Origin of the sequence: Nocardioides sp. LMS-CY (assembly GCF_018732145.1) — a bacterium.
In the GTDB taxonomy this organism is placed as follows: domain Bacteria; phylum Actinomycetota; class Actinomycetes; order Propionibacteriales; family Nocardioidaceae; genus Nocardioides; species Nocardioides soli.
The window spans coordinates 3,747,287-3,804,957 of sequence record NZ_CP076104.1 but is presented as its reverse complement, the minus strand read 5'-3'; the positions used below and the strand labels follow the sequence as shown (position 1 = coordinate 3,804,957).

At 72.1% G+C, this 57,671-nt stretch carries 50 protein-coding genes (2 of these 50 running past the window's edge); 34 read left to right on the top strand and 16 right to left on the bottom strand.

Going from position 1 to position 57,671, the window contains the following annotated elements:
• The 6 genes in view from KM427_RS18120 to KM427_RS18095 are tightly spaced (at most 51 nt apart) and all read left to right on the top strand, a layout consistent with a single transcriptional unit that may run on beyond the window.
• Positions 1 to 1,360 carry the 3' portion of a hypothetical protein gene (locus tag KM427_RS18120; RefSeq protein ID WP_215524816.1) on the top strand. The gene continues 701 nt to the left of window position 1, outside the view, so the window shows 1,360 of its 2,061 coding nt (coding positions 702-2,061); the start codon falls outside the window, past its left edge; the stop codon is at positions 1,358 to 1,360.
• A gap of 51 nt (positions 1,361 to 1,411) precedes the next feature.
• Positions 1,412 to 2,785, top strand: a complete 1,374-nt coding sequence (locus KM427_RS18115; RefSeq protein WP_215524815.1) for a hypothetical protein — start codon at positions 1,412 to 1,414, stop codon at positions 2,783 to 2,785.
• Positions 2,775 to 3,542 carry an ABC transporter ATP-binding protein gene (locus tag KM427_RS18110; RefSeq protein ID WP_215524814.1) on the top strand — a complete coding sequence of 256 codons (768 nt, stop codon included), beginning with the start codon at positions 2,775 to 2,777 and terminating at the stop codon, positions 3,540 to 3,542. The genes KM427_RS18115 and KM427_RS18110 overlap by 11 nt, the downstream gene beginning before the upstream one ends.
• The gene (locus KM427_RS18105) at positions 3,539 to 6,400 is read left to right on the top strand and encodes a branched-chain amino acid ABC transporter permease/ATP-binding protein (RefSeq protein WP_215524813.1); all 2,862 of its coding nucleotides are present in this window, start codon (positions 3,539 to 3,541) and stop codon (positions 6,398 to 6,400) included. The genes KM427_RS18110 and KM427_RS18105 overlap by 4 nt, the downstream gene beginning before the upstream one ends.
• Positions 6,397 to 7,080 carry a neocarzinostatin apoprotein domain-containing protein gene (locus KM427_RS18100; protein WP_183593429.1) on the top strand — a complete coding sequence of 228 codons (684 nt, stop codon included), beginning with the start codon at positions 6,397 to 6,399 and terminating at the stop codon, positions 7,078 to 7,080. Before KM427_RS18105 ends, KM427_RS18100 begins: the two co-directional genes overlap by 4 nt.
• Entirely contained in the window at positions 7,077 to 8,306 is a 1,230-nt protein-coding gene (locus tag KM427_RS18095; protein WP_215524812.1) for a hypothetical protein, read from the top strand. Before KM427_RS18100 ends, KM427_RS18095 begins: the two co-directional genes overlap by 4 nt.
• Before the next feature lie 85 nt (positions 8,307 to 8,391).
• Here KM427_RS18095 and KM427_RS18090 read toward each other — a convergent pair whose 3' ends face one another.
• Both KM427_RS18090 and KM427_RS18085 read right to left on the bottom strand, forming a co-directional pair.
• Entirely contained in the window at positions 8,392 to 9,255 is an 864-nt protein-coding gene (locus KM427_RS18090) for an NAD-dependent epimerase/dehydratase family protein (protein WP_215524811.1), read from the bottom strand.
• On the bottom strand, positions 9,252 to 10,079 hold the full coding sequence (locus KM427_RS18085) for a red chlorophyll catabolite reductase (RefSeq protein ID WP_183593432.1): 828 nt from the start codon (positions 10,077 to 10,079) through the stop codon (positions 9,252 to 9,254). The genes KM427_RS18090 and KM427_RS18085 overlap by 4 nt, the downstream gene beginning before the upstream one ends.
• 80 nt (positions 10,080 to 10,159) lie before the next feature.
• Between KM427_RS18085 and KM427_RS18080 the strand changes: the two genes are divergently transcribed.
• The 15 genes from KM427_RS18080 (at position 10,160) to KM427_RS18010 (ending at position 23,473) form a co-directional block, all read left to right on the top strand.
• Entirely contained in the window at positions 10,160 to 10,480 is a 321-nt protein-coding gene (locus KM427_RS18080) for an antibiotic biosynthesis monooxygenase (protein WP_183593433.1), read from the top strand.
• Positions 10,477 to 11,130: an alpha/beta hydrolase family protein gene (locus KM427_RS18075; RefSeq protein WP_215524810.1), complete on the top strand. Its 654-nt coding sequence runs from the start codon at positions 10,477 to 10,479 to the stop codon at positions 11,128 to 11,130. Before KM427_RS18080 ends, KM427_RS18075 begins: the two co-directional genes overlap by 4 nt.
• A complete protein-coding gene (locus KM427_RS18070) occupies positions 11,127 to 11,648 on the top strand; it encodes a MaoC family dehydratase (protein WP_215524809.1) in 522 nt (173 codons plus the stop codon). The genes KM427_RS18075 and KM427_RS18070 overlap by 4 nt, the downstream gene beginning before the upstream one ends.
• Positions 11,648 to 12,646 (top strand): LLM class flavin-dependent oxidoreductase, encoded by a 999-nt coding sequence (locus KM427_RS18065; RefSeq protein WP_215524808.1) that lies wholly within the window; start codon positions 11,648 to 11,650, stop codon positions 12,644 to 12,646. Before KM427_RS18070 ends, KM427_RS18065 begins: the two co-directional genes overlap by 1 nt.
• Positions 12,643 to 13,845 carry a CaiB/BaiF CoA transferase family protein gene (locus tag KM427_RS18060; RefSeq protein ID WP_215524807.1) on the top strand — a complete coding sequence of 401 codons (1,203 nt, stop codon included), beginning with the start codon at positions 12,643 to 12,645 and terminating at the stop codon, positions 13,843 to 13,845. The genes KM427_RS18065 and KM427_RS18060 overlap by 4 nt, the downstream gene beginning before the upstream one ends.
• Complete coding sequence (locus tag KM427_RS18055; protein WP_215524806.1) at positions 13,842 to 15,173, top strand: MmgE/PrpD family protein; 1,332 nt, start codon at positions 13,842 to 13,844, stop codon at positions 15,171 to 15,173. The genes KM427_RS18060 and KM427_RS18055 overlap by 4 nt, the downstream gene beginning before the upstream one ends.
• Positions 15,170 to 16,033, top strand: a complete 864-nt coding sequence (locus tag KM427_RS18050) for a Rid family hydrolase (RefSeq protein WP_183593439.1) — start codon at positions 15,170 to 15,172, stop codon at positions 16,031 to 16,033. Before KM427_RS18055 ends, KM427_RS18050 begins: the two co-directional genes overlap by 4 nt.
• Positions 16,030 to 16,494, top strand: coding sequence for an FAS1-like dehydratase domain-containing protein (locus tag KM427_RS18045; RefSeq protein WP_215524805.1), 465 nt, complete (start codon positions 16,030 to 16,032; stop codon positions 16,492 to 16,494). Before KM427_RS18050 ends, KM427_RS18045 begins: the two co-directional genes overlap by 4 nt.
• Positions 16,491 to 16,880: a MaoC/PaaZ C-terminal domain-containing protein gene (locus KM427_RS18040; RefSeq protein WP_252274636.1), complete on the top strand. Its 390-nt coding sequence runs from the start codon at positions 16,491 to 16,493 to the stop codon at positions 16,878 to 16,880. The genes KM427_RS18045 and KM427_RS18040 overlap by 4 nt, the downstream gene beginning before the upstream one ends.
• Complete coding sequence (locus KM427_RS18035) at positions 16,877 to 18,001, top strand: acetyl-CoA acetyltransferase (RefSeq protein WP_183593441.1); 1,125 nt, start codon at positions 16,877 to 16,879, stop codon at positions 17,999 to 18,001. The genes KM427_RS18040 and KM427_RS18035 overlap by 4 nt, the downstream gene beginning before the upstream one ends.
• A gap of 319 nt (positions 18,002 to 18,320) precedes the next feature.
• A complete protein-coding gene (locus KM427_RS18030; protein WP_215524804.1) occupies positions 18,321 to 18,725 on the top strand; it encodes a Zn-ribbon domain-containing OB-fold protein in 405 nt (134 codons plus the stop codon).
• Entirely contained in the window at positions 18,722 to 19,882 is a 1,161-nt protein-coding gene (locus tag KM427_RS18025; RefSeq protein WP_215524803.1) for an acyl-CoA dehydrogenase family protein, read from the top strand. The genes KM427_RS18030 and KM427_RS18025 overlap by 4 nt, the downstream gene beginning before the upstream one ends.
• Positions 19,872 to 20,720, top strand: a complete 849-nt coding sequence (locus KM427_RS18020) for an HpcH/HpaI aldolase/citrate lyase family protein (RefSeq protein WP_252274634.1) — start codon at positions 19,872 to 19,874, stop codon at positions 20,718 to 20,720. The genes KM427_RS18025 and KM427_RS18020 overlap by 11 nt, the downstream gene beginning before the upstream one ends.
• Positions 20,721 to 20,740: 20 nt before the next feature.
• Positions 20,741 to 21,538: an SDR family oxidoreductase gene (locus tag KM427_RS18015; protein WP_215524802.1), complete on the top strand. Its 798-nt coding sequence runs from the start codon at positions 20,741 to 20,743 to the stop codon at positions 21,536 to 21,538.
• Positions 21,539 to 21,673: 135 nt separating this feature from the next.
• Positions 21,674 to 23,473, top strand: coding sequence for an Ig-like domain repeat protein (locus KM427_RS18010; protein WP_215524801.1), 1,800 nt, complete (start codon positions 21,674 to 21,676; stop codon positions 23,471 to 23,473).
• 72 nt (positions 23,474 to 23,545) lie between these two features.
• On the opposite strand, the gene KM427_RS18005 is transcribed toward KM427_RS18010, so the two are convergent.
• A complete protein-coding gene (locus KM427_RS18005) occupies positions 23,546 to 24,550 on the bottom strand; it encodes an MDR family NADP-dependent oxidoreductase (protein WP_215524800.1) in 1,005 nt (334 codons plus the stop codon).
• 17 nt (positions 24,551 to 24,567) lie between these two features.
• On the opposite strand from KM427_RS18005, the gene KM427_RS18000 reads away from it, so the two are divergent.
• The 3 genes from KM427_RS18000 to KM427_RS17990 all read left to right on the top strand — a co-directional run bounded on the left by KM427_RS18000 (position 24,568) and on the right by KM427_RS17990 (position 28,802).
• Positions 24,568 to 25,476 (top strand): hypothetical protein, encoded by a 909-nt coding sequence (locus KM427_RS18000; RefSeq protein WP_215524799.1) that lies wholly within the window; start codon positions 24,568 to 24,570, stop codon positions 25,474 to 25,476.
• A 125-nt stretch (positions 25,477 to 25,601) separates the two neighbouring features.
• Positions 25,602 to 27,008: an FAD-dependent oxidoreductase gene (locus KM427_RS17995; protein ID WP_215524798.1), complete on the top strand. Its 1,407-nt coding sequence runs from the start codon at positions 25,602 to 25,604 to the stop codon at positions 27,006 to 27,008.
• 105 nt (positions 27,009 to 27,113) lie between these two features.
• On the top strand, positions 27,114 to 28,802 hold the full coding sequence (locus KM427_RS17990) for a sensor histidine kinase (RefSeq protein WP_215524797.1): 1,689 nt from the start codon (positions 27,114 to 27,116) through the stop codon (positions 28,800 to 28,802).
• A gap of 32 nt (positions 28,803 to 28,834) precedes the next feature.
• Here the strand turns inward: KM427_RS17990 and KM427_RS17985 are convergent, their stop codons facing one another.
• From KM427_RS17985 to KM427_RS17975, 3 genes are read right to left on the bottom strand one after another with little or no spacing between them, the layout of a single operon-like run.
• Positions 28,835 to 29,551, bottom strand: a complete 717-nt coding sequence (locus KM427_RS17985) for a hypothetical protein (protein ID WP_215524796.1) — start codon at positions 29,549 to 29,551, stop codon at positions 28,835 to 28,837.
• Between the two features lie 13 nt (positions 29,552 to 29,564).
• Positions 29,565 to 30,839 carry a DUF4437 domain-containing protein gene (locus tag KM427_RS17980; protein WP_215524795.1) on the bottom strand — a complete coding sequence of 425 codons (1,275 nt, stop codon included), beginning with the start codon at positions 30,837 to 30,839 and terminating at the stop codon, positions 29,565 to 29,567.
• A 30-nt stretch (positions 30,840 to 30,869) separates the two neighbouring features.
• Positions 30,870 to 32,411 (bottom strand): class I adenylate-forming enzyme family protein, encoded by a 1,542-nt coding sequence (locus KM427_RS17975; RefSeq protein ID WP_215524794.1) that lies wholly within the window; start codon positions 32,409 to 32,411, stop codon positions 30,870 to 30,872.
• A gap of 229 nt (positions 32,412 to 32,640) precedes the next feature.
• Between KM427_RS17975 and KM427_RS17970 the strand changes: the two genes are divergently transcribed.
• Genes KM427_RS17970 through efeB form a run of 4 tightly spaced genes read left to right on the top strand, consistent with a single transcriptional unit; the run spans position 32,641 to position 36,718 of the window.
• Positions 32,641 to 33,348, top strand: coding sequence for a DsbA family oxidoreductase (locus KM427_RS17970; RefSeq protein ID WP_215524793.1), 708 nt, complete (start codon positions 32,641 to 32,643; stop codon positions 33,346 to 33,348).
• Between the two features lie 49 nt (positions 33,349 to 33,397).
• A complete protein-coding gene (gene efeU / locus KM427_RS17965; RefSeq protein ID WP_215524792.1) occupies positions 33,398 to 34,264 on the top strand; it encodes an iron uptake transporter permease EfeU in 867 nt (288 codons plus the stop codon).
• A gap of 22 nt (positions 34,265 to 34,286) precedes the next feature.
• Positions 34,287 to 35,447, top strand: a complete 1,161-nt coding sequence (gene efeO / locus KM427_RS17960; protein ID WP_215524791.1) for an iron uptake system protein EfeO — start codon at positions 34,287 to 34,289, stop codon at positions 35,445 to 35,447.
• 38 nt (positions 35,448 to 35,485) lie between these two features.
• Positions 35,486 to 36,718 (top strand): iron uptake transporter deferrochelatase/peroxidase subunit, encoded by a 1,233-nt coding sequence (efeB, locus tag KM427_RS17955; protein ID WP_252274632.1) that lies wholly within the window; start codon positions 35,486 to 35,488, stop codon positions 36,716 to 36,718.
• A gap of 167 nt (positions 36,719 to 36,885) precedes the next feature.
• Here efeB and KM427_RS17950 read toward each other — a convergent pair whose 3' ends face one another.
• Positions 36,886 to 37,440, bottom strand: coding sequence for a GNAT family N-acetyltransferase (locus KM427_RS17950; RefSeq protein WP_215524790.1), 555 nt, complete (start codon positions 37,438 to 37,440; stop codon positions 36,886 to 36,888).
• Between the two features lie 167 nt (positions 37,441 to 37,607).
• A complete protein-coding gene (locus KM427_RS17945) occupies positions 37,608 to 39,191 on the bottom strand; it encodes an ATP-binding cassette domain-containing protein (RefSeq protein WP_215524789.1) in 1,584 nt (527 codons plus the stop codon).
• A gap of 203 nt (positions 39,192 to 39,394) precedes the next feature.
• Between KM427_RS17945 and serA the strand changes: the two genes are divergently transcribed.
• The 3 genes from serA to KM427_RS17930 all read left to right on the top strand — a co-directional run bounded on the left by serA (position 39,395) and on the right by KM427_RS17930 (position 41,971).
• A complete protein-coding gene (serA, locus tag KM427_RS17940) occupies positions 39,395 to 40,981 on the top strand; it encodes a phosphoglycerate dehydrogenase (protein ID WP_252274630.1) in 1,587 nt (528 codons plus the stop codon).
• Between the two features lie 30 nt (positions 40,982 to 41,011).
• A complete protein-coding gene (locus tag KM427_RS17935; protein WP_183593457.1) occupies positions 41,012 to 41,353 on the top strand; it encodes a DUF2200 domain-containing protein in 342 nt (113 codons plus the stop codon).
• A 129-nt stretch (positions 41,354 to 41,482) separates the two neighbouring features.
• Positions 41,483 to 41,971 carry a MarR family winged helix-turn-helix transcriptional regulator gene (locus KM427_RS17930; protein ID WP_215524788.1) on the top strand — a complete coding sequence of 163 codons (489 nt, stop codon included), beginning with the start codon at positions 41,483 to 41,485 and terminating at the stop codon, positions 41,969 to 41,971.
• A 260-nt stretch (positions 41,972 to 42,231) separates the two neighbouring features.
• On the opposite strand, the gene KM427_RS17925 is transcribed toward KM427_RS17930, so the two are convergent.
• On the bottom strand, positions 42,232 to 44,397 hold the full coding sequence (locus KM427_RS17925) for a choice-of-anchor J domain-containing protein (RefSeq protein WP_183593459.1): 2,166 nt from the start codon (positions 44,395 to 44,397) through the stop codon (positions 42,232 to 42,234).
• A 158-nt stretch (positions 44,398 to 44,555) separates the two neighbouring features.
• Between KM427_RS17925 and icmA the strand changes: the two genes are divergently transcribed.
• Genes icmA through KM427_RS17910 form a run of 3 tightly spaced genes read left to right on the top strand, consistent with a single transcriptional unit; the run spans position 44,556 to position 48,454 of the window.
• Complete coding sequence (icmA, locus tag KM427_RS17920; RefSeq protein ID WP_215524787.1) at positions 44,556 to 46,244, top strand: coenzyme B12-dependent isobutyryl-CoA mutase large subunit; 1,689 nt, start codon at positions 44,556 to 44,558, stop codon at positions 46,242 to 46,244.
• A gap of 49 nt (positions 46,245 to 46,293) precedes the next feature.
• Complete coding sequence (locus tag KM427_RS17915; protein WP_215524786.1) at positions 46,294 to 47,502, top strand: acetyl-CoA hydrolase/transferase family protein; 1,209 nt, start codon at positions 46,294 to 46,296, stop codon at positions 47,500 to 47,502.
• A 19-nt stretch (positions 47,503 to 47,521) separates the two neighbouring features.
• Entirely contained in the window at positions 47,522 to 48,454 is a 933-nt protein-coding gene (locus tag KM427_RS17910) for a tetratricopeptide repeat protein (RefSeq protein ID WP_183593462.1), read from the top strand.
• Between the two features lie 5 nt (positions 48,455 to 48,459).
• Here KM427_RS17910 and KM427_RS17905 read toward each other — a convergent pair whose 3' ends face one another.
• The 7 genes from KM427_RS17905 to KM427_RS17875 form a co-directional block, all read right to left on the bottom strand.
• Positions 48,460 to 48,861 carry a YccF domain-containing protein gene (locus tag KM427_RS17905; RefSeq protein WP_215524785.1) on the bottom strand — a complete coding sequence of 134 codons (402 nt, stop codon included), beginning with the start codon at positions 48,859 to 48,861 and terminating at the stop codon, positions 48,460 to 48,462.
• A gap of 22 nt (positions 48,862 to 48,883) precedes the next feature.
• Complete coding sequence (gene abmR / locus KM427_RS17900; protein WP_215524784.1) at positions 48,884 to 49,393, bottom strand: ATP-binding transcription factor AbmR; 510 nt, start codon at positions 49,391 to 49,393, stop codon at positions 48,884 to 48,886.
• A 101-nt stretch (positions 49,394 to 49,494) separates the two neighbouring features.
• The gene (locus KM427_RS17895) at positions 49,495 to 50,256 is read right to left on the bottom strand and encodes an NUDIX hydrolase (protein WP_183593464.1); all 762 of its coding nucleotides are present in this window, start codon (positions 50,254 to 50,256) and stop codon (positions 49,495 to 49,497) included.
• Positions 50,257 to 50,318: 62 nt separating this feature from the next.
• Positions 50,319 to 52,535 carry a 1,4-alpha-glucan branching protein GlgB gene (gene glgB / locus KM427_RS17890; protein WP_215524783.1) on the bottom strand — a complete coding sequence of 739 codons (2,217 nt, stop codon included), beginning with the start codon at positions 52,533 to 52,535 and terminating at the stop codon, positions 50,319 to 50,321.
• Positions 52,532 to 53,968 (bottom strand): maltokinase N-terminal cap-like domain-containing protein, encoded by a 1,437-nt coding sequence (locus tag KM427_RS17885; RefSeq protein WP_215524782.1) that lies wholly within the window; start codon positions 53,966 to 53,968, stop codon positions 52,532 to 52,534. The genes glgB and KM427_RS17885 overlap by 4 nt, the downstream gene beginning before the upstream one ends.
• On the bottom strand, positions 53,965 to 55,737 hold the full coding sequence (treS, locus tag KM427_RS17880) for a maltose alpha-D-glucosyltransferase (protein WP_252274628.1): 1,773 nt from the start codon (positions 55,735 to 55,737) through the stop codon (positions 53,965 to 53,967). Before treS ends, KM427_RS17885 begins: the two co-directional genes overlap by 4 nt.
• On the bottom strand, positions 55,734 to 57,671 hold the 3' portion of the coding sequence (locus KM427_RS17875; RefSeq protein WP_252274625.1) for an alpha-1,4-glucan--maltose-1-phosphate maltosyltransferase. 171 nt of this gene lie beyond the right edge of the window; only the last 1,938 of its 2,109 coding nucleotides appear in the window; its start codon lies beyond the right edge, outside the window — the gene reads right to left on this strand; it ends in the stop codon at positions 55,734 to 55,736. Before KM427_RS17875 ends, treS begins: the two co-directional genes overlap by 4 nt.

Below are 57,671 nucleotides of genomic sequence, written 5' to 3'. Positions count from 1 at the left end.
GGCCACCGTGACGCTGAGCCTGTGCGGCTCCGGCGGATCCTGCGCCGCCGTCGGAAGTGTGACGACCGCGGCCGACGGCTCCGCGACCACCTCCTTCACGGTGCCGGGCGGCGCACCGGTGGGTGCCGGCACGCTGCGGGTGGAGGACGAGGCCACCGCCGTCTCGACCGGCTTCACGGTGCTCGGCGTGCAGCGGGTGGCGGCCGCCGAGGCGCTGGAGGCCGACGCCACGATCGTCACGCTGACCGGCACCGGCTGGGACCCGCAGCGCAAGGTCACCATCCGGGGGTACGCCGGCACCAGCAGCTCCGTCGCCGCCACCGCGGACCCCGAGGTGGTCGCCGATGTCGACGCGACCGGCGCCTTCAGCGCCCAGTACGCGGTCTCGGACGAGGCGACCCGGTCGGTCATCGTCGACCAGGCGCGTTCGTCGAGCCACATCGGCGCCGTGTACCTGATCTCGGGTGTCATCGGCGGTGCCGCCACGCCCGACGAGACCGACGACCCGGGGGAGGGGATCGACGGCGAGACCGACGAGCCCGGCGGCTCCGAGACGCCCGTCGCCGAGACCCCCGAGAGTCCCGGCGGCGCCGTCACCACGCCGCTCGACCCGGATGCCGGGGTCGAGGACCCCGGTGACATCCCGGTGCCGGGGGACATTCCGGTCGACGACCCCGCCGACGGAGCGGGCGCGGAGAGCGAGTCGGACGACCTGGCCGTCACGGAGGCGCGCCTCGTGGGCGAGTCGTCGTTCTCGGAGCTGTTCGGCGGCGCCCCGCAGCGCGACCTGGTCTTCCTCGTCGAGAACATCGGTGCGGAGACCGTCGAGAACCCGATCGTCCGGGTCTCGGTCGGCCGCTCCGACGACGTCGAGCCCGAGCTCGTCGGTGCGGACGTCGGCGCGCTCGATCCCGGCGAGCAGGCCGTCGTGACCGTGCCGCTCGAGCTGCCGATGGCGGCCTTCGGGTCGTACGTCGTCGTCGGGCAGGTCGGAGACACGGAGGCGGGTGCCTTCCGGGTCGAATGGACGACGTATCCCTGGGGACTGTTCGCCGTCAACGCGCTGGCCCTGCTGCTCCTCGGGCTCGGCGTGCGGCACCGGCTCGACCTGCGCCGCCGGGCGCGCGCGGTCGCCCTCGACCTGCCCGACGGCGCGGCGGTCGTCGACCTGACGGCGGCGGACGCCTGGTGGGCCTACCGGGCCGGTGTCGGCCCCCGGCCCGTGCCGCGAGCGTCGCTCGCTCCGACGTCGGCCCCCACGGCGGACGAGCAGGTGCCGGGCGAGGCGGTCGTCGACCTCGACGCGGCCGAGACGTGGTGGCGGAAGCGTTCCGGTGACGACACGACGAAGGCCTCCTAACTCACGCCAATATCGTATATTGTCTATCGAACGTCGATCGAAGGGTGACTGGTGCGGAGCAAGAGGAGATGGACTCGGGACCGGTCGGCGCTGCTGCGCGTCGGTGTGGTCGGTGCGGGCCTGGCTCTCGCGCTCGCGGGGTGCGGCACGCTGATGCCGGGCGGGAACACCGGCACCGGCACCGACCTGGGGGCGGCGAGCGCGGGTCCGGGGCCGGGCGTCACCGCCGACTCGGTCAAGGTCGTCTTCATCGCCGTCGACCTCGACGCGGTCAAGAAGCTGACCGGCTTCGAGACCGCCTCGGTCGGCGACCAGAAGGCGCAGATCAAGGCGCTCGAGGACTGGGTCAACGACAACGGCGGTCTCGGCGGCAAGCGGATGGACGCGGTGTTCCGCCTCTACGACGCGGAGACCGACTCGCCGGCCGCCGAAGAGCAGCTGTGCAACAAGATCACCCAGGACGACCGGGCCTTCGCGGTCGTGATGACCGGGCAGTACCAGACCAACGCCCGGCCCTGCTACGCCGACCGGCAGACGCTGGTGCTCGACGCGTCGCTCTTCGCGATGAGCAGCGAGTACTTCGACGAGCACTCGCCGTACCTCTGGACGGCGAGCTTCCCGGAGTACGACGCGTTCGTGCGCTCCTACGTCACGGTGCTGGACGAGCAGGAGTTCTTCGCGGGCGAGGACGGCGTCGGTGCCGTCGCGGCCGACTCCCCGGTCAACCGCGACACGATCGAGAACCTCGCCGTCCCGCTGCTGCGCGAGACGGGGGTGGAGCCCGAGGTGGCGTGGGTCGACACGACCGACACCGGCACTCTGTTCCAGGGCCTGGAGCAGGCCGCGATCACCTTCCGCAGCAAGGGAATCGAGCGGATCATGTTCCTCGGCGGCTCCCGGATGGCGTCGGTGTTTGCGACCGTGGCCGGCTCGCAGGACGGCTTCGCCCCGCGGTACGCGATCTCGAGCTTCGACAACCCGTCGTTCTTCGTGAACAACCCGACGACCGTGCCCGCCGCGACCATGGACGGGATGGTGGGCATCGGCTTCCACCCGCCGCAGGACGTGCCCGACTCCGAGCTGAGGTTCCCCTCCACCGACGCGGAGAAGGAGTGCCTGGCGATCTACGACGACGCCGGCATCGCCTTCGAGTCCCGCGAGTCGGCGCGGGTGGCCCTGCCGTACTGCGACGCCACCCGGCTGCTCAAGCTCGGTGCCGACGGCATCGAGGGCGATCTCAACGCCGCGGCGTTCGCCCGGGCCGTGGACCGCGACGGCGGTGACTTCCAGAGCGCCTCCGGGCCCGGCAACGCCCTGGGCGACGGCGGGCGCGCGGCGGTCGGCGGCTATCGGGTGCTCAGGTACGACGAGGCCAAGGGCGCCTTCGTCTACGACGGACCCGAGGTGCCCTTCGATGACGAGTGAGCCGAACGGGTCGGCCGCGGCGCCCGCCCTGGCCTGCGCCGGCATCCGGGCGTCGTACGGTCCCGTGCAGGTCCTGTTCGACGCCGGTCTCACGGTCGAGCAGGGCGAGATGGTCGCCCTGCTCGGGCCCAACGGCGTCGGCAAGAGCACGCTGCTGAAGGTCATCGGAGGACTGCTGCGGCCCGACGACGGGTCCGTGCACCTCGGGGGCGTCGACGTCACCCGGATGCCGACGCGCAAGCGGGTCGACCTCGGGCTGTGCCAGGTGATCGGCCAGGCCACGTTCCCGTCCCTCAGCGTCGCGGAGAACCTCGCGATGCACGGCTTCACCTCGGGCAGCCGGAAGTGGACGAAGGAGGCCGTCGAGGCGGCGCTCGCCGTCTTCCCGCGCCTGCACGCGCGCCGCGACCAGCCGGCCTCGAACCTCTCCGGCGGCGAACGCCAGATGCTCGCGCTCGCCAAGGCGATCGTGGCCGAGCCGAAGGTGCTGGTGATCGACGAGTTCTCGCTCGGCCTCGCTCCCGTCGTCGTCGGCGGGCTGATGGAGCTCGTGCGCCGGCTCAACGAGCGAGGCAGCGGGGTGCTGCTGGTCGAGCAGTCGGTCAACGTCGCCCTGTCCCTGGTCGACCGGGTCTACATGATGGAGAAGGGCGAGATCATCGCCGAGGAGAGCGCCGCCGCGCTGGCCGCCGACCCGGAGCGGGTCCGCGCGCTGATGCTCGGCGGACACGCGGCGGCCGCCGGGGTGGGCCGATGACGGGCTTCGACTTCGGCATCGACCGGCTGGTCATCGGGCTGTTCACCGGCCTGACCTATGGCCTGCTCGCCGTCGGCCTGGTGCTGGTCTACCGCTCCAGCCGCTTCGTGAACTTCGCGCACGGCTCGATCGGCGCCTTCGGCGCGTCGGTGCTCGCCCTCTTCGTCGCGGACTGGGGGCTGCCCTACTGGGCCTCCTTCGTGGTCGCGATCCTGATCGCCGCGCTGCTCTCGGGGCTGGTCGAGGTGGTCGTCGTACGTCGCCTCGAGGGCCGGCCGAGCCTGGTCGGCATGATCGCCACGCTGGGCCTGTCCCAGCTGATCCTGGTGATGTCGCTGGTGATCAACAGCGACGGGGTCAGCGGCTTCACCTACCCGAAGCCGACGCTGCTGCCCACCTTCGAGATCCAGTCGCTGCCGATCGGCACGCCGTACGTCGCGATGCTCGTGCTCGCGCCCGTGCTGCTGGCCGGCCTGGGCTGGTTCCTGCGCCATCACCGGATGGGCATGGCGATCCGCGCGGCCGCCGACGACCCCGACATCGCCCGGCTCGAGGGCATCCCGGCGCGCTGGATGGCGACGCTGGCCTGGACGATCGCGGGCGGCATCGCCGCCTTCTCCGCGATCCTGGTGACCCCGACGACGGCCGGCGCCGGCATGGAGGGCCTCGGCCCCGACCTGCTGCTCAAGGGACTCGCCGGCGCCGTGATCGCGCGGATGTCGTCGATCCCGATCGCGATCGCCGCCTCGCTCGGCATCGGTGTGATCGAGCAGCTGCTGCTGTCCAACCCCGACACCCGTGGCCTGGTGACGGTCGTCATCGCCGTGATCATCGTCGTCGCGCTGCTGCGTCAGCCGCAGCTGGGCCGCGCCGGCCAGGACAAGGGGCGCTGGCGTCGGGTCGTGCTGCCGCCGCTGCCCGAGGCCTACCGTGGCGTGCGCAGCATCGTCTGGCTGCCGCGGGTCTCGGTGGTGCTCGGCATCGCCGTCGCCGTCGGTCTGGCCTACGTCGTCAGCAACGACACGGCCTCGGTGCTCACCCTGGTGGCCGGCTACACCCTCGTCGGCCTCAGCGTCGGCCTGCTCACCGGCGTGTCCGGCCAGCTGTCGCTGGGCCAGTTCGCCTACGCCGGCATCGCCGCGGCGGCGTCGGTGCACGTCGCCGACTCGACGAGCAACTTCCTCGTCGGGCTGCTCTGCGGCGTGCTCTCCGCGGCCGTGGCCTCCGCGCTGGTCGGCATCCCGGCGATGCGGCTCAAGGGCCTGGCGCTGGCGGTCTCGACGCTCGCCTTCGCCCTCGCCACCTCGACCTGGCTGCTGCGCCAGGGCGTCTTCCTCGGCGACGGCATCGCCCCGGCGAAGCCGACCTGGTGGGACTACCCGCTGGAGTACGCCGTCGACTACTACCTCTTCGCGCTGCTGATGCTCTGCATCGGCGTGTGGGTGACCAACAACCTGCGACACGGTGGCTTCGGCCGGATGGTGCAGGCGCTGCGCGACAACGAGCACGCCGCACGCGCCTTCACCGTCCCCAACCGGATGCGGATGCTCCAGCTCTACGCCGTCTCCGGCGGCCTCGCCGGCCTCGGCGGCATCGTGATCGGACACGGCCAGTCGCAGCTGACGGTCAACTCCTTCCCGGCGGCCGCCAGCATCGACGTCGTCGCCGTCACGGTCGTCGGCGGCCTCACCGTGACGCTCGGGCCGCTGATCGGCGCGCTGATCATCGTCGGGCTGCCGGCGCTGGTCGGCATGAGCACGGTGGGTCAGGCGGCGCTGGCGGTGGCCTGGCTGCTCGTGGTGATCTTCCTGCCCGACGGCATCGGGGGAGTCCTCGTCCGCGGCCGCGACCTGCTGTACGACGGGCTGGCCCGCCGCCACGGCATCGACCCGCTGCGCGAGCGGCACGGTGTCGTCGACGCCACCGGCCACGCGTCGTCCCCGCTGCACGAGCGGCCGCGCCTGGAGGGCCTGGTTCCTCGCGCGCCGGCCGCGACCCACGGTGCCGCCTCGATCCTCACCGTCGACGGCGTCTCGCGCCGCTTCGGCGGCGTGGTGGCGGTCGACCACGTGGGCTTCGAGGTCGCGCCGGGCGAGATCCTCGGGGTGATCGGGCCCAACGGCGCCGGCAAGACCACCTGCTTCGAGATCGTCGCGGGCTTCACGCGGCCCGACCGCGGCCGGATCGTCTTCGACGGGATCGACCTCACGTCGGCCACGCCGGAGCAGCGGGCGCGGGAGGGCCTGGTGCGGTCGTTCCAGGACGCCGCGCTGTTCCCGACGCTCACCGTGCACGAGACGCTGATGGTGGCCCAGGAGCGGGTCGAGCCGACCCGCCTGTGGACCTCGGCGCTCGGCGTCCGCTCGGCCGAGCGCGACAAGTCGGCCGCGGCCGACGAGGTGCTCGAGCGGATGCGGCTCACGCACTACGCGCGGCACGCGGTCGGCGAGCTCTCGACCGGCACCCGGCGGGTGGTCGAGCTGGCCTGCCTGCTCACCCTCGAGCCGCGCGTGCTGCTGCTCGACGAGCCCTCCGCCGGCATCGCGCAGAGCGAGAGCGACGCGCTCGGCGACCTGCTCCTGGAGATCCGCGAGGAGCTCGGCACCACCATGGTCGTCATCGAGCACGACCTGCCCCTGCTGTCGCGGCTGTCCGACCGGATGATCGCGATGAACCTCGGTCGCGTGATCGCGACCGGCACCCCCGACGAGGTGCGCACCGACCCCGCGGTCGTGACGTCGTACCTCGGCGCCGATCAGGCCGCCATCCACCGCTCGGGCCTCCGGGTCGCGCAGCCGGACGGCGACCGCGGCCCCGACCCGCTGGCGACCCGGATCCAGCCCGTGACGAGTCGATGACCAACCCTGAGGAGATCGACGTGAGAAGAAGACTGACCCTGCCGACCCGCGCCCTGTCCCGCGGCCTCGCGGCCGCGGCCGCCGTGCTGGTGGTGCTGGTGACCGCGCCGCCGAGCTTCGCGGCGCCCGCGCTCACCATCAGCCAGACCCAGGGCCTGTCGGACGGGCAGACCCTGACGATCTCGGGCGCCGGCTTCGCGCCGAACCTCAAGGGCATCGCGATCGGCCAGTGCGTCGACGGCTACGTCGGCCCCGCCGACTGCAACCTGCAGGGCGGCGCCAAGTTCCGCGACGCCGACGCCAGTGGCAAGGTCGCGGCCTTCACCGTGGTGGTGAAGAAGCAGTTCGGCGGGCACGACTGCACGAAGGTGCAGTGCGTGATCGCCGGCGCCCCGCTCCCGACCGCCGCGGACAAGGCGACGGTCTCCGCGAACACCTCGGTCACCAAGATCAGCTTCGGCAGCGCGGCACCCGCCGAGCCGACCCAGTCCGCGACGGACGCGCCCGCGACCACGGGCGACGACACGAGCACGGACGCCGGGTCCGACGCCGGGTCGCTGCCCAAGACCGGCGCCGGCGACTCCGTGCCCGTGCTGATGCTCGGCGCCACCGCGCTGCTGGCCGCCGGCGTCGGCGTGGTGCTGCTGGTGCCCGGACGCCGGCGGGAGGGCGCCCGATGAGGCGCACCGGCGTGCGGCACTCGGTCGCCGCGATCCTCGGCGTCGCCGGCCTGGCGCTCGCGTCGATCGCCGCCTTCGCAAGCACCGCCACGGCCGCGTCGACGTCCACCGTCAGCCTCAACTGTTCGACCGTGGTCGACCCCGCCAAGCCCCCCAACACGTTCGCCTGGCCCGACGCCCAGTTCGTCTTCTCGGCGACCGGGCCGGCGGGCACGGCGGTGACCGTCGAGGTCTCCGACCTGCCCGCGATCGCCCCGGTGAAGATGGCCGGTTTCCCGGGCACCTCGAAGCTCGTGCTCACGCTCGGTGGCACGACGACCACACTGACCGGCAGCGGCAGCATCACGAACGGCGGCGCCAACCAGCCGGTTCCGGTGCCCGACCTCCAGGGCACGCTGGCCTTCCCGGTCGACTCGCTGCCCGACGTGCTGACCAGCTTCCAGCTGGTCGTCATGGGCATCGCCACCGACTGCGTGCTGCCGACGGCGACTCCCACCCCCACGCCGACCACGACGACCAGCGCGACCGCCACCCCGAGCGCGTCGACCAGTCCCACGGCCGAGCCGACCTCGAAGCCGACCTCGAAGCCGACCTCGAAGCCCGGGTCGGACAGCGGCAAGCCGGCGAAGGGCTCCGTCGACTTCGCGTGCGTCCTGAACCCGCTCAACACCGACTTCGACTACCCGGCGACGGTGACGGTCTCGGGCTATCGCAAGAAGGCGGGCCACGACATCTCGCTGTCCGCGAAGATGACCGACCTGCCGGGCATCTCGCCGGTGCCGATCGACGGCAAGATGGACGTCACTCTCGACGTCGTGGTCGGCAAGAGGAAGACCACCCTGAAGGGCTCGACCCATGCCGTGGCGCCGCCCCGCCAGAAGGTGCCGGTGCCGACCCTGACCGGCAGCGTCGCCGGCGACGACGAGGTGGAGGTGTCCGTCACCGGGTTCACGTTCAACTTCGCGGCGCTCTCGATCGACGCCGCCTGCACGGCCGACGCCGAGTCGCTCGGCACGATGAAGGTCGGCTCCGAGCCGATCGAGGACGACGCCGGTACGGACGGCTCGGGCACGGCCAACGGCGGCTCGACGGCCGACGGCGGCTCGCTCCCGCAGACCGGCGGCGGGGACGCGCTCCCCGTCGTGGCGCTGTGGGCGCTGGCGCTGGTGCTGCTCGGCGCGGCGGGCCTGCTCTGCGTGCCCCAGGTGGCGCGCCGGAAGCCCTGAGCGGCAGGAAGAACGACCACCGGCCCGGCAGCCTGCTGCCGGGCCGGTGGCCGTTGCGCCGATGCGGTGCCGGCCTCCGGCCGGGTCAGGTCGCGGCGGCCAGGGTGGCGGCGTCGTACGACCGGCCGGCGACGAAGCCGCTCGCGGTGAGCCGGGCGACGGAGATCGGACTCCGCGGTGAGGCGATCTCGTCGCGGTAGGTGAGCGCCGGCAGGCCCTGCGCCGCCGAGATCGCGTCGAAGAGCGCCGCGTTGGTGGGCGGGACCTCGGGGTGCGTCAGGTTGTGGAGGCCGATCAGGCGGCGCTCGAGCGCGTGCACGATCGCGTCGGCGGCATCCTCCACGGCGAGCCGGTAGAAGAGCGCGTCGCCGCTGAAGGGCACCGAGCCGCCGAGGTACTGGTGCGCCATGCCCACCTTCGCCTCGACCGGCGGGTCGTCGGCGCCGAAGATGTCGCCACACCGGAAGACGCAGGCCCGGTCGCCGGCCCGCTCGAGGTACACCCCCTCCATGGCGAGGAACATCGTCGGGCTCGGGTCCGTCGAGTCGGTGACGGGGGAGTCCTCGGTGACCTCGGGCAGGTGGTCGGCGGCGTTGCCGTAGACCGAGAGCGACGAGAGCGCCACCAGGTACGCCCGGTTGTCGGCCGCGGTGACGGACTCGGCGGTGTCCACGAGGATCTCGCGGTAGGACGTCGCGCGGTCCTCGGGCGTCATCGCGCGCTGGGCGGAGGGTCCGGCGGCGACGACGACCGCATCCCGGCCGGCGACCGCGGCCGCGACGGCATCGCGGTCGCTGCCGCGCAGCACGAGCACCTCGTCGAAGTGCGCGCGGAGGCCCTCGACCTTGCCGGGCGTCGTCGTGGTGACCGCGACGTCGTGGCCCAGCGCCCGTAGGCGGAGGCCGACCTCGGTGCCGACCAGACCGACGCCGATCACGAGCACCTTCACGACCGACCCTCCAGCTCGGCGATCTGGCCCAGCCCGGCACGGGTCGCGACCAGCTCGTCGACGCGCTCGGCTCCGAGGAACTTCTTGGACAGCTCGTTCATGGGGTCGAGGGTGTAGCCGTAGCGACGCACCAGGTGGTCGCGCCGCCGCAGCGCCGCGCGCTCCTCGACCGGCACCGGCTGCGCCTCGCGGACCCAGCGCAGCCAGGTGTCGACGCGCTCGCGCACCGACTCGCCGAGCACCGCGACGGCCTCGTCGTCGGGACAGGTGGCCATGTAGGAGTTGGCGATCGGCGAGTTGAACGCCCGCATGTAGGTGCCGTGGCTGACCGACCAGAGGAACCGGTCGTCGCCGCGCAGCCGCAGCCACGCGGCGTTCTCGGGCTCGAAGTACCGGTTGAGGTAGTCGACGTCGGTCATCGGGTCGCGGCGCGGCACCACATCGCTGAAGTGGAAGACGCGGGGCACCGTGCCGAAGACGATCACCAGGTGCGGCACGTCGATGTGGGGGCCGAGCCAGACCTGGAGGTTCATGTCGAGGATCGACGCCTGGCGGTTGCCGATCCAGGAGTGGACCAGCCACTCGACGCCCTCGTCGGGGTCGCCGACGTAGGGGTTCAGCGAGCCCTCGTAGCCGCCGTCGGGGCTGGTCCAGTAGTCGAGGCCGGCGCCCGAGGCGTGCGGCGTCACCTCGAGCTCGGCCGTGATCTTGTTCTTGGCCTCGCTCAGGATGCCCCAGAGCGCCGCCCAGAGCTCGGAGCGGTCGACGTCCGGCGCCTCGGCGAGGAACTCGTGGATCGTCTTGGTCTGTGTGCTGCTCGTCATGCCTGCATGCTACGGATATATGATCTATGTTGTCATCGGATCGGTGTTCGACGTGGAGTCCGTCAGGGAGGGAGGCCGTCGTGATCGTGGTGGTCAGCCAGGCGTGGACGAAGCCGGGCGAGGAGCACGCCGCGGCGTACGTCGCGCTGTCCGCGGAGTTCGGGCGCTTCTTCCGCGACCACCCGGGCTACCGCGGGCGTCGCCTCGTGCGCGGGGTCGAGGACCGGACCCACTTCACGCACCTGCGCTACTTCGACTCCGTCGCGTCCTACGAGCAGTGCACGCAGCACCCCGACTACCAGGACCACCTGGTCGCGATGTACGAGCACCTCCGGCCCTACGAGTCCTACCCGCGCGAGTACCTCGAGGTCGTCCTCGACGAGCCGGGGTACGCCGGGTGAGCACGTTCGTCCTCGTCCACGGGGCGTTCCGCGGCGGCTGGGCCTGGGACCGGGTCGCGCCGCTGCTACGCGCCGCCGGTCACGAGGTGCACGCCCCGACGCTGAGCGAGACCGCGAGCGGGCTCGAGACCTGGGTCGACGAGGTCGCGGCGCTGGTGACCGGCGACGACGTGGTGCTCGCCGGGCACAGCCAGGGCGGTGTGGTCGTGCGCGAGGTGGCGCTGCGCGTGCCCGTCCGGGCGATCGTGTATGTCGATGCCGCCGTGCCGGAGCCGGGGGAGCGGGCCGTCGACCTGGGTGCCTCCCCGCTGCAGCTGCCGCCGCGCGAGACGGTGATCCCGCCACGGCCGATCGAGTCGGCCGGCGACCTCGACGCCGACACCGCCGCCTGGATGAACGAGCGGCTCGCGCCGGTGCCGTTCGCCCCGTCGCTGGACCCGGCCTCGGTCGGCGAGCCGGTCGCCGCGACGACCTATGTCTTCTGCACGGGCACGCCGGCGGCGTACCCGTGCGGCACCACCCGGAGCCGGCTCGACGAGCGCGGCATCCCGTACGCCTGGGTCGAGGCGGGGCACGACGCCCCGCTCACCCGGCCCGACGCGGTCGCCGAGCTGCTGCTCGCCGCCGCCAGAGAGGAAGAGATCGCGTGAGCGTGCAGCCCGGTTGGCAGGGACGGTTCTTCGAGGACTTCACCGTCGGTGACGTCTACCAGCACCCGCTGGGGCGCACCGTGAGCGAGGCCGACAACACCTGGTTCTCGCTGCTGACGATGAACACCAACCAGATGCACTTCAACGCCGAGTACGCCGCGCGTTCGGAGTTCGCCAAGCCGCTGGTCGTCTCGACCCTGACCGTCGCGATCGCGGTCGGCCAGAGCGTCACCGACCTGACCCAGAACGCGTTCGCGAACCTGGGCTGGGACGACATCAAGATGACCCACCCGGTCTTCGCCGGTGACACGCTCTACAGCGAGTCGATCGTGAAGGAGAAGCGCGAGTCGTCCTCGCGCCCCCACGCCGGCATCGTGACCGTGCGCACCCGCACCCTCAACCAGGACGGCAAGGAGGTGTGCTCCTTCCTGCGCACCTTCTACGTCTACCGGCGCGGCGCCGAGCAGCTCGAGGGGATCTTCCCCGAGGGCGAGCGGCCGCTGACGCTGGAGGACTGATGCGGATCACGTTCGGTCCGTGGGGCGAGACCCTGGCCGAGGTGGCGGCCGCGGCCCGCGCGGCCGAGGAGGCCGGCGCCGAGGCGGTGTGGGTGCCCGAGCTGCACCGCAGCGCCACCGTCACTGCGGCCGGGGTCGCGGCCGCCACCACGCGCGCGCAGGTGGGGACGGCGATCGCGCTGGCCTTCACGCGGAGCCCGATGGTCACGGCCTTGGAGGCGCTCGACCTGGACGAGCTCTCCGGCGGTCGGTTCGTGCTGGGGCTGGGCACGGGCGTGCGTCGGCTCAACGAGGACTGGCACGGCGTCGACTGGGACAAGCCCGTCACGATGCTGCGCGAGACGGTCCGCAACGTCCGCGAGTTCTGGGCCCGCTGCGCCGGCGGCGAGCCGATCGAGCTCGACGGCGAGCGGGAGCCGATGCGGATCCGCGGCTACCGGCGGCCCTACCCGCCGGCGCGCACCGACATCCCGGTCTACCTCGCCGCGATGGGGCCGGCCCTGACCCGGCTGGCCGGCGAGATCGGCGACGGCTGGATCTCCCACGAGCTCACGTCGCCGGCGTTCCTGCGCGAGAGGATCCTTCCCGAGCTCGGCGCCCACGGTCGCCGGGTCGACGTCGTCACGTCGGCCTGCTGCTCCATCGACCGCGACCCCGCCGTCGCCCGGCGCCGCAGCGCCGGCATGGTGGGCTTCTACGCCACCGTCCGCACCTACGCCGACTTCTTCGACTTCCACGGCCTCGCCGCGGACCAGCAGAAGGTCATCGACGCCTTCGCCGGCTCGACCGCAGGAGGGCTCGCCGGCCACGTCTCCGACGCGATGGTCGACGCCCTGACGCTCTCGGGCACGCGCGACCAGGTCGCCGAGCGGATCGCGGCGTACGCCGGCCTCGCCGACACCATCAAGCTCACCCCGCCCACCCACGGGCTCGCGCCGGACGAGATCCGGGCCGCCCAGCGCGAGGTCATCGCCGTCATCGAGGAGCTGTGCCGATGAAGCCCCTGCAGGACGTTCGCATCATCGCGGTCGAGCAGTACGGCGCCGGACCGTTCGGCAGCGTGCACCTGGCCGACCTGGGCGCCGAGGTGATCAAGATCGAGGACCCGCGCGTCGGCGGCGACGTCGGCCGCTACGTGCCGCCGTACGCCGAGGGCGAGGACTCGCTCTTCTTCGAGGCGTTCAACCGGAACAAGTCAAGCCTGTCGCTCGACCTCGCGACTCCCGCGGGCCGCGCGGTCTTCGAGGACCTGGTGAAGGTCGGCGACGCCGTCTACAGCAACCTGCGTGGCGACGTGCCGGCGAAGATCGGCATCACCTACGACGACCTCAAGCACCTCAATCCGCGGATCGTGTGCTGCTCGCTCACCGGCTTCGGGATGACCGGGCCGCGGCAGCAGGAGCCGGGCTACGACTACGTGCTGCAGGCGCTCGCGGGTTGGATGGACCTCACCGGTGACCCCGACGGCCCGCCGACCAAGTCGGGGCTCTCGATGGTCGACTACAGCGGCGGCTTCGTCGCCGCGATCTCGCTACTCGCCGGCCTGCACGCGGCGCGTCGCGACGGGGTCGGCATGGACTGCGACGTCAGCCTCTACGACACCGCGATGGGCCTGCTGACCTATCCGGCGACCTGGCACCTCAACGCCGGGTTCCGGCCGGTGCGCACGCGCCACTCCGCGCACCCGTCGCTGGTGCCGTTCCAGGCGTTCGAGGCCCAGGACGGCTGGCTGGTCGTCGGCTGCGCGAAGGAGAAGTTCTGGCAGCGCCTCACCGACGTCATCGAGCGGCCGGAGTGGGCCGACGACCCGCGCTTCGCGACGTTCGCCGACCGCGACCGCAACCGCGACCTGCTGCTGCCGCTGCTGGAGGAGATCTTCGCGGAGCGCACCGTGGCCGAGTGGGTCGAGCCGCTGCGCGCGGCGTCGGTGCCGACCGCCCCGATCAACGACGTCGAGGCGGCCCTGACCGAGCCGCACACGATCGCGCGCGACCTGCTCGTCGAGACCGAGCACCCGCGCTACGGCACGGTGCGGCAGGTCGCGTCGCCGGTGCGGGTGGGCGCCGAGCGCCCGACGTACCGCCGCGCGCCGTTGCGCCATGAGGACGCCGACCGCCTGCTCGGCGACCTGCTCGGGTACGACGAGGCCCGGGTGAGCGAGCTGACCGAGCAGGGCGCCTTCGGGGACCTGCCGTGACCGTCTCCTCCGACCTCGCGGCGTGGGCCCTCGGCCTGCGCCGCGCGGACCTGCCCGACGAGGTCGCCGCGGCGGCCCGCCGGCACCTGCTCGACGGGCTCGGGACCGCAGTTGCGGCGGCCCGCCGGGGTGTCGCCGAGCCCGCGCTGACCGTGGCCGCCGGGCTGGGCGGTCCGGCCGAGTCGACGCTGTTGGCGCGCGGGGTCCGGGTCTCGGCGCCGGCCGCGGCGCTCGCGACCGGCACGCTCGTGCACGCGCTGGACTTCGACGACACCCATGCCGGCGGGCTCGTGCACGCCACCGCGGTGGTGCTGCCGACGCTGCTCGCCGTGGGGGAGCAGGTCGGCGCCGGCGCCGGCGAGGCGCTCGTGGCCGCGGTCGCCGGCTTCGAGGCCGTGTGCCGGATCGCGGGGGCGGCGCCGCACGCGTTCCACCACCGGGGCCTGCACGCCACGATGGCGTGCGGCGTCTTCTCCTCGGCCCTCGTCGCGGCCCGCTTGATGGGGCTCGACCGCGCCACCACCGTCGACGCCCTGGGCATCGCGGGCAGCAGCGCGGGCGGGCTGCTGGAGTTCCTGGCCACCGGCTCGTCGACCAAGCAGCTGCACCCCGGCCTCGCCTCGCATGCCGGGATCCTGGCCGCCCGACTGGCGGCGGCCGGGGCGGACGGCCCGGCCAGCGTCGTCGAGGGGGAGCGCGGCGTCTACGCCGCGCTCGCCGACGGGCATGCCGACGCCGCGCTGGTGACGGCCGGCCTCGGCCTGCGCTGGGAGACCACCCGGATCACGCTGAAGCCCTATCCGGCCTGCCAGCTCATGCACGCCGCGCTCGACGCCGGTCGCCAGGTGCTCCCGCTCGACCCGGCCACCATCCGCGAGGTCGCCGTCGAGGTGCACCCCGACAGCGCCGCGATCGTCTGCACGCCCGACAAGGTCGACCCGCGCACGGCGTACGACGCGAAGTTCTCGCTGCCGTGGAGCCTCGCCGCGCTGCTGACCGACGGCGAGGTCACCGTCGACACCTACGCGCCGGACTCGCTCGCCCGCCCCGACGTCCGCGCCCTCGCCGCCCGGGTCCGGGTGACCGAGGTGCCCGACGCCCGGGTCGCCGCCGACGCACCGAGCCGCGTCGTCGTCGAGCTCGGCGACGGACGCACGCTCCACGGCCAGGTCGACCGCAGCGCGGGTGCGGCCCTGGACGCCAAGCTCGCCGGCAACCTCGGCGGCCCCGCCGCCGCGGCCGAGCTCGCCGCTGCCGTCGACGCGCTGGATCTGCCCGCCCTGATCGCGGTCGCCGACCGCCTCGCGACCCCGGAGGAGACCCGATGACCTGGACCGAGTACATCACCGTCGATGCCCTGGAGCGCTACGACGAGCTGCGCACGACCGAGGGCGACGTCGCCACGATCGTGGTCGAGTCGCTGCCGGACGGCGCGGCGTACCGCGCCGAGATCGGTGCCCCGCCCGTCGGCGAGGGCGCGGTCGTGCTGCCGACGGTGATCCCGGTGGACGCGAGCGGCGAGGTCGTGCACGAGGGTGACTTCGTCGGCCAGTACGCCTGGTGCCTGGACGAGGCCGGCCGCCGGCTCGAGGCGCTGGGGCTCTCGCTCGACGCCGCGGTCACGACGTACGACTACTCGACGCCGGCGACCCGCGACGTCTATCGCCGCACCCACCGCGAGCGCAAGGACCGGCTCGGCGGCGCCGGGGTCTACCCGGGCGCGGGCGGCATCCTGATGTCGCGGTTGCACCGGCCCGGGGTGCTGGCCGCGCTCGACGTCACCGCGTCGCGGCTCCCGCTGACCGCGGTCAACCCGGGCTGGACGCGCTACGACACCCTCACCTACACCCCCGGCGTGCTCGCCGGGGACACCCTCTACATGAGCGGGTTCGCCGCCCTCGACATGGAGACCCAGGAGGCGCTCCACCCGGGAGACTCCGCGGCCCAGGCCGACGCGACGTACGCAGCGATCCAGCTCGTGCTCGACGAGGTCGGCGCCGCTCCCGACCGGCTCGCCCACGTGCTCGAGTACGTCTGCCCCGACGGGGACGCCGCGGAGATCGCGGCGGCCCGTGAGCGGAGGTTCCCGGCCGCCAAGGCGTCGGTCGCCGGGTGCGCCGGGCTGCTCCGCTCCGAGTTTCTGTTCGAGGTCTTCCCGACGGCGGTGCTGGCGGGGGAGCCGGCATGACGCTCCTCACCGACGAGGTGCGCGCGCTGGTCGGCCGCACGGCGACGTACACCGCGCCCGAGCCGCTGGGCCGGGCCGCGATCCGCTACTTCGCGCTGGCGACGGGGGACGACAATCCGGCGCACCTGGCCGGCGACGTCGCGCCGCCCACGCTGGTCTGCGAGACGAACCAGTTCGTGAACCTGCCCCGCGACGAGAACGGCTTCGCCGGTCACGGCTGGGACTTCCACCTGCCCGGCACGCGCGAGGTGCGCGGTGGCAACTCCTATCGGTTCCACCGGCCGGTGCGGCCCGACGACGTCGTCACCGCGACCTGGACGGTCACCGACGTCGCCGAGCGCACGACCGGCTCCGGCGACGGGATGGTCGTGGTCACCTCGCTGGCGACCTACACCGACCAGGCGGGCGAGCTGCTCGTCGAGAACGAGGAGACCCTGATCTACGTCGAGGTGCAGCCGTGAGCGGAGCGACGGAGCTGTCGCTGGAGCGGACCATCGAGCTCGCCGACATGGTCGCCTACGCCGGTGCGACCTGGGACTGGCACCGGCTGCACTACGACAGCGCCTGGCTGAGCGAGCGCGGGCTGCCGGCGCCGGTCGTCGACGGCCAGCTCTTCGGCGCGCTGCTGGCCGAGATGGTGCTGGACTGGGCCGGTCCGGAGGCGACGCTGACGGCGCTCTCGTTCCGCTTCAAGAACCTCGTGTACGCCGGGGAGACGGTGCGCTGCGCCGGCCGGGTGACCTCGGTCGACGGTGACCTGACGACCCTCGACTGCACCGTCGAGGTGGTCGGCGCGGGCGCCCGCGCCGCCGTCGCGCCGGCGCGTGCGGAGGTGCGGCGCCCATGAGCGTCGCGATCGTCGGCGCCGCCGAGTGCGACCTCGGCTCGACCGGGCTGTCGATCCTGGGTCTGCAGACCCAGGCCGTGACCCGGGCACTCGCCGACGCCGGGCTCTCCCTCGCCGACGTCGACGGGATCGCGACCACGGGGGTCGCGCGGTTCTCCGCCACGTCGCTGGCCGAGCACCTCGGCATCCGGCCGTCGTGGACCGACTCGACGTTCGCGGGCGGTTCTGCGTTCGAGATGTTCGTGGCCCGTGCCGCCCAGGCGATCGAGGCCGGGCAGGTCGAGGTCGTGGTGATCTCGTTCGCCTCGAACCAGCGCTCGGCGCGCTCGCGCTCGCTCGGCGGGGTCTACGAGGCGTGGACGCCCGAGGCGCAGTTCGAGGCGCCGTACGACCCGCTCTACCCGGCGTCGTACTACGCCATGGCGGCGCAGGCCTACCTCCACCGGCACGGCGCCTCTCGCGAGCAGCTCGCCGAGGTCGCCGTCGCCGCCCGGGAGTGGGCGCTGCTCAACCCCGCGGCGTACCGCCACGACGCCGGACCGCTGACCGTCGACGACGTGCTCGGAGCCCCGATGCTCTCCTCGCCGTTGACCGTCGCCGACTGCTGCCTGGTCACCGACGGCGGGGGAGCGGTCGTGCTGACCTCGCTGGAGCGCGCCCGCGACCTGCGCCGTACGCCCGTCGAGGTGCTCGGGTACGGCGAGAGCACCACCAACGCCTCGATGACGGCGGTCGATGACCTGACCGTCACCGGCGCCGTGGCCTCCGGCGCGGCCGCGTTCGGACGCGCGGGGCTCACCCCGGCCGACGTCGACGTCGCCCAGCTGTACGACTCCTTCACGATCACCGTGCTGCTCAGCCTGGAGGCGCTCGGCTTCTGCGGCCCCGGCGAGGCCGGATCGTTCCTGCGGGAGCGGGCGCTGCCGCTGAACACCAGCGGCGGCGGGCTGTCCTACTGCCACCCCGGCCAGTTCGGCGTGCTGCTGCTGGTCGAGGCGGTCCGCCAGCTGCGCGGCGAGTGCGGCGCCCGGCAGGTGCCCGGCGCCGAGGTCGCGGTCGCCCACGGCACCGGCGGCATCCTCTCCACCCACGCCACCGTGCTGCTGGGGGTGGCGCGATGACCGCGATGCCTCCGGGTGGCGGTGGCTCCTCCACTCTTTCGGTCGCTCATCAGGTGGATATCGCACCGCGGCCCGGCGCCGTCCCGGGTCGGCGGTGGGAGATCCACCGTTTCCCCCCGCTCGGCAGGTGGATCGCCCACCGCTCGTCGGTGAGTCGCCCGTGCGGCGGTGCGTCAGCAACCGTTTGGCTGGCCGGATCGGTTGCCTGCTCACCGCCACCCGGCCAGCAGGCCGTGCAGCGGTGCGTCAGCAACCGTCTGGTCGGCAGGTTCGGTTGCCTGCTCACCGCCACCCGGCCGACGCGGCAGGAGGTGGCCCGATGACGTGGCCCCCACCCGACGTCCCGCTCGCCGACGAGATGACCCAGGCCTGGTGGGACGCCACGCGGCAGCACCGGCTGACCGTCCAGGCCTGCGCCTGCGGCCATCGGCAGCATCCGCCCCGCGCCGTCTGCACCCGCTGCGGTGAGACCGAGCACCTGGCGCAGGTCGATGCCAGCGGCCGCGGCACCGTCGACAGCTTCACCGTGGTCCACCGGGCTCCGCGGGCCGACATCGCGACGCCGTACGTCGTCGCGCGCGTGCGGCTGCCGGAGGGGCCGATCCTCCTCAGCCGCCTACCCGGGGAGCCGACCATCGGCGACGCCGTCGCCGTCGGCTGGGTGGATCTGCCCGACGGTCGCGCCCTGCCCGTCTTCCATCCGATCGAAGAGGAGACCCGATGAGGTTCGAGCTCGACGAGGACCAGCGCGAGTTCAAGGCGCTGCTGCGCACGTTCGTGGACAAGGAGATCGTGCCGGTCGCCCGGGAGTGGGAGCAGTCCGGGCGCTATCCGACCGAGATCGTCGACGGGATGAAGGAGATGGGGCTCTTCGGCATCACCGTCCCCGAGGAGTACGGCGGGCTCGACCTCGATCCGGTCTCCTTCGCGCTGGTCTTCGAGGAGATCGCGCGCGGCTGGATGGGCGTCGCGGGCATCCTGGGCAGCCACTCGCTGGCCTGCCGCCTGATCGCGATGCACGGCACCCAGGACCAGAAGGATCGCTACCTGCCGGCGCTGGCGACCGGCGAGCGGCGTACCGGAATCGGCCTGACCGAGCCCGACGCCGGCACCGACCTGCAGGGCATCCGCACCACCGCGCGCCTCGACGGCGACCACTACGTGGTCAACGGCGCGAAGATGTGGATCACCAACGCGCGGTACGCCGACCCGCTGCCGGTGCTCGTCAAGACCGACCCGCAGGCGAGCCCCGCCCACCGTGGCATGAGCGTGCTGTTGATCGAGGCGGACACCCCGGGCTACGAGGTCACCAAGGACATCGCCAAGCTCGGCTACAAGGGCACCGAGTCCTGCGAGATCGCGCTGACCGACGTCCGAGTCCCCGTGAGCCAGCTGGTCGGCGGGGTCGAGGGCAAGGGCATGCAGCAGGTGCTCTCGGCCCTGGAGTGGGGGCGGGTCAACATCGCCGCCCGTTCCGTCGGCATCGCCCAGCGCGCGCACGAGGAGGCGTTGGCCTACGCCCAGCAGCGCAAGGCGTTCGGGCAGCCGATCGCCGACTTCCAGGCGATCCAGCTCAAGCTCGGCGAGCTGGGCACCCAGGTGCAGGCCTCCCGGCTGATGGCCTACTGGGCCGCCGACGCCGTACGCCGCGGGCGTGCCGACGGCGCCACCGGCATGGCCAAGATCTTCTGCTCCGAGGTCGCCCTGCAGGCCGCGATCGACGCGATGAAGGTGCACGGCGGCTACGGCTACTCGACGGAGTTCGAGGTCGAGCGGCTCTACCGCGACTCGATCCTGATGAGCATCGGCGAGGGCACCAACGACATCCTGCGCACCGTCGTCGCGAAGTCGCTGATCAAGGGGGAGACCCGTGTCGGCTGACCGGAGGGACTTCCTGGCCCGCTCCGCGCTCTACGTGCCGGGCGATGCCGAGGACAAGCTGGAGCGGATCCTCGAGCGCGGCGCCGACGAGGTCATCATCGATCTCGAGGACGCCGTCGCTCCGCGTGACAAGGAGCGCGCCCGCGACACGACCCGCATCTGGCTGCACGACCTGCCGGTCCTCCACAACGTGGGCGTCTGGGTCCGGGTGAACGCCGGTCCCATGCGCGACGCCGACGTTCGCGCCGTTGCGGGAGCACCGGCGCTGACGGGGTTCATGGTCGCCAAGACCGAGACCGTCGACGAGCTGCTCGACCTGGACCAGCTGCTGGCCTCCCTCGGGTCGATCGCCGGCGTGGTGCCCCTCCTTGAGAGCGCCCGTGCCGTGCTGCGGGCCGGAGAGCTGGCGCGGGCGCCGCGGGTGCAGCGACTGCAGATCGGCGAGGCCGACCTGCGTGCCGACGTCGGTATCGTGCCGGGCGCGGACGAGCGGGAGCTGCTCTACGCGCGTTCGCACGTCGTGCTGGCCTCCGCGGCCGCCGGCATCAAGCCGCCGATCGCGCCGGTCTCGACGAACTTCCGTGACCTCGACGCCTTCCGGGCGTCGACGGTCGAGCTCGCGCGGCTCGGCTTCGTCGGCCGCGCCTGCATCCACCCGGGTCAGGTCGCGATCGCCAACGACGTCTTCACCCCTTCGCCCGAGGAGGTGGAGACGGCCCGCCGCCTCGTCGGCCGCTGGGAGTTCGCCGGCGCGGGCGTCGCCGTCGACGACGACGGCCGCTTCGTCGACGAGGCCGTGGTCCGCCAGGCCCGACTCGTGCTCGCCCGAGCCCGCTGACCCATCCCGGAGGACCCGTCATGACCAACGCAGTCGTCACCGGCAGCACGAAGGGCATCGGCTTCGCGCTCGCCCGCGAGCTGCTCCGCCGCGGCCACAGCGTCGCCGTCTCCGGACGGTCTCGCGAGGCGGTCGACGAGGCCGTCGGCAAGCTCCAACCGGAGGCGAACGCTCGCGCCCGCGTGGTCGGGCGACCGACGGACGTCAGCGACGCGGCGCAGGTGCAGGCCCTCTGGGACCAGGCGGCCGCCGAGCTCGGCGGCGTCGACCTCTGGGTCAACAACGCCGGCGTCGCCTACACGATGCGCACGATCGTCGAGACCACGCCGGACGAGGTCGCCGGCATGGTGTCGACCAACATGCTCGGCACCATCAACGGCGCCCAGGTCGCGGTGCGCGGTATGTCGACGACAGGTGGGGGGCGGGTCTTCAACGTCCTCGGTGGCGGCAGCGACGGATCGATCCGGCCCGGGATGGGCGTCTACTCCGCGACCAAGCGGGGACTCGACCTGTTCACCAGGGCTTTGGTGAAGGAGGTCGCGGGCACGTCGGTGCACGTCGGCCAGGTGCGGCCCGGGATCCTGATCACCGACGGTTGGCTGCGCGAGGCCGCCACCCACCCCGAGTCGGTGCAGAGCCAGCGCAAGATGGTCAACATCCTCAGTGACCACGTCGACGACGTCGCGCCGTACCTCGTCGAGCGGATGCTCGCCACGAGGAAGAACGGCGAGGAGATCGCCTGGCTGACGACCGGGCGGATGCTGCGGAAGTTCGCCGGCGGTGGCCGCGAGGACAAGCTCGCCCGCTATGGACTCTGAGCCCCGGCCGTCGCCGATATCGGGGACTCGACGAACGGCTCCGAGAAACTCTTCTGCGCGTGGGAGATATCGTATATCCTCGCAACGAGACGCAGGCCACACCAGTGGCGGTGGGGTCATCCGAGGAGGAAATAGATGCGCTTTCGCAAACTTGCCGGCCTGGTGGTCGGTGCTCTCACGGTCGGCACGCTGGTCGCGCCGGGGCTGACCACCGCGGCCCAGGCGGCACCGAGCAGCAAGACCGTGACGCAGCAGCTCTCGTGCGTGTTCGGCAGCTTCGACATCGCCTATCCCGTCGAGGTCGCGCTCACCGTCGACGGCACCGCGGTCTCCGCGACGCTCAGCGACATCCCGCCGACCGGCATGCCGACCTTCCTGAAGGTGCACGCGACCTCCGCCGTGGTCAACGCCACCGTCAACGGCGAGACCGTGGAGCTGTCCGGTGACGTCACCTACCCGACGCCGATCACCAACAACCCCGTCATCGAGATGCCCGACGTCACCGGCACTCGCACCGGCACGGCCGACGTCTCGTCGGTCGGCGTCGCGGGCATCGACGTGACCATGAGCGTCCAGGCCTACGGGCCGGGCACCTCGGACTCCGACATGTCCTGCGCACCGGTCGCGCCGGTCGAGATCGACCAGCAGATGGCGTGCGCGTTCGGCTCCTTCGACATCGCCTACCCGGCCGAGGTCGCCGTCATCGCGAACGGCACCGGCGTGACGGCGACGCTCAGCGACATCCCGCCGACCGGCATGCCGACCTTCCTGAAGGTGCACGCGACCTCCGCCGTGGTCAACGCCACGGTCGACGGCGAGGCCGTGGAGCTGTCCGGTGACGTCACCTACCCGACGCCGATCACCAACAATCCGGCCATTCCGATGCCCGAGGTCGCCGGCACTCGCACCGGCACCGCCGCCGCGACCGAGGTCAGCATCGAGAGCGTCGACGTGACGATGAGCGTGCAGGCCTACGGGCCCGGTACCTCGGAGTCCGAGATGCCCTGCACCGCGGTCGGCCCCGTGGGGCTCGGCGACACCCAGCAGCTGACCTGTGTGTTCGGCGACTTCGCGATCGGCTACCGCGCCGACCTGGCGGCGACCGTCACCGGTACGAACGTGGCCGGCGTGCTGGCCGAGGACTTCGTGCCCGGCATGCCGGCGTTCGTGACGATCTCCAAGTTCAAGGTCGACCTGGCCACGACGGTCGACGGTGAGGCGGTGACCCTCTCGGGTGAGAGCAGCTACTCGCCGAGCAAGCCCGGCAACACCCCGTTCGCGATGCCCGCGCTGAGCGGCGACCGTGCGGGCACCGCCGCTCCAAGCGAGATCGCCGTCACCGGCGCGGTCCTCACCATGACCGCGAGCGGATCGGACAACCTCATCCACTGCGCACCGGCGGCGCCCGCGACGGCGACCACGACGACGCTGGCGGCGACCTCCGCGGCCGCCAACGCCGTGCACCTGGCCGCGACGGTCGCTCCGGCCGGCGCGGTCGGCAAGGTCGAGTTCCGCGAGGGCGCGACCAAGGTCGGAGAGTCGGCCGTCGCGTCGGGTGCCGCCAGCCTCGCTCTGGCCGGCGTCGCCGCGGGCAGGCACACCTACACCGCGACGTTCGTCCCGACCGACGCGGCCGCCTTCGGGGGCTCGACCTCGGCGGCCGTCGGCGTGGACGTCGCGGGCCCGCCGGATGTGAAGGCGCCCTCGGCGACGTGCACCGCGGCCGAGGTCAAGGCCAAGGCGGCGCAGACCAAGGTGAAGAAGGCCAAGGCCAACGTCAAGAAGGCTCAGGCCAAGGTGAAGAAGGCGAAGAAGGCGAAGAACGCCAAGAAGGTCAAGGCCGCCAAGAAGAAGCTGAAGGCCGCCAAGGGCAAGCTGACGAAGTCCCAGAAGCAGCTCAAGGCCGCGAAGCAGGCTGTGGCCAAGGCCTGCTGACCACCGCATGACGACCGTGCCCCGGTCCTCCGTCAGGAGGGCCGGGGCACGATCGCGTCGGGTGAGTGGCGGTCAGACGTCGACGACGACTTTTCCGACGGTGTGCCCGCCCATCAGCCGAGCGAACGCGAGCGGTGCCCGATCGAGGCCGGCGTAGCGATCCTCCGGGGCGACCAGGGCTCCGGAGGCGAGCAGGTCGCCCACGCGCTGCGCATGCTCGGCCGCGAGGTCGCCGTGGTCGTAGACCACCATCCCGTGCACCTCGGCCCGGGCCGCCATCACGGCGCCGGCGCGCAGGCGGGTCGGCGCGCCGCCGTTGTACTGGTCCATCAGCCCGGCCAGCGACACCCGGGCGCCGACCGCCAGCTGCTCCAGGACGACGTCGAGCGTGTCCTGGTCGCCGAGGTGCAAGTACCCGTCGATGCGATCCGGGCACGCCCGGGCGAGCTCGTCGGCGAGCGACGGGCCGCGCCGCACGGCCACGTCGTACCCCAGAGGTCCGGTCGCGAGCATTGCCTTCTCCTCGGAGCCGACGATCCCGACCGTGCGGGCGCCGGCGAGCCGGGCGAGCTGGCCTGCGACCGAGCCGACGCCCCCGGTCGCCGCGCCGATCACGACGGTCGCTCCGGCAGTCGGGCGCAGGTGCCGCACATGCGCGGCGTACGCCGTGAGTCCCGGCATGCCGAGAGCGCCCAGGGCGGCGGAGTCCGGCACTCCCGGTGGCAGCCGGACCGGCGTGACGGCGGCGCCGTCGACGACCGCCTCGGCGCGCCACCCGGTCTCGGCGAGCACCCGCCGGCCGACGGCGACCCCGGGATCGCGCGACTCGACGACCTCGCCGACGGAGCGGCCGGGCAGCACGTCGCCGGGGCCGACCGGGGCGTCGCCCAGGTGCCGGCCGCCGAGCGCGGAGCGCTGGTAGGGGTCGAGGGAGAGCGACGTCACCCGGACTCGCACCTGGCCCGCCTCGAGGTCGGGGCGCGGCAGCTCCACGAGCGCGAGGTCCTCCGGCGTCGGCGCCCCCGCAGGGACCCGGGCCAGGACGACGGCGGGGACGGCATCTGCGGAAGCGGTCACGATGCGATGATATAGATGTGTCGCGCCTCTTCGGACCGCTCTTCTCCACCGCGGACCTCACTGCCCACCTGAGCCGTCTGGGCGACGTCTTCGGGATGGTCGAGGCGGGGCGCACGCTGGTCCACGGCGCGGAGGTGGTCGCGCTGCGGACCCCCGGGGCACGGGCGGGCGCGGTGGTGTGGCGACCCGACCCGGTGCCGGCGTACGCCGTGCGCGACGAGGCCACCCGCCTGGGCCGCGACGCGCTGCGGGTGGTGGACTTCTACGCGCCCGACCTGGACCGGGCCGTCGCCCACGCGCGCGGTCTCGGCTACCGGGTGGAGTCCGGGGAGGCCAGCTACGAGCTCGCGGAGGGCGCCTTCCGGGAGGCGCACCTGCCCGGGCCCGACGGCACCGTGACGGCGTTCCTCAGCGGCCCGCGGGACTTCTTCGCCGGCTTCGCCAGGATCCGTGACCGCGTGGTCAGCGAGGTCTGCAGCATCTCGCTGCCGCTCGGCGACGCTGGGCCGTCGCTGGACTTCTATGCCGACGTGCTCGGCTGGGGCGTGGTGTACGAGTACTCCTTCGACGACCCCTCCTTCAGCGACCTCCTGGGGTCGACGGAGCGGCTCCGGGTGCGGTCGTCGACCGTCGGCCCGGCGCGCGACGAGCCCTATCTCAACCTCGTCGACTACGGCCTGCCCGAGTCGGCCGGCGGCTCGCTGCTCGGCCGATCCGGGCTCGATCGCCGCGGGCTCGTCGGCGTGGTCGTGACGGTGCCCGACCTCGATGACGTACGCCGGCGCGCGGACGGTCACCCCGGCGCGTGGAGCGGCGCGGTGTTCGCCCTCGACCTGCCGCCCTTCGGTGCCACCCGGGTGGCCGTCGTCACCTCGCCGCACCGGATCGTGCATGTGGTCGTCGAGGATGCGGGTCTTGGCTGCTGACAGCCAGACCCCGCACGACACGCCGAGGCGCCCCGGCGTGTCGTGCGGGTTTCGGCCGTCAGCAGCCGAAACCGACGCACCCCGTGACTCACCGAGACACCACCTGAAACATATATGATCTAGCAATGGCAGTGTTGGAGTACGACGCCGTGGTGGTCGGTGCCGGTCCGGCGGGCCTGAGCGTGGCGCTACATGCGGCCGCCGGGGGTGCACGGGTCCTGGTCGTGGAGAAGGACGACCGGATCGGCGGGACGCTGCACATCAGCGGTGGCCACCTGGCGGCGGGCGGGACCGCGCGCCAGCGCGAGCGCGGCATCGAGGACAGCCCCGAGGCGCACCTCGACGACATCCGCCGGATCGCCCGGGGAACCGCCCGCGAGGACCTCGTCGCTCAGGTCGCACGGCACGCGCCCGAGACGATCGAGTGGCTGGCCGCGCGCGGCTTCGCCTTCGCGCCCGAGACGCCGCGCATCGTGCACGGCCACGAGCCCTACCGGACCGCCCGCACCTACTACGGCAAGGACGAGGGCGCCTCGATCCTCGAGGTGTTTCGCGCCGAGCTGGCCTCGTCGACGGTCGAGCTCTGGACCAGATCGCCGGTAACCGGCCTGGTGACCGACGGGCACGCCGTGATCGGCGTCGAGACCTACCGGGACGGCGCCGAGGTTGAGGTGCGCGCGCGGTCGGTGGTGCTGGCCACGGGCGGGTACGGCGCGGACGCCGAGCTCTTCGCCGAGCTCGAGGGAGCGCCGCTGGTCTCGGCCGCCGCCCGCACCTCGACCGGCGACGGGCTGCAGCTCGGGCGGTCGGTCGGGGCGGCGCTGCAGGGTGCCGGCACCCATCTGCCGTCGTTCGGCGGGCTGCCCGACCCGGTCTCGCCGGCGCGGGCGAACTGGCGCGAGCGGCAGGTGCTGACCGCCGAGCGGCCGCCGCGCGAGATCTACGTCGACCGCACCGGCCGGCGCTGGGTCGCGGAGGACGAGCCGTCGATCGACGCGAAGGAGCGGGCGCTGGTCGGCATCCCCGACCAGACCTTCTGGACGGTGTTCGACGACGCCGCGCTCACTCTGTCGACCGGGTCCCAGCGGCTGCTGGTCGGCCGGGAGCCCGACGAGGTGCGGGCGCTGGCCGGTGCTCGTCCGGGCGTGCACGCCGCCGGCTCGCTGACCGCCCTGGCCGCGCTCGCCGGCATCGCGCCGGACGCCCTCGAGACGACCGTCGGCCGCTACAACTCCTTCGTCGCCGCCGGCGCCGATCCCGACTTCGGTCGCCGTCATCTGCCCGCGCCGATCGCCACGCCGCCCTTCTACGCGATCCGCAACCACGCGATCACGCTGGTCACCTTCCAGGGCCTCGACATCGACGCGAGCTGCGCGGTGCGCACCGAGTCGGGCGCGCCCATCCCCGGTCTGTACGCCGTCGGCGAGGTCATCGGAGCCGGTGCCACCTGCGGCAACAGCTTCTGCTCCGGCATGCTGCTCACGCCGGCCCTGACCCTCGGTCGGCTGCTCGGCCGGCGGCTGGCTGGCTGACGTCCCGCCCCGGGGCGCGCCGAGCGATAGGTTCGCCCCGTGGGGCCTGACGGATCGAGGATTCAGTCCGACCACGCGACCTGGTCGGACTCGTCGGCGCGTGCCGTGCTGCAGCTGATGGTGGAGTCGGTGGCGGAGATGGTCGGCTTCGAGGTGGCGGCGCTGTCGGTGGTGCTCGGCGACGAGCTGGTCACGATGGCCTACACGGGTCCCGAGGAGCACCGCGCGTACGTCGAGGAGAGCGACCCGGTCTCGGTCATCACCCCCGTCCTGGAGCGGGCGCGGCCGTGGGGTCCGCGGCTCCGGTTCATCGAGGCCACCGCTCTCACCGAGCTCGAGGGCCACTGGGTCGAGGTCGAGCAGGTGGCCAGCGCGCACCCCGATGCCTGGCGGCCGACCGATGGGCTGCTCGCCGTGCTCAGCAACGACGACGGCGCCGTCGTCGGCATCCTGTCCGTCGACCGGCCCTCGTCGGGCCGGCGGCCCGACGATCGGCAACGCGGCCTCCTGGAGCGGTACGCCGCGCAGGCCGAGCGCGCCGTGCTGACGGCGTTCGAGCGCGAGGCGCTGGTCCAGCAGGTGGCCCACGCGGAATCCGCGCGCCGGCTGATCCGCTCGGCCTCGCGCCCCACCCACGGCTCGCTCGAGGACGTGCTGCGACACACCCACGGCCCGCTGGTCACCGGCTTCGACGCCCGCGGATCGTGGCTCCAGGTGTTCCAGCCAGACGGACCCGGGGTGGGCGTCGTACGCACCGACGCCGGCCGGCTGGTCCCGATCTCGCGCGACCTCGTCGACGTGGCCGTGCGGGTCGCGCCGAGCCTGTGGGCCGATCAGCGGCCGGTGGTGATCACCGCGGACAGCATCCCACCCGACGTGCCCGAGATCCGCGACCACTTCCTCCAGCGCGACGTGTCGTCGGTGCTCGGCGTCGCGCTCGGCGTCGGCGAGGAGTGCGTGGGCTTCATGGCGCTCTCCCGGCACGCCGACCAACCGCCGTGGTCGCAGGTCGAGATCGACTCCGCGCTGCAGATCGGCCACGACCTCGGCGCCGCCCTGGTGACCGCGGGGGCGCTGGAGCGCGAGCGCAACCTGGTGCGCGAGCTGCAACAGATCGATGACCACCGCAGCCAGCTGATCGCGACGCTCTCCCACGAGCTGCGGACGCCGCTGACGGTGATCTCGGGCAACCTCGAGCTGCTCGGGACCCTCGACCTCGATCCGCAGGCGGATCGCTACCAGCAGGCGATGAACCGCGGCACCCAGCGCATGGGCAAGGTCGTCGACGACCTCCTCCTGCTGGCCCGGGTGAGCAACCCGCAGCACCCGCTCACGCGGGTCCCGGTCGACCTGCGCACGGTGGCCCGCGACGTCGTGTCACTGGTCGAGTCGACGGCCAGGTCGAAGGGGCTCACGGTCACCGTCGACCTGGAGCCGGAGGGGCTGATGGTGCCCGGCGACCCGGTCGAGCTCGACCGCCTCGTCGGCAACCTGGTCAGCAACGCCGTGAAGTACACCCCGGCGGGCGGCTCGATCACGGTGTCGGCGGCGCGCCGCGCGGGCGAGGTCGTGCTGGGTGTCGCCGACACCGGCCTGGGCATCTCCGAGGACGACCAGGAGGGGTTGTTCCGGGCGTTCTTCCGCACCACCAACCCCGACGCGCTGCGCGAGCCCGGCACCGGCCTGGGCCTGGCGATCGTCGCCACGATCCTGGAGCGCCACCAGGGCCGGGTCGAGGTCGGCTCGCGGCTGGGCGAGGGCACGACGTTCACCGTGATCCTGCCCGCCGCCTGAGCCGCTGGTCGGCCGCTGGGTCGGCCGTGGGGTCAGAACGCCGTCGAGCCCGGCTTCACCACGCCGAGCAGCGCCGCCACCAGCACCAGCGTCCAGATGGAGTAGACCCACGGTTCGCACCGCCGGATCGAGCCGAGGATCGCCCTCTCGACCTCCGGGGTCGACCCGCTGGTGACGAGCCTGCCGAACGCCGGGCCGAAGGGCAGGAGCTGCCGGCGGATCATCACCCCGCAGAAGATGCACAGCCCGTACGCCGCGACCTTGGCGCCCAGCCACGTCGGGTTGGTGTCGACGCCGAAGGGCTCGGTGGCGAGCATCGTGTAGACCGCCACCCCGACGAGCCCGGCGCTGAGCCCGTAGCGCACGACCAGGTCGGCCTTCTGGGACAGGCGAGCGAGGGGCGTGTCGCCGCCGCGGTAGTCGATGAGCGAGACCGCCAGCCAGGCCAGGCCGGCGACCCACACGAGGGCCAGCAGCCAGCCGTCGACGAAGAACTCGTCGCCCAGTGGCCCGACCGCCATCAGCGTGATCCCGCTGGGCAGGAAGAGCACCAGCGAGATGCGCGGGGCGATGTCGACGCCGTGCATGATCCTCGTCGACACCGCCCGCGCCTCCGGCCCGAGGTCGGACCTGAGGATGTAGCGGCTGGCGTAGTAGACGCCGACGTCGCCGCCCAGCCAGTAGGCGAACAGCACGATGTGCAGGAAGACCGCGAGGCTGTGGCCGTTGAACCCGTGGACCGCTTCCATCAGTTGCGGCCCGTCACATTCCGTCGCCGTCCCAGCGGCCGCGGGAGCGGCTGCGGACGGGCAGCGAGGAGATGATCGGAGCCGGGATCGGGTCGCCGTCCTGCCAGTCCACCCGGGTGCCCCAGTTGTGGGCGTGTGTGCCGGTCCGCTCGTCGGGATGCTCCACCTCGCGGCCGGAGAAGCCCCAGTCCGGCGTGGCGGACTCGTCGTGCGCGTGGTCGTGCGCGTGGTCGTGCGCGTGGTCGTGATCGTGCGAGTGGTCGTGACCGCCGTGGCCGCCCTGCAGGTTGGCCGCGTCCATGGCCTTCAGGATCGCGATCAGTGAGGGGTCGGCGCCGGTGCCCTGGTGCTTGACGGGGGAGTTGTCCTGGCCCTGGTCGATCTGGAACTGCCAGGACGCCGTCATCTGGCGCATGTCCTCGTCGGAGCGCCACGGCGTCGCGAGGTCGTGGGTCGAGTGCGACCAGCGCACCGGCGGGTGCGGCTCCTCCTGCAGGCCCGCGGGTCCGTAGTTGACGCCCTCGCCGCCCCAGCGCACCCACTCGTTCTGGGTGTACCAGTTGGCCAGCTCGCCGTCGGAGCGCAGCAGCCACGTGCAGCCGCCCTCCATCGAGGTGAAGTGGCCGTGCTTGACCCGCGCCGGCCGGAAGAAGTAGGTGCCGAGGTCGAGGGTGCCGAAGTTGTACTCCATCAGCCCCTGGGTGGTGTAGGCCTCCTCGTAGCACGGGTGGTGCGCGAGGCGGTGGTCGCTCCAGCCCTCCTGGGCGTGCACCAGGCGGGTGTAGAAGCCGGTGACGGGGTCGACGTGGAGGTACTTGATGAACAGACCGGGCATCGGGCCGGGGTTGGGGACCGCGTCCCAGTTCATCGCCTCGGAGTCGATCACGATGACCTCCTCGCGCGCCTCCGCCCACGACCGGGCACCGCCGAGGGACTCGACCGGGTCGAACCCGGCATCGCCGTACTCGCGGTAGTGCAGCAGCCGGGTGCCCTCGGCGATCTTGAGGTAGTCGGTCGGCACTCCCTTCGGCGCGTAGACGTAGCCGCCCTTGCCGATCTTCCGGCCGCCGTAGTCGATCTCCCCGTCGAGCACGTAGTACTCGGTGTTCGCGTGATGGATGCCCGGACCACGACCCCAGTCGGTGTGGAAGTCCACCCGCAACGACGAGGAGCCGTCCTCCTCGTCCACGGACAGCCGGCGCTCACTCGCCCGGCCCTCCCCGGCCGGCAGCTCCGCGGCATGCCAGACGTAGTCGTCTTCCTGGATGAGCTCGACGTGGGGTCGCACGTTTCCTCCGGTCGTGATGGGTGGGGTGGGTCAGGCGGGGGCCCGGTCGCGCAGCTCGCGCTTGAGGACCTTGCCGCTGGCATTGCGGGGGAGTGCCGGGAGGGCGCTCCAGTGACGGGGGATCTTGAAGCCGGCGAGCCGGTCGCGGCAGTGGCTCTCGAGGTCGCCGGCGAGCGCGTCGTCGAGCGCGCGGCCGTCGCGCAGCACGACGTACGCCGCGACCTCCTCGCCCCAGGTCGTGCTCGGCAGGCCGACGATCGCCGACTCCGCGACGGCGGGATGCTGCGCGAGCACGTCCTCGACCTCGCGGGGGTAGACGTTGGCGCCGCCGGAGATGATCAGGTCCTTCTTGCGGTCGACGACGTGCACGTAGCCGTCGTCGTCGCGGACCACCACGTCGCCGCAGGTGAGGTACCCGTCGTGGGTCGTGCACGCCGCGGTCGCGTCGGGGTCGTCGTGGTAGCCGTTCATCAGGAACGGCGAGCGGCTGAACAGCTCGCCCGGCTCGCCGGCCGGCACGGGGTCGCCGGCGTCGTCGACGACCCGCAGCTCGGTCATGAACCAGGCGTGGCCCACGGAACCGGGCTTGGTGAACTGGTCGGCCGGGCGGAGGTTCGTGATGATGCCGGCCTCGGTGGAGCCGTAGAGCTCGTGGATGCCGCGGCCGGGGAACTCGCTCATCACCCATTGCTTGAGCGGCCAGGGGAGTGCGGCGGCGTTGAAGTAGAGGGTGTCGAGTGCACCGAGGTCGTGCTTCGCGACCGCGCCCTCGCCGAGCCCGCGCAGCATCTGGGCGTGGGTCGGGACCAGGAAGGTCGACCGCACCCGGTCCCGGGCCATCAGCGCCAGGAACTCCTCGGGGTCCCAGTGCCGCAGCATGGTGACCGTGCCGCCGCAGAAGACCGGCGCGTAGCCGAAGGCGAACCCGGCGCCGTGGTACATCGGCGCGACGGCGGCCGACGTACGCCCGGGACCGAGCCCCCACTCGAGGGCGCTCAGGTAGAAGGTCAGCGCCCGGCTGCGATGGGAGATGACGACGCCCTTGGGTCGCCCGGTGGTGCCGGAGGTGTAGGCGATGCAGAACGGGTCCTGTTCCGCGACGGCGACACCTGGGTCGCGGGAGCTCGCGACCGCGAGCTCGGCCTCGTAGTCCGGGCCGAGCTGGGTGCCACCGATGCTGAGCACGACCAGCCGGAGGTCGTCGATGTCGCCGGCGACGGCGGCGAGCGCGGCGTCGAGCACCAGTGCGCGGGCACCGGAGTGCTCGAGGATGTAGCGGCTCTCGCTCGGGGCGAGCCGCGGGTTGAGCGGCACCATGACGAGGCCGGCCTTCGCGATGCCGGCCGCGATCTCGGGGTACTCCAGCCGGTTGCCGAGCAGCACCGCCACCCGGTCGCCGCGGCGCAGCCCACGCTCGAGCAGGCGGGCGCCGAGCCGGCTGGCCCGCTCGTCGAGCGCCCCGAAGGTCAACGTCCGGTCGCCGTCGACGACCGCGGTGGCGCGCGGGCTCGCGATCGCGAACTCCCGGATGCCGCCCGCGATGGTGAGCGGCGCGCCGCCGGTTCGAATCATAGATATAAGAATATACGATCTACGAGAACCGTCCAGTGATGGGCCGAAGTTGAGACCGAGGGGGCGTGCGCGGGCGGTGGTTTCGAGGCTCGGGCCTGGCGGCCCTCGCACCTCAACCACCGTGGCGGTGGTTGAGGTGCGAAGGCGCGCTGGCGCCTGAGCCTCGAAACCATCGGTCACGGAACGTCTGGATTCGGAACATTCGGTCCGCCGGTCGCGTTGGCCCGACGTGAAGATCGAGATCTGGAGTGACGTCGTCTGCCCGTGGTGCTACGTCGGGAAGCGTCGTCTGGAGACCGCCCTGGCCGGCTTCGAGCACGCGGACGACGTCGAGGTCGTCTACCGCTCCTTCGAGCTCGACCCCTCGGCCCCCGAGCACGGCCACGAGCTCTCGACCGGCGTGATCGCGCGCAAGTACGGCCGCAGCGAGGCGGAGATGCGCCAGATGCAGCAGCAGCTCATCGACCTCGCCGCCGAGGAGGGCCTGGCGTTCCGGCTCTTCGAGACCGTGCACACCAACACCGTCGACGCGCACCGGCTGCTCCACCTCGCGCTCGCGACCGGTGGTCCGGCGCGCCAGCGCGAGCTGAAGGAGGCGCTGCTCTCGGCGTACTTCGAGCAGGCCCGCAACGTCGGCGACCATGACGTCCTCACCGAGATCGCGGTGGCGGCCGGGCTCGACGAGGCCCGCGTGCGCGGCGTACTGACGAGCCAGGAGTACGCCGACGACGTCGCGGCCGACATCGCCCAGGCCCGGGCGTACGGCGCCAGCGGCGTCCCGTTCTTCGTCGTCGACCAGAAGTACGGCGTCTCCGGCGCCCAGTCGGCCGAGGTCTTCGCCCAAGTGCTGCAGCAGGCCTGGGCCGACGCCCACCCCGTGCTCCAGGCCGTCGGCGGCGATGCGGAGGCCTGCGGCCCCGACGGCTGTGCGATCTGACTCACAGTTGGTTAGGCAAACCTAACTGACGAGCGTACGATCAGGGTTCGTGCTCGCCAACTACCTGATCGGCCTGCGTGAGGGGCTCGAGGCCTCGCTGGTGGTCAGCGTCCTGGTCGCCTACCTGGTCAAGACCGACCGGCGCGACCTGCTGCCCCGGATCTGGGTGGGGGTGGCGCTCGCCGTGGCCATCGCCCTCGGGTTCGGCTTCGCGCTGTTCTTCGGTCCGCGCGGGCTGACCTTCGAGGCGCAGGAGGCGATCGGCGGCACCCTGTCGATCGTCGCGGTCGGCCTGGTCACCTGGATGATCTTCTGGATGGCCCGCGCCGCCCGCTCGCTGAGCGGCGAGCTGCGCGGCCAGATCGACGCGGCCGCCGAGGGCTCGTGGTTCGCCCTGGTCCTGGTGGCGATCCTCGCCGTCGGCCGGGAGGGCCTGGAGACCGCGCTCTTCCTATGGTCCGCGACTGAGGCCGTCTCCCGCGACACCAACGCCACCTGGCAGCCGCTGCTCGGCGCCGCACTCGGCATCGCCACCGCGGTGCTGCTCGGCTACCTGCTCTACCGCGGCGCGATCTCGATCAACCTCAGCAAGTTCTTCACCTGGACCGGCGCGTTCCTGATCCTGGTCGCCGGCGGCGTCCTCTCCTACGGTGTCCACGACCTCCAGGAGGCCGGCATCCTGCCCGGGCTGCACACCCTGGCCTGGGACGTCTCCGACACGATCGACCCGACGACCTGGTACGCCACCCTGCTCAAGGGGATCTTCAACTTCTCCCCGCAGACGACCGTGCTCGAGGCCGCGGTCTGGGTCCTGTACGTCGTACCCGTCATGACGCTCTTCCTCGTCTCGGCGCGCCGGCGCAGCCGCGCGACCTCCGCCCCCACGCCCACTCCCGTCAGCGGACCCCTCGTCTGACCGTCCCAGAAGGACCGACCACATGCGCAAGCCCCTCGCGATCGCCCTGGTGGCGGCCGTCCCGCTCGTCGCCGCCTGCACCGAGAACACCCGCGGCGACGACTCCGGGTCCGGCGACGCCCGCACCGTCTCGGTCACCTCGACCGACGACGCGTGCGACCTCTCGGCCGTCGACGCGCCCTCGGGCACCCTGCGGTTCAAGGTCACCAACGACGGCTCGCAGGTCACGGAGTTCTACCTGCTCGGCGAGGACGGCCTGCGGATCGTCGGCGAGGTCGAGAACATCGGCCCCCAGCTCTCGCGCGAGCTCGTCGTCAACGCGCCGGCCGGCTCGTACGTCACCGCCTGCAAGCCGGGCATGAAGGGCGACGGCATCCGCGCCGACTTCACCGTGAGCAAGTCCGACGAGGAGCCCGCCGTCTCCGCCGACGACCAGCAGCTGGTCGGCCAGGCGCTGAAGAACTACCAGGCCTACGTCCAGGACCAGTCCGACCAGCTGGTGGCCAAGACCCAGCAGTTCGTCGAGCTCTACAAGTCGGGCCGCGACGACGAGGCACGCGCGCTCTACCCGGAGGCCCGGGTGCACTGGGAGCGGATCGAGACGGTCGCCGAGTCCTTCGGCGACCTCGACCCGATGATGGACGCCCGCGAGGCCGATCTCGAAGAGGGCCAGGAGTGGACCGGCTGGCACCGGATCGAGAAGGACCTCTGGCCGCCGGCGACCGGCTACACCCCGCTCACCGACCAGGAGCGGGCGACGTACGCCGAGGATCTGATGAAGAACACCGAGACCCTCGACAAGCGCGTCCAGCGGCTCACCTACACCGTCGACCAGATCGCCAACGGCTCCCGGGGCCTGCTCGAGGAGGTCGCGACCGGCAAGGTCACCGGCGAGGAGGAGATCTGGTCGCACACGGACCTCTGGGACTTCCAGGCCAACGTCGACGGCGCCCGCGTCGCCTACGAGGGCGTGCAGCCGATCGTCGAGCAGAAGGACCCCGAGCTCGCGACGACACTGACCGCGCGCTTCGCGGCGCTGCAGAAGCTGCTCGACGCGCAGCGCACCGACACCGGCTTCGTGTACTACGACGACCTGAGCCAGGACCAGGTCCAGCAGCTCTCGAACGCCGTCAACGCGCTGTCCGAGCCGCTCGCCAACCTGACCGCGGCGGTGCTGTCCTGAGCGAGCACATCTCCCGACGGGGCCTGGTCGGCGGCGGCGTGGCCGCGGCCGGACTGGCCGCCGGTGCCTTCGCCGTCGGCCGGGCGACCGCCGCCGAGGGCTCCGAGAGCCCGGACCCGCCGGGCAGCGACGACGCCTTCGCGTTCCGTGGGAAGCACCAGGCCGGCATCACGACCCCGGCGCAGGACCGGCTGCACTTCGCGGCGTTCGACCTGACCACGGGCTCCCGGGCGCAGCTGATCGCGCTGCTCAAGGCGTGGACCGAGGCCGCGGACCGGATGACCCGCGGGCTCCCGGCCGGCGAGGTAGGTCCGACCGAGGGCGCGGTGAACCTGCCGCCCGACGACACCGGCGAGGCGATCGGGCTGCCGGCCAGCGGCCTCACGATCACGTTCGGCCTCGGCCCGACCCTGTTCCGCGACGCGCGCGGCCGCGACCGGTTCGGCATCGCCGACCGGCAGCCGGAGGCCCTGCGCACCCTCCCGCACTTCCCGGCCGACATGCTCGACCCGCGGCGCTCGTACGGCGACCTCTGCGTGCAGGCCTGCGCCGACGACCCGCAGGTCGCCGTCCACGCGATCCGCAACCTGGCGCGCATCGGGTTCGGCACCGTCGCGGTCCGCTGGTCGCAGCTCGGCTTCGGCCGCACGTCGACGACGTCCACCTCGCAGTCCACCCCGCGCAACCTCTTCGGCTTCAAGGACGGCACCGCCAACGTGAAGGCGGAGGAGACCGCCGCGGTCGAGGAGCATGTCTGGGTCGGCGCGGACGACGACCCACGGGCCGGCTGGCTCGCCGGCGGCTCCTACCTCGTCACCCGCCGGATGAACATGACCATCGAGGTCTGGGACCGCCAGCCGCTCGGCGAGCAGGAGGAGTTCGTCGGGCGCACCAAGGACTCCGGTGCGCCGCTCTCGGGCGGCACCGAGTTCAGCGAGCCCGACTTCACGATGCCGGGCAGCGCCGGCCCGGTGATCCCGAAGGACGCCCATGTCCGGGTGGTGCACCCCGACTTCCACGGCGGAGCGCGGATGCTGCGCCGCGGCTACAACTTCGTCGACGGCTCCGACGCCCTCGGCGGCCTGGACGCCGGGCTGTTCTTCATCGCCTTCGTGCGCGACCCGGACACTCACTTCATCCCGATCCAGAACGCGATGGCCAAGTCCGACGCGCTGATGGAGTACCTCAAGGTGACCGGCTCGGCGCTCTTCGCCGTGCCGCCCGGCGCCCGAGCGGGCGAGTACGTCGGTCAGGCGCTCTTCGAGACCTGAGCCCGCACCGCTCACGGTGGTTTCGAGGCTCGCTTCGCTCGCACCTCAACCACCGCAGCGCACGGTGGTTGAGGTGCGAGGAGTGCTAGCGGCGAGCGGTCCACGGTGGTTGAGGTGCGAGGAGCGCTAGCGACGAGCGGTCCACGGTGGTTGAGGTGCGAGGAGCGCTAGCGACGAGCCTCGAAACCGCTGCACGCCGCGCGCCACTGCTCCGCGGTGATCGAGAAGTACGCCGAGGGGTCGGCGTACCACTTCTCGATCACGCCGTGGTCGGTCATACCGAGCCGCCGCATCACCGCCTGCGACGCGTCGTTGGTCGGGTGACTGACCGCGATGATCTCGGGCAGTCCGGCGGCGAAGCCGTGGGCGAGCACCGCCGCGGCCGCCTCGGTCGCGTACCCGTGCCCCCACGAGTCCGGGTGCAGGTGCCAGCCGATCTCGACCTCGCCGTGCTCGGCGTTGGGCAGCGTCAGCAGCAGCACGGTGCCGGCCACCACCCCGTCGCTCCGGCGCTCGACCGCCCACATCCCCAGTGGCGGCTGGTCGCGCTCGGTGTTGTAGCGATCGATCCGCGCGTGCGCCTCGTCGAGGTCCTTCATCAGCACCGGCTCCCCGTCGCCGAGCCACTTCATGACCTCCATCCGGCTCAGGATGTCGAGCAGCCGCTCGGCCTCCTCGTGCCGCCAGGGACGGATGACCAGGCGCTCGGTCTCGAGGTGCATGGGGACAGCCTGTCAGCCCCCGGGCCGGACCGGCAGGCGATTTTCGGCCCGTTGTCGGATTGGTGGCTCCCGCACCGAGACGTGGTCGTGCGCGCCGATCGCACCTGACCCAGGTGTCGTGGAACCGCAAAATCCGCGACCCTGAGGTCAGGTACGACGCACCAGGGTCAGCCCGCCGAGGCCTCGTCCGACGGCTCGGGAGCTCCGAGGTCGACGATCCGCTCCACGCCGATGTCGTCGAGGAACGCCGAGTCGTGGCTCGCCACGACCAGCGCGCCCCGATACGACTCCAGCGCCGACACGAGGGCGTCGTACGACGCGAAGTCGAGGTTGTTGGTCGGCTCGTCGAGCAGCAGCAGCTGCGGGGCCGGGTCGGCGAGCAGCAGCGCGGCCAGCGTCGCCCGGAACCGCTCGCCCCCGGACAGGTCGCCGACCCGCCGGTCGGCGGCACCGCCCCGGAAGAGGAAGCGGGCCAGTCGCGACCGGACCAGGTTGGCGTCCGCGCCGGGGGCGCGCCGGGCGACGTTGCCGAACACGGTGTCGTCGTCGTCCAGCACGTCCAGGCGCTGGGGGAGCAGGGCGACCGGCACCCGGGCCCGGTCGACGAGCCGGTGCAGCAGTGTCGTCTTGCCCGAGCCGTTGGGGCCGACCAGGCCGACCCGGTCCGGGCCGCTGATCGGCAGGCTCCGCTCGTCGTCGGGAGCGGCCTCCAGCACCACGCGCCCGCGCGGCACCTCGGTGCCGGGCAGGTCGACCCGGATCTCGCGGTCCTCCCGCAGTCGCGACTCGGCCTCGTCGAGGCGCTCGCGGGCCCGGTCCAGGCGGTCGTCGTGGACCCGGCGGTACTTCGCCGCCGACTCCTCGGCGGCGCGCTTCTTGGCACCGACGACGATGCGCGGCAGGCCCTTGGTCTCGGCCGCCTTCTTGCCCTGCCGGCGACGCTGCGCGAGCACCCGCTCGGCCTCGATCCGGTCGTTGCGCTGGCGACGCAGGTCCGACCGGGCCGCGGTCACGGCCTGCTCGGCGGCCTCCTGCTCCGCGGTGACCTGGCTGGCGTACGACGAGTAGCCGCCGCCGTACCACCGCACGGACCCGCCACGCAGGTCGCCGATTCGGTCCATCCGCTCGAGCAGGTCCCGGTCGTGGCTGACCACGAGCATCGAGCGGCTCCAGCCGTCGACGACGTCGTACAGGCGCTGCCGGGCCTCCGCGTCGAGGTTGTTGGTGGGCTCGTCGAGCAGCAGTACGTCGGGTCGGCGCAGCAGCAGCCGGGCCAGGCCCAGCTGGGTCGCCTCGCCGCCGGAGATCTCGCCCATCCGGCGGTCGAGCACGTCGGGCGGGAGCCCGAGCCGGCCGAGCTCGGCGACCGCTCGCTCCTCGACGTCCCAGTCGTCGCCGATCGTGTCCAGGTGGGACTGGAGGCGGGCGGGATCGTCGGCGCCGGACTCGACCGCGCGGATCGCCCGGCGTACGGCCGCGATGCCGAGGAACTCCTCGACGGGCTGGGTCACGTCGAGCGTCAGGTCCTGCGGCAGGTAGGCGACCTCGCCCGCGACGTTCAGGACGCCGGTGGTCGGCGTCAGCAACCCCGCGACGAGGCGCAGCAGGGTGGACTTGCCGGCGCCGTTGACGCCGACGAGGCCGGAGCGGCCGGGGGAGACCAGCAGGTCGAGGTCCTGGAGGACCGGGGTGCCGTCGGGCCAGGCGAAGCCGAGGCCGGACGCAGCGATGACAGAGGTGGGTGCGGGCATGGCAGAGCTCCAGAAATGAGGTGGTGGTCGAGGGACACCTCAGAGCTCCAAGAGAACCTGCCTGCGGGAGGGAGTGGGACGCGACGAGGGTAGATGGCCTCGCCAGATGGACGCCACTCAATTGAGCCGACCGGTCCGGTAGGGTCGCGAACGAGCACAGCGTCGTGCCCACTGAACCACTCGTTGCCGAGGACCGCATCGCTGTGAACCTGCCCGTCGTACTGATCGCCGAGGAGCTGAGCCCGGCCACCGTCGAGGCGCTGGGCCCGGACTTCGAGATCCGTCGCTGCGACGGCGCGGACCGAGCCGAGCTGCTCGCCGCCATCGTGGACGCCGACGCCCTGCTGGTCCGGTCCGCGACGAGGGTGGACGCCGAGGTCCTGGCCGCCGCGCGGCGGCTCAAGGTCGTCGCCCGGGCCGGCGTGGGCCTCGACAACGTCGACGTCCGGGCCGCGACGCAGGCCGGCGTCATGGTCGTCAACGCGCCGACCTCCAACATCGTCTCGGCCGCCGAGCTGGCCGTGGCGCTGATGCTCGCCGCGGCGCGCCACGTGTCACCGGCACATGCGGCGCTCCGGGCGGGGGAGTGGAAGCGCTCGCGCTACACCGGCACCGAGCTGTACGAGAAGACCGTCGGCGTCGTCGGCCTCGGCCGGATCGGCGTGCTGGTCGCCCACAGGCTGGCGGCGTTCGGCATGCGGGTGATCGCCCACGACCCCTACGTGCAGGCCGGCCGCGCCGCCCAGATGGGGGTGCGGCTCGTCGACCTCGACACGCTCCTCGTCGAGGCGGACTTCATGTCGGTCCATCTCCCGAAGACCCCCGAGACCGTCGGCCTGATCGGCACTGAGCAGCTCGCGAAGGTGAAGCCGTCGCTGGTGCTCGTCAACGCGGCACGCGGCGGGATCGTCGACGAGGCCGCCCTGTACGCCGCACTCAAGGAGGGCCGGATCGCGGCCGTCGGCCTCGACGTCTTCGCGGTCGAGCCGTGCACCGACAGCCCGCTCCTGGAGCTCGAGAACGTCGTGGCCACCCCGCACCTGGGCGCCTCCACGGCGGAGGCCCAGGAGAAGGCGGGGCTCGCCGTCGCCCGGTCGGTCCGGCTCGCGCTGTCCGGCGAGCTGGTGCCCGACGCCGTCAACGTCCAGGGCGGGGTGATCGCCGAGGAGGTGCGCCCCGGCATCCCGCTGACCGAGAAGCTCGGCCGGGTGTTCACCGGACTGGCCGGCGAGGTGGCCCAGCAGGTCGACGTCGAGGTGCGTGGTGAGATCACCGAGTACGACGTGAAGGTGCTCGAGCTCGCCGCGCTCAAGGGCATCTTCACCGACGTCGTCGAGGAGCAGGTCTCCTACGTGAACGCGCCGCTGCTCGCCGCCGAGCGTGGCCTGGCGGTCCGGCTCGTGATCGACCCCGAGAGCCCCGACCACCGCAACCTGATCACGATCCGCGGCACGCTCGCCGACGGGTCGTCCGTCTCGGTCAGCGGCACGCTGGTCGGCATCGGCCAGCGCGAGCGGCTGGTCGAGGTCAACGGCTTCGACCTCGACATCGAGCCGACCCAGCACCTGGCGTTCCTCACCTACGCGGACCGGCCGGGCATGGTGGGCACGGTCGGCGGCATCCTCGGCGAGGCCGGCGTCAACATCGCCGGCATGCAGGTGTCCCGGCAGACCCCGGGCGGCCAGGCGCTGGTCGCCCTGTCCGTCGACACCGAGATCCCGGCGGAGACCCTCGACGACATCGAGCACGCGATGTCGGCGGTCTCGGCGCGCGCGGTGAACCTGGTCTGACCGCGCGGGCGAGCAACTACGCTCGCAGGCATGAGCCGGATCTTCACCACCAGCTTCGCGTCGGTCTATCCCCTGTACGTGACGAAGGCGGAGAAGAAGGGCCGCACGAAGGCCGAGGTCGACCAGGTGATCGAGTGGCTCACCGGATTCGACGAGGCCGCGCTGGGGGAGCATCTGGCCGCGGGGACGACGTTCGAGGACTTCTTCGCCCAGGCCCACCTCAACCCGCACGCGTCCGCGATCACCGGCGTCGTCTGCGGCATCCGCGTCGAGGACGTCGAGGACCCGCTGATGCAGCAGATCCGCTACCTCGACAAGCTCGTCGACGAGCTCGCCAAGGGCAGGTCGATGGAGAAGATCCTGCGCGCCTGAGCCTCGAGGCTGAGCCCCTCTCGGCGGCCCGCGACGGACGGACCGCTCCTGTGATCGAGACCTCGCGATCCGGCGGGTTCCGCGGCGCTCCCGGCCTGCCCGGAGGCGGGTTCAACTAACCTCACCCTCGTGGCCCTGCCCTTCGACCCGATCGACGAAGCCGCCCGCCAGTGGGGCAAGCGCTGGGACGGCGTGCCCGCCATGCACGCGGTCACCTCGCTGATGCGCGTGCAGCAGCTGCTGATCGGGCGCCTCGATTCCATCCTTAAGCCGCACGGACTGACCTTCGCGCGCTACGAGGCGCTGGTGCTGCTGACCTTCTCCTCCCGGGGCTCGCTGCCGCTGGGCAAGATGGGGGAGCGGCTGCAGGTGCACCCCACCTCGGTCACCTCGATCGTCCGGCGCCTGGAGGCGGCCGGCCTCGTCGTACGCCGCGCACACCCCGACGACGGTCGCGCGGTGCTGGCCGAGATCACGCCCGAGGGCCGCGCGCTCGTGGAGGTGGCGACCCGCGATCTCATCGACGCCGGCTTCGCGCTCGGCGCGCTGTCGGATCCGGAGCTCGAGCAGGTCTCGGCACTGCTGACACCGGTCCGCAAGGCGGCCGGGGACTTCTGAGACGACCCGGGCCGACCGAGGAACGAGGTCGGGGCCGTGGGTCGGCCAGGTTTGAGACGACTCGGGGCCGACCGAGGAACGAGGTCGGGGCCGTGGGTCGGCCAGGTTGAGCAAGCCCCGCGCCCGAGCCTGCGAGGGCGCGACGGGCGCGTCGAAACCAGGGGATGCATCGACGCGGGGCACTCCAGCACCCGGACGCCCGGAGCCGCCCGCCGCGGCGCTGGTCCGTGGCGGACGGCTCCGTGGTCAGACCCGCCGGCTCAGGCGCCGCCCGGCTGGGTCACGCCGTTGACCTTCAGGGTGTACGGCGCGAACTGCTGGACGAGCTCGGTCGGGTCGTCGGTCGCCACGATCGCGACGACCTTCTCGAACGGTGCCGCCGCCACCAGCTCGAGCCGGTTCAGGTCGACGTGCCGCTTGCCGTCGAACTCCACCTGGAGCACCGTCGGCCGGCCCCGGTCGCGGATGCCGACCAGCTTGAGGTTCCAGTTCTGGACCTCCTGCGGGTGGATCTGCGTCGGGGACCGGAACGGCGCGAGACTCGAGCCGTCGCTGACGGTCGTGCCGCCGACCGCGATGTCGTCGAGGAGCAGGCCGCCCTCGTTGACACCGCCGTCGCTGACGTAGCGGAAGCTGATCAGCACCGTCTGGCCGGCGTACGCCGACAGGTCGAAGGTGTGCGGCTCGAAGCCGTTCGTGGTCCCGTTGAGGGCCGGGCCGAAGGGCCCGTCGACCGTCTTGTCTCCGGCGATCGACGTGTAGGTCTTGCCACCGTCGGTCGAGACCTGCACGTAGCCGTAGTCGTAGCCGAGCTCCGCGCCGTACTTGGCGAGGAACCGTAGCGTCGGGTCGGCCGCGGGCACGGTGACCTCGGCCACGGCCGCGGCGTCGAGGTTGTTGGCGTTGCCCGACCAGAGCACGGAGTCGCCCGGGCGGTCGGGGTCGTTGGTCACCGTGGTCCACAGCAGCGGCTGCGTCGGCAGCGTCGCGGCGCCGTCGAAGACCAGCGACCGGAGCTTGGCGCCCTTGAGCGTCTCGCCGTTCGCCCCGCGCAGGACGACGTAGTCGGCGCCGTTGGGTGCGGCGCCCGGGGTGTCGTAGGACTCGGGGTTGTCGAGGTTGACCGTCGAGCGCAGGCTCGGCGTCGTGACCACGCGCTTGTCGGCGCCGAGCACGACGGAGTGCTTGGCGTCGCCGACGATCCGGTCCAGCAGCACCATCGACTGGTACTGGTGCACGACCCGGTAGGGATCGTCGATGCCCTCGGCCTGGAGCTCGTGGGCGAGGCTGGCCATGCCCTGGTAGGTGCCGTCGCGGTGCAGCGCCGACATGAACTCCGTGCCGAAGCGGTCGTAGAGATAGAGCATCATCGAGTAGGCGTTGCCGTAGTCGGCCAGCACGGCCGCCGGGTTGGGGTCCTCGCCCCACAGGGTCAGGGAGTTCTGGGCGCCGCCGCAGTCACGCGGGTTGGGGTTGTACGGCGTCTGCACGGTGCCGAAGCCCTGGAAGCAGTAGAGGTGGCTGTCGGCGCCCGGCTGGTCGACGGTCTTGGTCGCGTCGACGTACCCGACGAGCGTCTGGGCGAAGTCGGAGAGACCCTCGTTGATCCAGTTGCCCTCGAACGGGTCGGTGTAGTGGTGCAGCAGGTGCTGCCACTCGTGGGCGAAGGTGCCCTCGTAGAGGTTGGGCCGCGCGGGCCGGCTGGTGCACGGATCCGTCGTCGGCTCGTCCGGCGGGTTCTCGCCGGTGCGGTGCGCCCAGTCGTAGGCGTCGATGGTCATCACGTTGCGGTCGACCAGGTCGTTGAACTGCGACGAGAAGAACCCCGCGATGTAGGTCGAGGCCGCCGGGAAGTCGTAGTAGTTGTCGTCACGCACGTTGTCGACGAGCGCGACGGTGTTGTCGCCGTCGCCGGTGTAGTCGCCGGCGATCTGGGCGTTCGTGCCGTCGAGGTCCGGCGGGGTGCTGAAGGTCGCGGTCTCCTTCGGGTACATGTTGCCGTCGAACTCGCTGATCAGGCGGTCCACCTGGGCCTGGGTGACCTCGGTGCTGGCCGTGCCGCGGCAGTCGCCGGCGGGGAAGGAGGTGTCGTCGGCGACCCAGACCTCGATCTTGTCGCCGACGCCCTTCAGCGTGTACGGCTTGAGGTACAGCCGCCCGTTGAAGTCGTCGAGCGCCAGCCACGACCGCGTGGTGCCCACCGGTGGCGTGGCCGCCGCGGCGAGCGTGTTGGCACGCGCCTGGGCGCGCCGCATGGCGAGCCCCTTGGTCGAGTACTTCGCGTCGGGCGAGATCTCGCGTACGTCGCTGGGTGCGGCCCGGTCCGCAGTGGTCGATGGCGCTGCGGATGATGCGCCCGACGGGATCAGGAGACCGGCCGCGCAGGTGGCGAGGGCGACCCCGAATGGCAGGAGCTTTCTCTTCATGTGTCCTCCCGAGGATGGCGCCGGCCGAGTGCGACCCGCTCGTGGCGGGCGGCGCCGGAGTCCGTCCTACCGGAGCGGAGTCAGGGGTGGCAATACCCGATCTTCTGGACGTCGTCCGTCGGCTTGGTGGAATTAGTAGGACGTCCTAGTATTTCGGCATGAGCGAGAACGCACGAGCCCGCTGGCAGCGGCGCTACGAGAGTGCCCGGGTCCGCGACGCGGACTTCACGACGCTGAGCGGCGTCGAGCTGGCCCCGGCGTACGGCACCGACGACTCCGAGTGGCCCGGCGAGTTCCCGTTCACCCGCGGCCTCTACCCGACCGGCTATCGCGGACGAACGTGGACGATCCGCCAGTTCGCCGGCTTCGGCAACGCCCAGCAGACCAACGAGCGCTACCGGATGATCCTCGGCCGCGGCGGGGGTGGCCTCTCGGTGGCCTTCGACATGCCCACGCTGATGGGCCGCGACTCCGACGACCCGAAGGCGCTCGGCGAGGTCGGGCACTGCGGCGTCGCGATCGACTCCGTCGCCGACATGGAGGTGCTCTTCGACGGCATCGACCTCGGCGACGTCACGACGTCGATGACGATCAGCGGCCCCGCCGTGCCGGTCTTCTGCATGATGCTGGTCGCCGCCGAGCGCGCCGGCGTCGACACCAGCACGCTCAACGGCACGCTCCAGACCGACATCTTCAAGGAGTACATCGCCCAGAAGGAGTGGCTCTTCGCGCCCGAGCCGCACCTGAAGCTGATCGGCGACCTGATGGAGTACTGCGCCGCGAGCATCCCGGCGTACAAGCCGCTCTCGGTCTCCGGCTACCACATCCGCGAGGCCGGCTCGACGGCCGCGCAGGAGCTCGCGTTCACCCTCGCCGACGGGTTCGGGTACGTCGAGCTGGGGCTGTCGCGGGGCCTCGACGTCGACGTCTTCGCGCCCGGGCTGTCGTTCTTCTTCGACGCGCACGTGGACTTCTTCGAGGAGATCGCGAAGTTCCGCGCCGCCCGCCGGATCTGGGCGCGCTGGATGCGCGACGTCTACGGCGCGACGTCGGAGAAGGCGCAGTGGCTGCGGTTCCACACCCAGACCGCCGGCGTCTCGCTCACCGCGCAGCAGCCCTACAACAACGTCGTGCGCACCGGCATCGAGGCGCTCTCGGCGGTGCTCGGCGGCACCAACTCGCTGCACACCAACGCCCTTGACGAGACGCTCGCGCTGCCCAGTGAGCAGGCCGCGGAGATCGCGCTGCGCACCCAGCAGGTGATCATGGAGGAGACCGGCGTCGTCAACGTCGCCGACCCGCTCGGCGGCTCCTGGTACGTCGAGGCGCTCACCGACCGGATCGAGGCCGAGGCGACTGCGATCTTCGACAGGATCCTCGCGATGGGCGGCTCCACGCTGACCTCCGACCAGCCCGAGCGGATCGCCGAGGCCGTCCGGGGCGGCGAGTGGCTCGTCACCCGCGGCCTGCTGCGCGGCATCGAGGAGGGCTGGTTCATGTCGGAGATCGCCGAGGCGGCCTTCCAGTACCAGGTGGCGCTCGAGAAGCGCGACAAGAGGATCGTCGGCGTCAACTGCCACGAGGAGTCGGTGACCCACGAGCTGGAGATCCTGCGGGTCTCCCACGAGGTCGAGGTCGAGCAGGTGCGCACGCTCGCCGCCCGTCGTACCGCTCGCGACGACGCCGCCGTCCGGGCGGCCCTGACCCGGATGGTCGACGCCGCCCGCGCCGACGAGAACCTCATCGAGCCGATGCTCGACGCCTGCCGCGCCGAGGCCACCCTGGGGGAGATCTGCGACGCGCTGCGCGCGGAGTGGGGGGAGTACCGCGAGCCGGCCCGCTTCTAAGAGACCAACGACCCGTGCCTGAGCGGCGGCTCTCTGGTGGAATCGGGTCGTGGACCTCGCCGACGCCCTGACCCGCCTGCCCGACAACCCCCGCATCGTCGTCACCGGTAACCACGCCATCCCGTGGCACACGGTCGGCCTGGTCGACGCGGCGCTGGACTCCTACCGGCTCTGGACGCTCAACGGCCAGCCCGGACTGCCGGACCGCGACGGCGTCACCCTGGAGACGTCGTTCGTCGGGCCGGGCCAGCGGCGCAGCCCGCGGCTGAGCTACGTGCCGTCGCGGCTGTCGATGGTGCCGACGCTCTTCGGCCGCCAGCTCCCGCCGGACGCCGTGGTGCTGCACACGACCCGGCCGCGCGGCGGCAAGGTCTCGCTCGGGGTGGAGGTCAACGTGCTGCCCGCCGCGCTGGAGGCCGCCAAGCGCCGCGGCGGCATCGTGATCGCGCAGGTCAACGACCGGATGCCCTGGACGTACGGCGACGCGCTCGTCGACCTGGACCTGGTCGACGTCCTCGTGGACGCCGACGCACCGCTGCCGACCGCCCCGGTCACCGCGATCGACGACGCGTCGGCCCGCATCGGCGAGCTGGTCGCCGAGCGGGTCACCGACGGGTCGACGCTGCAGGCGGGCATCGGCGCCGTCCCCGACGCGACGCTGACCGGGCTGCGCGACCGCAGCGGGCTGCGGGTGTGGACCGAGATGTTCTCCGACAGCATCTTCGCGCTCGAGAAGGTCGGCGCGCTGGACCGGAACGTGCCGATCACGGCGTCGTTCCTCTTCGGGTCGCCGGAGCTGCTGGAGTGGGTCGACGGCAACGAGCGGATCGCGATGGCCCGCACCGAGGTCACCAACAGCCCGGCCCGGATCGCCCAGAACCCGTCGATGGTCAGCGTGAACACGGCGCTGCAGGTCGACCTCTTCGCCCAGGCGAACGCCTCGCGGATCGGGGCCCGGATCCACTCCGGTTTCGGCGGCCAGACCGACTTCTTCGTCGGCGCGATGCACAGTGCCGGCGGCCAGGCGTTCATCGCGCTGCGCTCGTGGCACCCCAAGGCCGACTGCTCGACGATCGTGCCGCTGGTCGACGAGCCGGTGACGTCGTTCCAGATGACCGCGGTCGTGACGGAGCAGGGAGTCGCCGAGATCGTCGGCCACGACCAGCGCGAGCAGGCCCGTCAGCTGATCGAGCACGCCGCGCACCCGAGCGTGCGCGAGGAGCTGCATGAGGAGGCCGTGGAACTCGGCCTGGCGTGATCTCCCTAGGATTGGGTCCATGAGCCAGCAGCCGTTCTCCCGTCCCGGTGCCGTCGACCTGTCCGGCCTGAAGGCCGCGGCTCCCGGCGGCGCCCCCGGCGGTGCCGCCGACGGGGCGTCGACCGGCTCGTCGTACGCCGTCCAGCTCACCGAGCAGAACTTCCAGTCGACGCTCGAGGCATCGATGACCGCGCCGGTCTTCCTGGTCTTCTACTCGCCGACCCGGATGCCCGAGAGCGCCGACCTGGCGCGCGACCTCGAGACGCTGTCCGGGGAGTTCGAGGGCCGCTTCCTGGTCGGGCTCGTCGACATCGACGCGGCCCCGCAGATCGCGCAGGCGATGCAGATCCCGTCGATCCCGTTGGTGGTCGCCGTGCTCGACGGCCGGCCGGCCCCGCTGCTCCAGGACGTGCTCCCGCTCGACCAGCTCCGGGCGCAGATCACCCAGGTGATGCAGCAGCTCACCGCCAACGGCATCGCCGGCCGGCACCAGCCGCGCATGGTCGCCGGCGAGGCGGACGCCGACGGCGAGCCGGCCGTCGACCCGCGGTACGCCGCCGCGCAGGACGCGCTGGGCGAGGGGGACGTCGACCGCGCGGTCGCGGAGTACCAGAAGCTCGTCGACGCCAACCCCGCCGACGCGGAGGCCGCGGCCGGCCTGGCGATGGCGAAGGTGCTCCAGCGCACCCAGGGCGTCGACCTGAACACCGCCCGCGCCGCCGCGGCCGAGAGCCCCGACGACGTCGACGCGCAGACCCTGGTGGCCGACCTCGACATGCTCGGCGGGCACGTCGACGACGCGTTCAACCGGCTCGTCGACCTGGTGCGGCGTACCTCCGGCGACGACCGCGACCGGGCGCGCGAGCACCTGCTCGGCCTGTTCGGTGCGGTCGGCAACGACGACCCGCGGGTGCTGCGCGGCCGGCAGAACCTGGCCTCGGCGCTCTTCTGAGGCCGTCAGGCCGTCGTCGGCCGGGTCGTGACCTCGTCGATGCGCACGATCTGGCGGCCCAGCGGCAGCAGGGAGACCGGGATCATCTTGAAGTTCGCCACGCCCAGCGGGATGCCGATGATCGTGATGCAGAGCAGGACGCCGGTCACGATGTGCCCGAGCGCGAGCCAGATGCCGGCGACCACCACCCAGATCACGTTGCCGATCGCCGACCAGAAGCCCGCGGTCGGCTGCCGGATGACCGTGCGGCCGAAGGGCCACAGGGCATAGGCCGCGATCCGGAACGACGCGATCCCGAACGGGATCGTGATGATCAGGATGCAGCAGATGACCCCGGCGACGACGTACCCGAGCGCCATCCAGATGCCGCAGAGCAGGAGCCAGATGACGTTCAGCAGGAAGCGCATGCGGTCAATCTAGGGGTACGGGTCAGGCGGCGGGACCCTTCGCGCGTACGTCGGCGACACCGCTCATCGCCTCGCGCAGCTCCGTGAGCCAGTCGTCCTCGTGCTGCCCGACCAGGCGGACGCACCAGGCGAGCGCCTCGGACCGCGACTTGGCCACACCCGCGTCGACCAGCGTGTCGAGCACCACGCGCTGCGGCTGTCGGAGCCGTGTCATCACCGGGGCGGAGACGTGGGTCCAGAGCTCGCGTCGCTCCCCGATCGCCAGTCCCCACGAGACCTTGCGCTCGAACCGGTGCTGCGCCTCCTGGGCGATCTCCATCCGCTGCTCGCGGGTGTCCTCGCGGAACGCCGACGCGCGACCCGCCCGCGCCTCGGCGACGGCCGCGTCGGACCCTTCGGTCTCGACGTCGGCGATGGTCAGCACGACCGTGATCTCCTCGCGGTCGACGGTGACGTCGGCGGGCTGCCAGTCCGCCGGGAGTCGGCCGGCGAACCAGCCCGTCACGCGCTCCCTCAGTTCATCTGTAATCATGTAATCAACGTTACGCCCGTAGTCAAGGCCGAGTGGGCGCCAGATTTCAGGCACACCCGCAATCTGGCGCCGGCTCGGCGAGAATCTGGCGCCAACTCGGCTCAGCGGCCGGACTCGGTGTACGCCGGGCCGCCGCCGGCGGCCAGGTTGGCCAGGGCGGCCTCGATGCGGCGGGCGGTGAAGTCGGCGCAGCGCTCGTGCACCTGGTCGACCGTGCAGAACTCCGCGGTCCGGATCTCCCGGGCCTCGCGGACGATGGTGTCGGTGAGGGCGGCGTCGTGGCGGCCGCCGTCGAAGACCAGGCACAGCGCGTCGTCCCAGCCGCTCCACGCCGGGAGCCAGTCGGTGAGCACCAGCGGGCCGGCCGGGATCTCGAGACCGAGCTCCTCCTCGATCTCCCGCGCGACCGCCTCGCGGGGCGCCTCGTTGACCTCGACCACGCCGCCGGGCAGGTCCCAGTCGGTCTTGTAGGTCAGGCTGCACAGCAGCACCCGGCCGTCATGGTCGCGGATCAGCATCTGGCCGATCGCGCGCTTGCGGGGCAGGAAGGAGTTGAGCAGCGCCCGGAATCCCTCCGGCTCGTGCAGCGGGGTGTCGGTCGCGAGCCGGGCGTAGACGATCCGGTCGACCGGCGCCCCGCCGACGGTGACGCCGCGCATCACGCCCTCGCGGCGCAGCCCCGACCAGGTCGCCGCCCGCTGCGCGCCCTCGTCGTCGGGGTCGATCAGCGCCTCGACGCGGGCGTGGTCGGCGAGCGCGGCGACCACGTTGTGCCGGATGACGTCGATCGGCTCGTCGTCGCTCCACGCGATCCGGGCGATCCCCTCCGCGACCGTCGTCACGGTGGTCGTCGGGTCGGTCACGCCGTAACCCTAGCGAGCCGGCGTACGCCGGGCGGCCGCACCAGTCACAGCGGTCCCGGCGGTCAGCCGAAACCCGCACCGCCCTCCCGCCGCCGCAACCACACCGTCGCCAGCGGCGGCACCACGATCGTGGCGTGGGCCGGCTGCCCCGACCACTCGCCCTCGACGGCGGTGACCGAGCCGAGGTTGCCCACGCCCGAGCCGGTGTAGGACTCGGCGTCGGTGTTGACGATCTCGTCCCACTCGCCGGCCGCCGGCAGCCCGAGCCGGTAGTCGTCGTGGGGCACGGCGGCGAAGTTGGACACGCACACCACCTCGGGCGAGCCCTCGGCGCCGCGGCGTACGAACGAGAAGACGTTGCGGCCGGCGTCGTTGGCGTCGATCCATTGGAAGCCGGCCGGGTTGCCGTCGAGCTGCCACACCGCCGGCGAGCCGACGTACGCCGCGTTGAGGTCGCGCACGAGCGTCGAGACGCCCCGGTGCTCCGGGTGGTCGAGGAGCCACCAGTCGAGCTCGCGCGACTCGGCCCACTCCGACTCCTGCCCGAGCTCGCTGCCCATGAACAGCAGCTGCTTGCCGGGGTGCGCCCACATGAAGCCCAGGTAGGCGCGCAGGTTCGCGAGCTGCTGCCACCGGTCGCCGGGCATCTTGCGCAGCAGCGAGCCCTTGCCGTGCACGACCTCGTCGTGGCTGAGCGGCAGCACGTAGTTCTCGGAGAACGCGTAGACGAGCGAGAACGTCATCTCGCCGTGGTGGTAGGCCCGGTGCACCGGCTCGTGGGCCAGGTAGTCGAGCGAGTCGTGCATCCAGCCCATGTTCCACTTGAAGCCGAAGCCGAGCCCGTCGGCCGACGTGGGCCGGGTGACGCCGGGCCACGACGTCGACTCCTCGGCGATCGTGGTGATACCGGGCACCCGCTTGTAGACGGTGGCGTTCATCTCCTGGAGGAACTGCACCGCCTCGAGGTTCTCGTGGCCGCCGTGCACGTTCGGCGTCCACTCGCCCTCCTGGCGGGCGTAGTCGAGGTAGAGCATCGACGCGACGCCGTCGACGCGCAGCCCGTCGGCGTGGAACTCCTCGAGCCAGTACAGCGCGTTGGCGTAGAGGAAGTTGCGCACCTCGCGCCGGCCGAAGTTGAAGATGTGGGAGCCCCACTCCTTGTGCCAGCCGCGCTGCGGGTTGGGGTCCTCGTAGAGCGGGGTGCCGTCGAAGCGCGCGAGCGCCCACTCGTCGGTCGCGAAGTGGCCGGGCACCCAGTCGAGGATGACGCCGACGCCGGCCTGGTGCAGCCGGTCGACGAGCAGGCGGAAGCCGTCGGGGTCGCCGAACCGCGAGTCCGGCGCGAAGTACGACGTCACGTGGTAGCCCCAGGAGCCACCGAACGGATGCTGCATCACCGGCATCAGCTCGACGTGGGTGAAGCCCAGCCCCGCGACGTACGCCGGGAGCTCGTCGGCGAGCTCGGCCCAGGACCAGTAGCGACCGTCGTGATGCTTCTTCCAGGAGCCCAGGTGCATCTCGTAGATGCTCATCGGCTCGCGGACGGGGGAGCGGTCCGGGCGGTCCGCGAGCCACGCGTCGTCGCCCCACTCGTAGGACGACTCGAACACCTTCGACGCGGTGTCGGCGGGCCGCTCGGCCCAGAACGCCATCGGGTCGGCCTTCTCGCGCCACTGTCCGTCGGGGCCGAGGATCACGAACTTGTAGGCCGTGCCGGTGCCGACGTTCGGCACGAACAGCTCCCACACGCCGGACGTCCCGAGCTGGCGCATCGGGTGCTCGCGGCCGTCCCAGCTGTTGAAGTCGGCCTTGACCCGGACGGCGCGCGCGGACGGCGCCCACACCGCGAACGACGTGCCGACGACCGGCTCGAGCGCGCCCGGGTAGTGGTGCACCCGGGCGCCGAGGACCTCCCACAGCTGCTCGTGGCGGCCCTCGTTGATCAGGTGCAGGTCGACCTCGCCCAGCGTGGGCAGGAAGCGGTAGGGGTCGTCGAGCACGACCTCGTCGGCGTCGTAGGACACCGCGACCCGGTAGTCCGGCACGTCGGGCACGGGGAGCACGCCGACCCAGATGCCCTCGTGCTCGTGGTGCAGCTCGACCTCGCCGCCGTCCCAGCGCACCTCGACCCGGGACGCGAGCGGCTTGAGCACCCGGACGGTCACGCCCCCGTCGTGGGGGTGCGGCCCGAGCACGCCGTGCGGATCGCCGTGCTCGCCGTGGGCGACCTGGTGCAGCTCGGCGGTGCCGACCTCGAGTGCGGTGGGTGTCGTCTTCACGGTGCTCCGATCCTCGCGACGGCCTCGAGCGGGATCGCCACCCAGGCCGGCCGGTTGCGGGTCTCGTAGACGGTCTCGTAGACGGCCTTGTCGGCGACGTAGGCCTCCAGCAGCGCCCGCTGGTCGTCGCTCAGCTCGCCGCCGGCGTACGCCGTGAGGAAGTGGTTGCGGTTGCGGTGCGCCCACTCCTCGGCGCGGTAGGCGCGCTGCTCGGCGTTGTCGGGGTGGTCGTCGGCGAACTGCCGCTCGACGACGTGCGGCGCGTAGTCGAAGGAGCGCAGCATCCCGGCGACGTCCCGCCATGGCGAGTCGGGCCGGAGCCGCTCGGCCAGCGGTTTGGCCGGCTCGCCCTCGAAGTCGACGATCTTCCAGCCCAGGCTGGTGCGCAGCGTCTGGCCGAGGTGGAGGTCGCCGTGGACCTGTTGGACCGCCACGTCGCGCAGCCCGCGGAGCCGGTCGTACGCCGCGCGCAGGGCGTCGGCGTGGGCCGCGAGCTCGGGGACCACCGGCAGCGCCTGGTCGAGCCGCGTGTCCATCTCGTCGGCCAGTCCGGCGACGGCCGCGGCGTCGAGCCGGTCGACGGGGAAGTGCTCGGCCAGCACGTCGTGCACCTCGCGCAGCGCGACACCGAGGCGCTCGGCCTCCGCGGCGAAGTCGCCACCGGCCTCGTAGGCATGCAGGTCGGCCTCGGCGTAGAGGTTGCGGACGCTCGCCAGCGCCAGGTCCCAGCCGTCGCTGGCGGTGCGCAGGAACTGCTGGAGCATCGCGAGCTGGAGGGTGGTGCCCTGGCCCTCATCGGCGCCCTCGTCGACCCAGTCCAGCCAGCCGTAGAGGCTCGCGATGTGCTCGGAGCCCGCCCGGGTGAGCACGTCGTGCACGCTGATGTCGGGGTTGACGCCCGGTGTGATCTTGCGGAAGACCTTCATCAGCGCGTCCTCGCCGAACGCCACCGACGAGTTCGACTGCTCGCCGGAGAAGAGGGTCGAGTGGGTCTCGAGGTCGAGCTCGTGCTCGCCGATCCGGTGGAAGCGCAGCCCGCTCTCGTCGTTGAGGTTGCCGCCCGGCTCGCGGGCCGCACGGTCGAAGGCCCGGAGCCAGAGCGCCATCGCCTCGCGATCGTGCAGCGCGTCGTAGGCATGCACCCAGCCGTACGCCGGCTCCTCCCACCAGCCGACGAACGCGTGGTCGAGCCGCGGCTCCGGGTCGGTGTAGAGCGACAGCGGCACCTGGTAGACCTCGATGCCGCCCTGGTCGTCGTCGTACCCGACCTCGACGAGGTCGACGACCACGCGCGGGTCGTCCGCGGTCCGCGGCAGCTCGCCGATGCGGCGTACGCCGGCGATCGAGAACGGCCGGCCCTTGCCGCCGAACCAGCGGGTGCGCTCCAGGTACCTCGCGAACACGTCGGGTCCCGGGCTGGGCGTCTCGGTCACAGCAGTACCCCCTCGTCGCCGGCCGGGGCAGCGGTGTCGGGGGCGGTCAGCCGGAACCAGTAGAAGCCGTAGCCGGCAAGGGTCAGCAGGTAGGGCAGCTCGCCGATCTCGGGGAACGGCACCCCGCCGAGCAGCTCGACCGGGCGGCGGCCCTGGTAGCGGCGCAGGTCGAGCTCGACCGGCTGCGGGAAGCGGGAGAGGTTGTTGACGCAGAGGATCAGGTCGCCGGTCGCCTGCCCCTGCTCCGCGCCGGGGCCGGAGGCGGGGTCGGCGTCCGGCGCGGCGAGCTCGCGCACGTAGGAGAGCACCGACGGGTTCGAGCCGCCGAGGTCGTGGAAGGCGCCCAGCCCGAAGGCCGGGTGGTTGCGGCGTGCGTGGATCATCCGCCGCGTCCAGTGCAGGAGCGACGAGGAGTTCTCGAGCTGAGCCTCGACATTGACCGACTGGTACCCGAAGACCGGGTCCTGGATCACCGGCCGGTCGAGCTTGCCGGGCGTGGCGGCCGAGAAGCCGGCGTTGCGGTCGGCGGTCCACTGCATCGGGGTGCGTACGCCGTCGCGGTCGCCGAGCCAGATGTTGTCGCCCATGCCGATCTCGTCGCCGTAGTAGAGCACCGGCGAGCCGGGCAGCGACAGCAGCAGCGCGTTGAAGAGCTCCATCTGGTTGGTGTCGTTGTCGAGCAGCGGGGCGAGCCGCCGCCGGATGCCGATGTTGGCCTTCATGCGGGGGTCCTTGGCGTACTCGCCCCACATGTAGTCGCGGTCCTCGTCGGTGACCATCTCGAGGGTCAGCTCGTCGTGGTTGCGCAGGAAGATGCCCCACTGGCACTTCGCCGGGATCGGCGGCGTCTGCTCGAGGATCTCCGAGATCGGGAACCGCGACTCGCGGCGCACGGCCATGAAGATGCGCGGCATCACCGGGAAGTGGAAGGCCATGTGGCACTCGTCGCCGCCGGCGTCGAAGTCGCCGAAGTACTCCACGACGTCCTGCGGCCACTGGTTGGCCTCGCAGAGCAGGACCCGGCCCGGGTACTCGTCGTCGACGACCTTGCGCACCTTCTTGAGGAACTCGTGGGTCTCCGGGAGGTTCTCGCCGTTGGTCCCCGGCCGCTCGTAGAGGTAGGGGACCGCGTCGAGGCGGAAGCCGTCCATGCCCATGTCGAGCCAGAACCGGATCGCGTCGAGGATCGCGTCGTGCACGGCCGGGTTGTCGAAGTTGAGGTCGGGCTGGTGGGAGAAGAACCGGTGCCAGAAGTACTGCTGGCGCACGGGGTCCCAGGTCCAGTTCGACGGCTCGGTGTCGACGAAGATGATCCGGGCGTCCTGGTACAGCTCGTCGCTGTCGGACCACACGTAGAAGTCGCCGTACGGGCCCTCGGGGTCGGAGCGGGAGGCCTGGAACCATGCGTGCTGGTCACTGGTGTGGTTCATGACGAAGTCGATGATCACCCGGAGGCCGCGCTTGTGCGCCTCGTCGAGGAAGTAGTGGAAGTCCTCGATCGTGCCGATCTCCGGGTGCACGCCGGTGTAGTCGGCGACGTCGTACCCGTCGTCGCGCAGCGGGCTCGGGAAGAACGGCGGGATCCACAGGCAGTCGACGCCGAGCCACTGGAGGTAGTCGAGCTTCTCGACCAGCCCGCGGAAGTCGCCGGTGCCGTCGGCGTTTGAGTCGCGGAAGGCCCGCACCAGGACCTCGTAGAACACCGCGGTCTTGAACCACTCCGGCGTGTTCTGGCCGAGCACCTCGCTGTGCGCCACGTCGTGGGTCACCGGGTGCTCCTCACCGTGAGCACGTGGGCCGGCTCCTGGTAGGGATCGAGCCGCACGTAGTTGTGCTGGCTCCACGTCCAGTCGGCACCGCTGATCTCGTCGTGGACGACGAACGAGTCGGTGTCGCCCAGGCCGAGTGCCGCCATGTCGAGGTGCACCGTCGTCTCGCGCGCGGCGTGCGGGTCGACGTTGACGACCACGATCACGACGTCGTCGGCAGCCTCGGTGATTGAGGAAGGCGCGCTGGCGCTACCGCCGGTGGTTGAGGAAGGCGCGTTGGCGCTGCCGCCGGTGGTTGAGGTGCGAAGGCGCCCTGGCGCCTGAGCCTCGAAACCCCCGGAGGTCGCCCGCTTGCTGAACACCAGGATGTTCTCGTCGTCGCTCCAGTGGATCGAGAGGTTGCGCAGCAGCCGGAGGGCGGGGTGCGCGCGCCGGATCTCGTTCAGCCGGGTGAGGTACGGCGCGAGCGAGCGCCCCTCGCGCTCGGCGGCGTCCCAGTCGCGGATCCGGATCTGGTACTTCTCCGAGTCCAGGTACTCCTCGCTGCCGGGCCGCACGGCCACGTGCTCGAACAGCTCGAAGCCGGCGTACACGCCCCAGCTCGGCGACGCCGTCGCGGCGATCGTGGCCCGGATCTTGAACGCCGCCGGGCCGCCGTACTGCAGGTAGGCGTGCAGGATGTCGGGGGTGTTGACGAACAGGTTCGGCCGCATCAGGTGGTCGGAGCGGTGCGAGAGCTCCTGCAGGTAGTCCTCGAGCTCCCACTTGGTGTTGCGCCAGGTGAAGTAGGTGTAGCTCTGGTGGAAGCCGATCGCCCCGAGCGCGTGCATCATCGCCGGCCGGGTGAACGCCTCGGAGAGGAAGACGACGTCGGGGTCGGTGCGCCGGATCTCCTTGAGCAGCCACTCCCAGAAGGCCACCGGCTTGGTGTGCGGGTTGTCGACGCGGAAGATCCGGACGCCGTGCGACATCCAGAGCCGCACGATCCGCAGCACCTCCTGGCAGATGCCGGACGGGTCGTTGTCGAAGTTGATCGGGTAGATGTCCTGGTACTTCTTGGGCGGGTTCTCGGCGTAGGCGATGGTGCCGTCGGCGCGGGTCGTGAACCACTCGGGATGGCTGGTCACCCACGGGTGGTCGGGTGCCGCCTGCAGCGCGAGGTCGAGCGCGACCTCGAGGCCGAGCGAGTTCGCCCGGCCGACGAAGGCGTCGAAGTCGTCGAACGTGCCGAGATCGGGATGGATCGCGTCGTGTCCGCCGTACCTGGAGCCGATCGCCCACGGGGAGCCGGTGTCGTCGGGGCCGGGGTCGAGGGTGTTGTTGGGGCCCTTGCGGTTGACCTCGCCGATCGGGTGGACGGGCGGCAGGTAGACGACGTCGAAGCCCATCGCCGCGACGGCGTCGAGCCGCTTCGCGGCGGTCCGGAGGCTCCCGCTGGTGACCTTGCCGGTCTTCGGGTCCTTGGTGGCGCCCTCGGAGCGGGGGAAGAACTCGTACCAGCTGCTGCACAGGGCCTTCGAGCGGTCGGCGTACGCCGGGTAGGGGCCCTCGACGGTGAGCAGCTCGCGCAGCGGGTGGGCGGTGAGCACGGCCTCGAGCTCGGGCGCCTGGAGTACGGCGAGCCGGGCGGCGGCGGGGCGGGCGACGTCGGCGGCGGCCTCGATGCCGGCGCCCAGTACGGCGGTCGCGTCGGGGGTGTGCGGGTCGCGCGGGTCGAGGGTCGCGCGGACCCGCTCGAGCAGCAGCCGGCCCTCGGTGAACATCAGCTCGACGTCGACGCCGGCCGGCACCTTCAGGCCGGTGTCGTGCTGCCAGGTCGCGACCGGATCCGACCAGGCCGCGATCTCGAAGGTCCACGCACCCGGGGAGTCCGGGGTCACCCAGGCGACGTGCCGGTCGGGCACGTCGGCGTCCGGCACCATCCGCACCGGCGG

Coding starts and splice junctions, on each gene's coding strand:
- KM427_RS18110 (WP_215524814.1), top strand. CDS start 2,775: ATGACGAGTGAGCCGAACGGGTCGGCCGCGGCGCCCGCCCTGGCCTGC.
- KM427_RS18105 (WP_215524813.1), top strand. CDS start 3,539: ATGACGGGCTTCGACTTCGGCATCGACCGGCTGGTCATCGGGCTGTTC.
- KM427_RS18100 (WP_183593429.1), top strand. CDS start 6,397: ATGACCAACCCTGAGGAGATCGACGTGAGAAGAAGACTGACCCTGCCG.
- KM427_RS18095 (WP_215524812.1), top strand. CDS start 7,077: ATGAGGCGCACCGGCGTGCGGCACTCGGTCGCCGCGATCCTCGGCGTC.
- KM427_RS18085 (WP_183593432.1), bottom strand. CDS start 10,079: ATGACGAGCAGCACACAGACCAAGACGATCCACGAGTTCCTCGCCGAG.
- KM427_RS18065 (WP_215524808.1), top strand. CDS start 11,648: ATGCGGATCACGTTCGGTCCGTGGGGCGAGACCCTGGCCGAGGTGGCG.
- KM427_RS18060 (WP_215524807.1), top strand. CDS start 12,643: ATGAAGCCCCTGCAGGACGTTCGCATCATCGCGGTCGAGCAGTACGGC.
- KM427_RS18050 (WP_183593439.1), top strand. CDS start 15,170: ATGACCTGGACCGAGTACATCACCGTCGATGCCCTGGAGCGCTACGAC.
- KM427_RS18045 (WP_215524805.1), top strand. CDS start 16,030: ATGACGCTCCTCACCGACGAGGTGCGCGCGCTGGTCGGCCGCACGGCG.
- KM427_RS18035 (WP_183593441.1), top strand. CDS start 16,877: ATGAGCGTCGCGATCGTCGGCGCCGCCGAGTGCGACCTCGGCTCGACC.
- KM427_RS18030 (WP_215524804.1), top strand. CDS start 18,321: ATGACGTGGCCCCCACCCGACGTCCCGCTCGCCGACGAGATGACCCAG.
- KM427_RS18025 (WP_215524803.1), top strand. CDS start 18,722: ATGAGGTTCGAGCTCGACGAGGACCAGCGCGAGTTCAAGGCGCTGCTG.
- KM427_RS18015 (WP_215524802.1), top strand. CDS start 20,741: ATGACCAACGCAGTCGTCACCGGCAGCACGAAGGGCATCGGCTTCGCG.
- KM427_RS18010 (WP_215524801.1), top strand. CDS start 21,674: ATGCGCTTTCGCAAACTTGCCGGCCTGGTGGTCGGTGCTCTCACGGTC.
- KM427_RS17995 (WP_215524798.1), top strand. CDS start 25,602: ATGGCAGTGTTGGAGTACGACGCCGTGGTGGTCGGTGCCGGTCCGGCG.
- KM427_RS17985 (WP_215524796.1), bottom strand. CDS start 29,551: ATGGAAGCGGTCCACGGGTTCAACGGCCACAGCCTCGCGGTCTTCCTG.
- KM427_RS17975 (WP_215524794.1), bottom strand. CDS start 32,411: ATGATTCGAACCGGCGGCGCGCCGCTCACCATCGCGGGCGGCATCCGG.
- efeO (WP_215524791.1), top strand. CDS start 34,287: ATGCGCAAGCCCCTCGCGATCGCCCTGGTGGCGGCCGTCCCGCTCGTC.
- KM427_RS17950 (WP_215524790.1), bottom strand. CDS start 37,440: ATGCACCTCGAGACCGAGCGCCTGGTCATCCGTCCCTGGCGGCACGAG.
- KM427_RS17945 (WP_215524789.1), bottom strand. CDS start 39,191: ATGCCCGCACCCACCTCTGTCATCGCTGCGTCCGGCCTCGGCTTCGCC.
- KM427_RS17935 (WP_183593457.1), top strand. CDS start 41,012: ATGAGCCGGATCTTCACCACCAGCTTCGCGTCGGTCTATCCCCTGTAC.
- KM427_RS17925 (WP_183593459.1), bottom strand. CDS start 44,397: ATGAAGAGAAAGCTCCTGCCATTCGGGGTCGCCCTCGCCACCTGCGCG.
- icmA (WP_215524787.1), top strand. CDS start 44,556: ATGAGCGAGAACGCACGAGCCCGCTGGCAGCGGCGCTACGAGAGTGCC.
- KM427_RS17910 (WP_183593462.1), top strand. CDS start 47,522: ATGAGCCAGCAGCCGTTCTCCCGTCCCGGTGCCGTCGACCTGTCCGGC.
- KM427_RS17905 (WP_215524785.1), bottom strand. CDS start 48,861: ATGCGCTTCCTGCTGAACGTCATCTGGCTCCTGCTCTGCGGCATCTGG.
- abmR (WP_215524784.1), bottom strand. CDS start 49,393: ATGATTACAGATGAACTGAGGGAGCGCGTGACGGGCTGGTTCGCCGGC.